Below are 57,671 nucleotides of genomic sequence, written 5' to 3'. Positions count from 1 at the left end.
GATGCCGGTGAAGACTTCACCCACGTGATCCTGCATAAAGTCACATTTCAGCCAGTCCGCCACGTTACGGGTCGCTTCGTCCGCACGGCGTTCTGCCATCGAACAATGCTCGCCTAACTGCAACATGTCTTCGTAATCACTGTGCCAGCCGCCGGTTGGCGTCCAGCGATCTTTCAACGTGCCGTGCTCTTTCGCCAGCAGGTACTTGATCGCACGGTGCAGCGCCAGATCCGGATAACGACGGATTGGTGAAGTGAAGTGTCCGTAAGATTGTAACGCCAGACCAAAGTGGCCACGGTTTTCCGGATCGTAAATCGCCTGTTTCATCGAACGCAGCAACATGGTTTGCAGCATTTCGCGGTCAGGACGATCGGCCAGTTCATCCATGATCTGAGCGTAATCTTTCGGCTCAGGTTTCATGCCACCGCCCATCACCAGACCCAGTTCGCCCAGCACGCTTTTTAGCGCAGAAATATGGTCATCACTTGGACGGTCATGCACACGGAACAGCGCCGGTTCATTATGTTTTTCAACAAAACGCGCCGCAGCAATGTTCGCCAGGATCATGCATTCTTCAATCAGTTTGTGGGCGTCGTTACGCACGGTCGGTTCGACACGTTCGATACGGCGCTCGGCATTGAAGATGAATTTCGCTTCTTCGGTTTCGAATGCGATACCGCCACGTTCTGCACGCGCCTGATCCAGCACTTTGTACATGGTGTGCAGTTCAAGCAAATGCTTAACCAGCGGCGAATACTGCTCGCGCAGCTCCGGATCGCCTTCGATGATGCGCCAGACTTTGTTGTACGTCAGACGCGCGTGGGAGCTCATCACCGCTTCGTAGAATTTAGAGCTGGTCAGTTTGCCCTGCGCGGAGATAGTCATCTCACAGACCATACACAGGCGGTCTACCTGCGGGTTCAGGGAGCACAGGCCATTGGACAGCACTTCCGGCAGCATCGGGACAACCTGCGACGGGAAGTAAACGGACGTCGCGCGGCTGCGGGCTTCGTCGTCCAGCGCGGTGCCGTGACGGACGTAATAGCTCACGTCGGCGATGGCGACCCACAGGCGCCAGCCACCGCCGCGTTTTTTCTCACAGTACACGGCGTCATCGAAGTCACGCGCGTCTTCACCGTCAATGGTAACCAGCGGCAGGCTGCGTAAATCGACACGGCCTTTTTTCGCTTCTTCCGGCACCTGTTCGCTCAGATCTTCGACCTGTTTCAGAACCTGTGGCGGCCAGACGTGCGGAATTTCATGGGTGCGCAGCGCGATATCTACCGCCATGCTGGTACCCATTTTATCGCCGAGGACTTCAACGATTTTACCCACCGCTTTGGTCCGGCGGGTCGGACGCTGAGTCAGTTCAACAACAACCATATAGCCCATGCGCGCACCGTTAATGGCGTCGGCCGGGATCAGGATGTCAAAGCTCAGACGACTGTCGTCGGGCACCACAAAACCGGCACCGGCATCAGTAAAGTAACGGCCAACAATCTGGCTGGTTTTCGGCACCAGAACACGCACAATGCGCGCTTCACGGCGGCCTTTACGGTCGGTGCCGACCGGCTGTGCCAGAACCACGTCGCCGTGGATGCACATTTTCATTTGTTCGGCAGAAAGATAGACATCGTCTTTCTTCACGCCTTCGAGGCGCAGGAATCCGTAACCATCGCGATGGCCGATAACCGTGCCTTTCAGCAAGTCCAGACGCTCCGGCAGCGCGTAGCACTGGCGGCGGGTGAAGACTAACTGGCCATCACGTTCCATCGCGCGCAGACGACGGCGCAGGGCTTCCAGCGCTTCTTCTCCGGACAGATTCAGTTCGTTACCGATTTCTTCCCGGCTGGCTGGGGTTTCACGTTTCGCGAGATGTTCCAGAATGAATTCACGGCTGGGAATAGGTGATTCGTATTTTTCTGCTTCTCGTTCCAGGAATGGATCATGTGACATAGCGGTTCCTCCGTTGTCATCAGCAGTTTGTTGAAAGTCTTTCATTCAACAAGCAATAATTTGTAGAGCGTTGAGTTGTCTTTGACCATATCGGCCAGAGTGTACTGATTCAGCTCATCAAGAAAATGTTCTACAGCAGTGTGCAGGACTTGTTTTAGCCGGCATGCAGGCGTGATATGACAAAAGTCGCTGGCGCAATTGACCAGCGAAAGAGGTTCCAGTTCGCGCACCACGTCGCCAATGCGAATGGTCTCTGCGGGCTTGCCCAGTTTGATCCCTCCGTTCTTTCCGCGAACGGCAGTCACCAGGCCAGCACGGCTCAACTGATTAATGATTTTCACCATGTGGTTGCGCGATACACCGTAAACCTCGGTGACCTGCGAAATATTGGTCATCTGATCATCCGGCAACGAAGCCATATAAATCAACGCTCTCAAACCATAATCAGTAAAACTCGTTAACTGCACACATACCTCTGGGTAGCTATTTACCCGGTCTTTCCACGTCAGCCATGCCAACAGGGTGAAGATGATTGTTTATTATGACACTTTGATGATAAACCAGCCGCGAACTTTGCAGCTAATCATTTAGATAGTGGATGGTTTATGGAAAGTACACAAGAGAAGGGATTCACAAAAAAATAAACCGGGCAGTTTTGCCCGGTTATGACGTTTTTACGCAATCAGCTCAGGCTGTTATGCGTCAAACGGGTCGCGCAGGATCATGGTTTCGCTACGATCCGGGCCAGTAGAGATAATATCGACCGGCACTTCTGTCAGCTCTTCAATACGCTTGATGTAGTTCAACGCTGCCTGTGGCAGGTTTTCTACTTCTTTCACGCCGAAGGTGGTTTCGGTCCAGCCAGGCATGATTTCGTAAATTGGCTCGATACCTTCCCAGCCTTCAGCAGCCAGCGGAGTGGTGGTCATTTCGCGGCCATCAGGCATACGGTAACCGACACACAGCTTCACTTCTTTCAGACCGTCCAGCACGTCCAGTTTGGTCAGACAGAAACCAGACAGGGAGTTGATCTGCACAGAACGACGCACGGCCACGATGTCCAGCCAGCCACAACGACGGCTACGGCCAGTGGTCGCGCCAAACTCGTTACCTTGCTTACGCAGGAACTCGCCAGTTTCGTCGAACAGTTCCGTCGGGAACGGACCTGCACCCACGCGGGTGGAGTAAGCTTTAACGATGCCCAGAACATAATCAACGTAACGCGGACCAATACCTGAACCAGTAGCGACGCCGCCAGCGGTGGTGTTGGAAGAGGTCACGTACGGATAAGTCCCGTGGTCGATGTCCAGAAGCGTACCTTGTGCGCCTTCAAACATGATCAGGTCGCCACGCTTACGCGCGCCATCCAGCAGCTCAGACACGTCAACAACCATAGCCGTCAGGATGTCGGCGATAGCCAGGACATCATCCAACGTTTTCTGGAAATCAACGGCTTCTACTTTGTAGTAGTTAACCAGCTGGAAGTTATGGTAATCGATGATTTCTTTCAGCTTGATAGCGAAAGTTTCTTTGTTGAAGAGATCGCCAACGCGCAGACCGCGACGGGCAACTTTATCTTCATAAGCCGGGCCGATACCACGACCGGTAGTGCCGATCGCTTTATCGCCACGCGCTTTTTCACGCGCCATGTCGAGCGCGACATGGTAAGGCAAGATCAGCGGGCAAGCTTCAGACAGTAACAGACGTTCGCGTACAGGGATGCCACGAGCTTCAAGTTCGCCCATTTCTTTCATCAACGCGTCAGGCGCCAGAACAACACCGTTGCCGATGATGCTGGTCACGTTTTCACGCAGAATGCCAGAAGGAATTAAATGAAGAACGGTTTTTTCACCGTTGATAACCAGAGTGTGACCGGCGTTGTGACCGCCCTGATAGCGCACAACATATTTAGCCCGTTCAGTAAGCAGGTCTACGACCTTGCCTTTCCCTTCATCACCCCATTGAGTGCCGAGTACGACGACGTTCTTACCCATCTCAAGAATCACCAGGTTGCTTAAAAAAGGATTCTAACATCTCATTCTGTGCTTTCCAGCACTTTTAGCACACGTTTGCGGGAAAAATTTTAATTGCGTGCTACGCGTCGCAGCAAGACGTGACACCTGGGTTGTAACAAAAGCTCAGCCACCCAGACGACTACGCAACATGTAGTAAATAACGAAGCCTGCCACCACAAGTCCCCCGCCAAAACGCCGTAAAACATGGTCCGGAAGATTCGCCAGTGAGAGGATCATTTTTCTCCATGTTTTTGGATAAAGCATCGGCCCCAAACCTTCAAGAACCAAAACTAACGCCAGCGCCAGCCAAATTGTCGAATTCATGTTGAGTGTCTCAGTGCTTCCTTTGCGGAAAATTATATCGGTTTCAGAAAAGACAAAAGGCCCGTCAAGGGCCTTTTGGAAATTGCATCAGCAATTATTTGTTCTTTTGATCAGGAGACTTCATGAAGCGGAAGAAATCGCTGTCAGGGCTCAACACCATGACGTCGTTACCGCTCTTGAAGCTGGCCTCGTAAGCACGCAGGCTACGGATGAATGCGTAGAAGTCAGGATCCTGGCTGAATGCATCAGCAAACAGTTTCGCCGCTTCGGCATCACCTTCACCGCGGGTGATACGGGCTGTACGTTCTGCTTCAGCCACAGTACGGGTTCTTTCGTAATCCGCCGCTGCCTGAATCTTAGTCGCCTCTTCTTTACCCTGAGAAATGTGACGCAATGCCACCGCATTACGCTCAGCGCGCATACGATCGTAAATCGCGCTGGACACTTCTTCCGGCAAGTTGATTTGTTTCAGACGTACGTCCACCACTTCAATACCCAGTGCTGCCATGCTGTTCGGGTTGACCGCAGGCTGTTTGCCTTTGGTTTCCTGTTCAACACGTTTGGCCGCAGAGGCAATCGCATCATCAGCTTCAGTGGTCGCTTCAGGTTCATCACCTACGCTACCGGTGTTCAGCGCATCACGCACGTCCAGCGTCAAACGGCCACGGGAATCGGTCACGATGTCTTTCACATCAAGACGACCAATTTCAGAACGCAGACGGTCACTGAATTTACGTTTCAGCAGAATTTCTGCCTGAGACACATCACCACCGCCCGTTGCCAGGTAGTAGCGGCTGAAATCACTGATACGCCATTTCAGGTAAGAATCGACGATTAAGTCTTTCTTCTCGCTGGTCACGAAGCGGTCAGCCTGGTTGTCCATGGTCTGAATACGCGCATCGAGCATTTTAATGGATTCCACAAAGGGAACTTTAAAATGCAGGCCCGGCGCATAGACCAGCGGTTTATTATCGCTGTCACGCAGGACTTTACCGAAACGCAGCACGATCCCGCGCTGACCTTCCTGAACGACAAACAGTGAGGCATAAAGCGCCACCAGCACCACAACGACGATAAGTAAAAATGACTTACGCATTGTTATTCTCTCCCTACGCGAAGTGTATCGTCACGCTGTGCGTTTGCACGGCGCTGGTCCATGACACTGCCAGACGAACGGGAACTGCTGGTACCGGCACTGCTTTTGCCATTACTGCTGGTTAAACCCGGAACGGAAGGCAACAAACCTGATTCATCATTTTTGCTGGTGTCATTGGCTGCTGCATTGCCGCCACGCAGCATCTGATCCAGCGGTAATACCATCAGGTTATTCCCTTTATCACTCACCAGAACTTTACGGGTGTGACTGAGGACTTTTTCCATGGTTTCGATATAAAGACGCTCACGGGTAATTTCCGGCGCGGCTTTATATTCAGGTAACAGTTTGGAGAAACGGGCAACTTCACCCTGTGCTTCCAGAACAGTACGGTCTTTATAGGCTTTTGCGTCTTCCAGTAAGCGTTGTGCTTCACCATTTGCCAGAGGCTGGATCTGGTTCGCATAAGCTTCTGCTTCACGAATAGACTGTTGCTCTCTTTCACGGGCAGCGATCGCGTTATCGAAGGAAGCTTTCACTTCTTCCGGCGGACGCGCGGTCTGGAAGTTAACGTCCTGAATAGTGATACCCATTTTGTACGGACGAATGGTTTCTTCCAGTACACGTTGGGTATCGCTACGCACCGTGGTACGGCCTTCAGTCAGGATTTTATCCATCGTGTATTTGCCGATAACGCCACGTAATGCGCTGTCCGTTGCCTGGCTCAGGCTGTCGTCAGGATTGGCGACGCTGAACAGATAAGCTTCAGGATCCGTCACGCGGTACTGTACGTTCATTTCAACGCGTACCACGTTTTCGTCAGAGGTCAGCATCACGCCAGACGCAGCAAGTTCACGTACCGATTCTACGTTCACTGCGCGTACCTGGTCGATGAAGGTCGGTTTCCAGTTCAGGCCCGGCTCAACCAGATGGCTGAACTTACCAAAACGGGTCACAACGCCACGTTCGGCTTCTTTAATGGTATAGAAACCTGTCGCAGCCCAGATAACCACCACCGCAGCGACCGCGATGCCGGCAATCCGGGTGCCACTCATTCCATGACCGGAACCGGTTGGCGCACCGTTGTTATTGCTGTTGTTGTTATTGTTGCCTGAACCTTTTCCACCGAAACCACCCAGTTTTTTGCTGAGTTTACGGAAGATATCATCCAGATCAGGTGGCCCCTGATTGCGGCCGCCTTTGTTGTCATTATTTCCACCAGAATTTCCACCAGAGTTGCCGCTATTATTATTGCTGCTGCCCCAGGGGTCGCGGTCCTGTCCGTTATTACCGGGCTGATTCCACGCCATGTTATAGCTCCATTATTCTATGATTGGTGTTCTTCAGGCCAAATCAGACAGGCTCTGGTTGCGGACATAGCTTTCCAGTTCCTGCTCTTGTTTGCAGAGGCGGCGCCAGTCAACGATGGGCATTCGCACCATCAGACCAATACTGCCATCCTCTTCAATCCATTCTTTTTCAATTGCCTGAAGCTGGTAAAAACGGCTACGAAGGCGGCCTGCTTCCGGCGGCAAGCACAATTCATGCTGCGCGATTTCGCCGGAGAGTCGCTCCGTTAATGCCTGAAATAGCAACGGAATGCCTTCACCTGTCACGGCTGAAAGCCAGACTCTGACAGGCAAATTCTCCTCGTTGCGGTCGATACGCGGGACAAAATCATCCAACATATCTATTTTGTTCATCACTAACAGCGCAGGAATTTCATCTGCTTCGATCTCTGCCAGCACCGTATTCACCGCGTCAATATTTTCCTGAACACGGATGTCCGCTGCATCAATAACATGTAATAACAGAGATGCCTGTCGGGTTTCCTGCAACGTTGCTTTAAAGGCCGCAACCAAATCATGGGGCAGGTGACGAATAAACCCTACGGTGTCCGCCAAAACTGTTTCCCCGACATCTGCGACCATAATACGGCGCAGCGTAGGATCAAGCGTAGCAAACAACTGATTGGCCACATAAACATCGGCCTGAGTAATACGGTTAAAAAGTGTGGATTTCCCGGCGTTGGTATATCCAACCAAAGACACCGTCGGAATATCCGCACGAACGCGTGAACGGCGACCTTGTTCACGCTGCTTAGCCACTTTTTCAAGACGGCTGAGGATTAAAGTGATTCTGTCTCGCAGTAAACGGCGGTCAGTTTCGAGCTGGGTTTCACCCGGACCACGTGCGCCAATACCGCCGCCCTGTCGTTCAAGGTGCGTCCAGCCACGAACCAGTCGGGTAGCAATGTGGCGTAATTGCGCCAGTTCTACTTGTAACTTACCTTCGTGTGTTCGGGCCCGCTGGGCAAAAATATCTAATATCAATCCGGTGCGGTCGACAACGCGACATTCGCATAAGGCTTCCAGGTTTCTTTCCTGGCCGGGAGACAAGGCGTGATCAAACAGGATGACAGAGGCGCCCGTTGCTTTGACGGCATCTGCGATTTCTTGGGCCTTTCCTTCACCGACAAAGTATTTTGGGTGCGGTGCCTTACGGCTCCCGGTGACGACTTGCAACGCCTCTACACCTGCAGAAGAAACCAGCGATTCAAATTCGCTCAGGTCTTCCGTGTCTTTGTCTTGCGAGAAATAGATATGAACCAGTACGGCCTGCTCACCGGCTTCATAACGGTCAAACAAGCTTGCGACCTCTCATTTGGGAAATATTCGCCAGCCGGGGGTGCATAAGCATAATCGGAATACTTATGAACCCCTTCGTGGTTGACCAACGCTGCGCTTTATTCAGCGTCATCGTTTTCCTGCTGCGGCTGTTGCGCAGACGGAGTACTACCTTGGTGATAATTGTTGGTGCTGCCCGAACCTGGATTATTGCTATGGTGTGACACCGGGCGGGAAGGCACTACGGTGGAGATAGCGTGTTTATACACCATCTGGCTTACCGTATTTTTTAACAGAATGACAAACTGGTCAAAAGACTCAATCTGGCCTTGCAGCTTAATACCATTCACCAAGTAAATAGAAACCGGAACACGTTCACGACGCAATGCGTTCAGGAACGGATCTTGCAAAGATTGCCCCTTAGCCATTCTATCTTTTCCTTATTAGTTTGTTGTTTGTAACTTTGAGCCTATCGGCTCGAAAATAAATCACATAAAAAATTTGCGCGCTGAGTACTCATCAATTGTACACAATCACCCAACCTATGCACTAACAACCTGAATTACACGGTTTAAGGCCTCTTCTGGCTTCTCAGAATCGAGCCATTCGACACCCTCCCAACCTCGCAACCAGGTCATCTGACGTTTGGCCAGCTGTCGTGTCGCGCAAACACCACGATAAACCATTTCATCGTAATCGAATTCACCAGACAAATATGACCACATCTGGCGATAGCCTACACAGCGAATAGAAGGCAAATCGGTATGCAAATCGCCCCGAGCTATCAGCGTTCTGACTTCGTCTTCAAAACCATTGGACAACATCTGACTAAAACGTTCCTCGATCCGCGTATGTAATAATTCACGACGGGTCGGGGCAATCGCAAACTGATGAACACGATAGGGCAATGTTTCACCCGAAATTTTAGTCAGTTCCGTTAAAGTTTTACCCGAAATAAAAAAAACTTCCAGTGCTCTGGACAGTCTCTGCGGATCATTCGGATGAATTCGCATAGCCGCCACCGGGTCTATCTCGCGCAATTGGTCATGAAGTGCTTCCCAACCCTGCTCCGCCGCCTGCTTTTCGATACGTTCACGAACCTCAGGGTCGGCCGGTGGTAACGGGGAAAGTCCTTCAAGCAATGCCTTGAAATAAAGCATAGTCCCACCTACCAATAACGGGATCTTATTGCGTGAGGTTATTTCAGCCATTTCGCGTAATGCGTCGCGACGAAAGTCTGCCGCGGAATAAGCCTCGGCCGGATCCAGAATGTCGATCAGACAGTGCGGCGCTTGCGCCAGCTCTTCCGCCGTCGGTTTCGCTGTGCCGATGTCCATCCCACGATAGATTAAAGCCGAGTCCACGCTGACTAACTCAACGGGAAGATGGTTCATCAGCGACATCGCCAGTGCCGTTTTACCGGATGCGGTCGGCCCCATGATAAAGATTGCCGGGGGAAGCGCGTTGTTTTCAGAGTCAGTCATGCTTAAAAGCCGCCAGCGCGGGCTGTAAATCAAGAGGTTGCAGAAGTCCGGACGGAGGCGATTTCACCAACTGCGGGCAAAGACGCTCAACATCCGTGAGTAATTGTATGGCTTGTGAAATCGTCCAGACCTCGTGCTCGCAGCCACAGTGGCGGGCAAACCACATGGCTACCGCATCAGAAGTCACCTCCTGCTGAACAGCAAGGTAACCTAACAGATCAGGTATCAACTTTTGTAAATTTTGTTGGCGTAATGGTAAAGGTACCGCGCGAACCGTCACACGATGCGACTCATTGAGCATTTCTAAACCAAAATGCTGCAATAACGTCTGATGCCGCGCCATGACAGCGGCCTCTTCTTTACTGACGTTCAGTTTAAGCGGAATCAAAAGCGGCTGCGGACGTAACCCTTCTTCCGGCGGTGTCAGCTGTGCCCATTTCAGCCAGCGATCGGCCACCGGCAACGACAGCAGCACCAGTTGTTTGCCGCGCTCAAGTAACGCATATTCCGCCGAACAGACCGTCAGCACACGTCCGAAACTCTGACTGTGTGATTCCAGTGCCGGTTCAGCCAGTGTACGGGCCACAGAAGCGGCAGACTTAGCGGGCTGTGCCACGACAGGAACCGGTTCCTGTAAGGTGAATGACTCCGGCGCAGGCTGCAATAAACGGCCGTAAGCCTTGCTTTCAGAAGGATTGTAAGCCGGTTCATTGCTGCGAAAAGCCGGTTCCCGTGGCTGACTGGCACGTGCTGTTTCAGGAAACACATTTTCACGCGGTGGTGATGATTTACGTTCTGCCGGTTGCGAGAAATGATTCCCGCCTGCGGCCTGACGGTTTTCCTGCTGCCAGCGCGGTGTATCTTGCTGTAGCTGTGGCTCATCCAGAACCGGCGCGCCCGCCTGCTGCAATACGGACATTACCGCCTGATAAATAAAATCGTGTACCAGCCGCGACTGATGGAAGCGCACTTCGTGTTTGGCCGGATGCACATTCACATCCACCTGATGCGGATCGACATCCAGATAAAGCACATACGCAGGTTGCTGATCGTCTTTCAACTGATCCTGATAGGCCTGCCGGATCGCGTGATTAATCAGACGATCCTTCATCATACGATTATTCACATAGCAATATTGCATGTCAGTCAGGTTGCGCGAACCTGCCGGATCCGCCACCCAGCCACGGATCGCCAGGTCACCGTGACTCCATTCCACTTCCAGCGCGTGCTCGACGAATGTCGGGCTGCAAATGCTTGCCAGACGTCGGGAGAACTGCGAAGGGTCTTTGACCGCGCGATACTGCCGAATAAGCTTGCCGTTGTGGCTGAGATTGACGGACACGTCAAAGCGCGCCAGCGCAATCCGGCGGACAACTTCATCAATATGGGTAAATTCGGTTTTCTCAGTGCGCATGAACTTACGGCGGGCGGGCGTGTTGTAGAACAAATCCAGCACTTCGATGGTCGAGCCCTGCGGATGCGCCGCGGGTTTGACTGTGACCGCCATGTCGCGCCCTTCGGCGTAGGCCTGCCAGGCTTCATTTTGCTCAGCCGTACGTGATGTCAGGATAAGACGCGAAACCGAGCTTATACTCGCCAGCGCTTCGCCGCGGAATCCCAGACTCATGATAGCTTCGAGATCGTCAAGACAGGTGATTTTACTGGTTGCATGACGCGCCAGCGCCAGCGCAAGTTCGTCTTTGCCAATACCACAGCCGTTATCGCGAATGCGGATTAGCTTGGCACCGCCGCGATCGATATCAATATCGATTCGCGTTGCGCCGGCATCAAGGCTGTTTTCCACCAGCTCTTTCACCACGGAAGCCGGCCTTTCGACAACTTCGCCCGCAGCTATCTGGTTAGCAAGTTGCGGCGGCAGTACCTTGATCGGCATAGCGGCTCCTGTGGCTGACGGTGATGAACCGCCTATGACTGTGGAATAGTTAAGGTTTGGCCGAGCTGTACCTCGCCAGACTTCATGTGATTTGCGGTTTTGATGTCATTCATACTGACACCATATTTACTCGCGATTGCCGACAACGTATCACCGCGTTTAACGGTATGTTTCGACGATTTCTTCGACGCTTTTGCCGTTGTACCAGAAGATGTGCGGGTGCCCGCTGGCACTTTCAATCGCTGGCCGACCCAGACACCGTCTTTTTTCAGTTTATTGAGGTCACGCAGTGCCGCAGTCGTCGTGCCGTAGCTGTTTGCGATGCCGGTCAGCGTTTCGCCGCGGGTCACTTTATGGATCTGCGTCGCACCGGCTGCACCGGCGGTCACTTCAATCGGTCCCGGCTGATTACTGGCTTTCGCGCTACTGTCGGCCGCCGCTGCTGATGAGGCCAGCAGCGGACGGTTTTCGACCTTTGGGCCGTTTTGTATCGGATGCGACTGGAAATAATTACGCAGACCGATGTGTATGGCCCTCGCAATTTTATCCTGGTACGCGCTGCTGCCCAGCAGCCGCTCCTCAGTTGAGTTACTGATAAAGCCGGTTTCCACCAGCAGGGAAGGAATATCTGGCGAGCGTAATACGCCTAAACTGGCATGCTCCGGCTTGGCTTTATGCAACGAGCCGACGGAGCGCAGTTCGCGCAGAACACGGGTCGCGACGTCATAGCCGACACGTTGAGAATGACCGAACTGCAAATCGAGCACGGCCTGACTCAGGTACGGATCGGATGCGGTATTCGCCAGCACGTCACCCGCACCACCTAACAGCTCAGATTGCTTCTCGTGCTGCTCGAGCCAGTTACCCATTTCGCTGTTCGCGCGGCGGTTCGATAATACCCAAACCGATGCGCCACGCGCGCTGCGGCTTGGCGCGGCATCGGCGTGAATGGAAACCAGTACGTTGGCGTTTTTCTTACGCGCCACATCGGAACGTCCCATGACGGAAATAAAGTAATCACCGTCACGGGTTAATACCGGCTGGAACATCGGATCAGCATTCAGAATCGCCTGCAATTTCCGGGCGATGGCAATAGTGACGTTCTTTTCTTTAAGACCGCCCGCACCGATGGCTCCGGGATCCTGTCCGCCGTGACCGGCATCAATCGCGACAATGATTCTGCTGTCGCTGGTGCTGACAGTTGATGAACGCGAGTTATCAGGGGCGACAGAAGTGGAAACCACTTTGGTCTGATCGTTGGTAAACGGATTGGATTTAGACGATGGCGTGACCGTTTTGCCTGCATTTGGCGAAGGCGTATTGGTGGCTGTGACAACCGGCGCAGCACGGCGTGGTGCGGGCGCGGCGGCATTCATGGTCAGCACTACCGTGTACTGGCTGCCGTCTTTTTGTTTCGTCGCGTTGGTTCTGACTTTCTGATTAAGCTCAAACACCAGACGCTGGCTTTGTGCATTCGGCGGGGTACTGGCACGCACACGCGTCACCAGGTTCTGGCCGTTAAAATTCAGCGGCAGGCCTTTCATCACGCCGTCCTGGCGGATATCCATCACCACACGTTCAGGATTATGCAGCGGGAAAAAGGAGTAATCCGGCGAACCGTCAAACGTAATCGTGACCGTCGACTGCGTCTGGCCATTGGAGACATTGATATTTTTCATGCCCGCCGCAAAAACCGGCGACGCCAGCACAGCAAACAACATCAGCGTCGATAACATCCGCGTCGATAATGACATCGCCGCCGACGTAAACAGAGAGGTAAAACGTGAGTTCATCGCGTGATCATCCTTGCTGTTGAACACGATGCAGCAAATTTATACCAGATTCGGACACCGCCACCAGCTTCGCGGTGCGCCCGGTCTGGGAATAATCCAGCGTCAGTTCTATATCTGGTTCGGGTAACACGCCAGCACCCTGCTGCGGCCATTCCACCAGACAAATAGCATCCTGTGCGAAATAGTCGCGGATCCCCATAAATTCCAGTTCTTCAGGATCAGCCAGGCGATACAAGTCAAAATGATAGACGGCGATCTTTTCCAGTTGATAAGGCTCAACCAGCGTGTAGGTCGGGCTTTTCACATTGCCCTGATGCCCCAATGCCTGAAGAAATCCCCGGCTAAAGGTTGTTTTACCGGCTCCCAGATCGCCATAAAGATGGATAACCGTTGAGCCTTCGCAGGCTTTCGCCAGTGAAGCACCTAGTTGCAGCGTTGCCGCTTCGTCGGGTAGAGAGATATTAAGTTGATTCATTCAGTGATATCTATTTCTTCAGGTCTGGATTAACTAACGGGGCAATCACCGCTAAAAGATCAGTTGCCAGCATACCGCGCGTTCCCTGCCGGTGGGCAATTTCGTCTGCGGCAGCGCCATGAACCACTGAGCCCGCGCAGGCCGCATCATAAATATTCAGTTTCTGAGCCAGCAATCCGCCAATGATACCAGAAAGCACGTCGCCCATGCCGCCGGATGCCATACCGGCATTGCCGACATCTGCCAGCGCCATTTCGCCATGTTCACTGGCAATCAGACTGCCCGCACCTTTAAGCACTACCACGCCGCCATAGCGTTCCGTGAGTTTCTGCGCCGAAAGTAAGCGGTCACTCTCAATTTCCTTCACGCTGCAACCGAGTAAGCGGGCTGCTTCGCCAGGATGAGGCGTCAGTACGCGATTTTGCCGTTTCCCGGGATTGATTGCCAGCAGGTTAAGCGCATCAGCGTCCCATAACGCCGGTTTATCCCACTTTGCCGCGCGTTCGACCGCCTGTTTACCCCATTCTTTCTGGCCTAAACCGGGGCCGATGACTAACACATCCGCCCATTCCAGCCCTTCATCGAGCGATTCTGCGGTCAGTTCCTGCACCATGAGCTCAGGTCTGGCGGTCAGCAACGGGCCAGCGTGCTCTTTGTGAGTGAGTACTCGCACCAGACCAGCACCGGTGCGCAGCGCGGCTTCCGACGCCATTCGGATTGCACCGGCAAACCCGATATCGCCGCCAACCACCAATAAACGCCCGTGTTCACCTTTGTGGGAACACGGACGGCGCGGGTGCAACCATGTGCCTAACTGCGACGCATCCAGCCGCTGTAACGCTGCCAGATGTCCACCCAGCCAGCTTTGCAGCCCCAGCGCATCACAATGTAATTTACCGGTGTAATCGCGCGCCTGTCCGGTCAGCAAACCGGGTTTCAAGGCGATGAAACTGACAGTGTGCGTGGCGTGAACCGCCTTCCCCGCTGTCTGGCCAGTTTGCGCATCAAGCCCCGAAGGAATATCGAGAGATATCACTGGCAATGATGCCGAATTAGTGGCGTCAATCAGCCCGTCGTAAGGTGCGCGGGGCGCAGAAGATAAACCGGTACCGAGCAAACCATCGATAATCAGATCAGCATCGTCCGGCCATGCAGAATCGGCAGAATTGATTTCTCCGCCACTTTTCAGCCAACCCGTTCGCGCCATTTCCGCTTCATCAGGCAGCGGTTTGCTCCCTTCCACGGCCAGCAGCGTCACGCGTATACTTGCGCTTTTCGCCAGACGCGCCATTTCAAAACCGTCACCGCCGTTATTGCCGTGACCACACAAAATCAGCCAGTGCCGCGTGTGTGGAAATTCACGCTGCGCCAGTAAAAAAGCGGCCTTCGCCGCACGTTGCATCAGTGTAAACAGAGAAATCCCCGTTTCCTGCGCCGCCTGACGCTCAGCTTTTCGCAGCCAGTCAGCAGAAAACACGGAATGTGGTAAACTCGCCTCGTTTCGTTTTTCACGTTGGTTCGTCATGACACTCCCTCTCGATCTCGTTCAACTGGCTCAACATATCAAGCAATGGGGCCAATCGCTAGGCTTCCAGCAGGTTGGCATCTGCGATACAGACTTATCTGTTGAAGAGCCCAAACTGCAAGACTGGCTTGATAAACAATATCATGGCGAGATGGACTGGATGGCGCGCCACGGCATGTTACGTGCCCGTCCGCATGAATTACTGCCCGGCACGTTGCGGGTGATCAGCGTGCGCATGAACTATCTGCCCGCCAAAGCCGCCTTTGCCAAAACCCTGAATAATCCGCAACTCGGTTATGTCAGCCGTTACGCCCTGGGACGCGACTATCACAAGGTGTTGCGGCAGCGCCTGAAAAAACTGGGCGACATGATCCAGGCGCATTGTACTGAGCATGCTGATCAGACCGTCACCTTCCGCCCCTTTGTGGATTCCGCGCCGGTCATGGAGCGCCCGCTGGCAGCGAAAGCCGGTCTTGGCTGGGTTGGTAAACACTCACTTATTCTCAACCGTGAATCCGGCTCGTGGTTCTTTCTCGGCGAACTGCTGATTGATTTGCCGTTGCCCGTCGATCAGCCTCAGGAAGAGAAATGCGGCAAATGCGTGGCCTGCATGACCACTTGCCCGACCGGTGCCATCGTTGCGCCTTATACCGTTGACGCGCGCCGCTGCATTTCCTATCTGACTATCGAACTGGAAGGCGCGATACCGGAAGAATTCCGCCCGCTGATGGGCAACCGCATCTACGGCTGCGATGACTGTCAGCTGATCTGCCCCTGGAATCGTTATTCGCAACTGACTGATGAAGAAGATTTTAGCCCGCGTGCCGCGCTGCATGCGCCGGAGCTGATGACTTTGTTTGGCTGGACGGAAGAGAAATTTTTACGGATTACGGAAGGTTCGCCAATACGACGTATCGGACATCTGCGCTGGCTGCGCAACATAGCAGTGGCATTAGGCAATGCGCCCTACTCGCAGGACGTGATGGATTCGCTGCATTCGCGCGAAGGGGAAAATGCGCTGCTGGATGAACATATCAGCTGGGCTATCGCACAACAGGTAGAAAGAAGAAATGAACATCGTGTCGAAGTACAAACACTGCAGCAGAAACGGCTGATCCGTGCGGTGGAAAAAGGTTTGCCAAGGGATGCATAACATTTCCCAAAAAACGCTGTTCTTCTTTATATAATTTTCTGTGCATAAAAATAAAAATGCTTTGCCAATCAAGTGCAAAAAAAAGAGCAAGTGATCGTCATAACGTTTCGTTATAAATTTATTATGATATAAATCAGCGTGTTATATTTTGGCAATATGGCGGGCGCAAAAAACAGACAGTGCAAAAAAACACCTAAAGCTGTGGATAAGTCTGTTTAAAAAAATAATACAAACCGTGTAATGATTGTTTCATTCGCGCACGAAATATGCACCAGAAAGGCATAAAGAAATGATTTTGTACTGAAGAAGAAAACTGGAGCGGGAAACGAGACTCGAACTCGCGACCCCGACCTTGGCAAGGTCGTGCTCTACCAACTGAGCTATTCCCGCATTGAGATGTCTGGCATCTGCTGTACTGTTAAAAATGTACAGACTTTGAAATTTTGGAGCGGGAAACGAGACTCGAACTCGCGACCCCGACCTTGGCAAGGTCGTGCTCTACCAACTGAGCTATTCCCGCGTCGCATGGCACTGCATTTTTTACGTTTTAATCTTTAAATCTAACTACTTAAAAATTTGGAGCGGGAAACGAGACTCGAACTCGCGACCCCGACCTTGGCAAGGTCGTGCTCTACCAACTGAGCTATTCCCGCTCTGCGCACTCAACGAAATTCTTCATCGGTACGGGGTGCGCATTATACGAGAAATCCTTTTAGCCGCAAGCCCCTGAAAGCAAAAAAATGAATTTTTCGTTCAAGTGCCGATTAAAACATCAATCCGGTGAATTAATCAGCGAAACACGGTGAATTCGTGTTCCACAGGTTTTTTTAAAGATTTTTTAAAATATTTCTCATAAATCATTCGAGTTGCAGGAAGGCGGCAAACTCGTTCATCCCGATGGCTGACATGGGTCAGTGATTCGGATGAGAGAGTGCAGCCAACGCATCTGCAACCTGAAGGATGAGGAAGATTAAAGATTAATAAAGTGTTCGCGGTAATACGCTAACTCAGCCACGGATTCACGAATATCGTCCAGCGCCTGATGGGTATTCTGCTTCTTAAAGCCGCCCAGCACTTCCGGTTTCCAGCGGCGCGCCAGTTCTTTGAGCGTACTGACGTCCAGATAGCGGTAATGGAAATAGGCTTCCAGCTCCGGCATGTACTTAAACAGGAAGCGTCTGTCCTGCCCGACGCTGTTACCACAAATCGGCGATTTACCCGCCGGAACCCACTCGCGCAGAAACTCGATGGTTTTTTGCTGCGCCGCATTGTCATCAAACGGGCTGGCTTTCACACGTTCCACCAGACCGCTGCCGGTGTGCGTGCGCACATTCCAGTCGTCCATCAGCGCCATCTGAGCGTCAGACTGATGCACTGCCATCACCGGCCCTTCGGCCAGAATGTTCAGATGCGCGTCGGTCACCAGCGTGGCAATCTCAATAATGCGGTCACGTTCAGGATCCAGACCGGTCATTTCCAGGTCGATCCAAATTAAGTTCGAGTCATTTGCAGCCATGATGTGTCCTGTTACAAAGTAGAGAGTTGACGGAGATCTCCGTCATTCGGGCATTTAATATAAAATAGCTGGTATCATAGTCGTTTTGGTCGCACCGAGCGATTAAAGCCAGTTAAGTGAGGCGCAGTGACTAAGTCAAAACTGTCTAAAGGGCAACAACGTCGCGTTCAGACTAACCATCAGCGTCGTCTGACACAGACCGACAAACGGAAAGAGCTGGACGATTCTCTGCATGGCGAACCGCAGGACGGTGTTGTCATCAGCCGTTTCGGGATGCATGCGGACGTTGAAGCGGCCGACGGCAGCCAGCACCGTTGCAATATCCGCCGTACCATCCGTTCTCTGGTCACCGGTGACCGCGTTGTATGGCGCGCCGGGGAAAACACCAGTGTGAAAGGCATCGTCGAGGCGGTACACGAACGCACCTCCGTTCTGACACGCCCTGATTTCTATGATGGCGTAAAACCCATCGCCGCGAACATTAACCAGATTGTGATTGTCTCCGCCATTCTGCCGGAGCTGTCGCTTAATATCATCGACCGTTATCTGGTTGCGTGCGAAACCGTGGAAGTTGAGCCGCTGATTGTGCTCAACAAAATCGATCTGCTTGATGACGAAGGTCGTAAATTCGTTCAGGGCATGATGGATATCTACCGCAATATCAATTATCGCGTACTTGAAGTGTCGAGCCAGACCGGCGAAGGCATGCCAGCGTTTGAAACGGCGCTGACCGACCGCATCAGTATTTTCGCGGGTCAGTCGGGTGTGGGTAAATCAAGCCTGCTGAACGCCCTTCTGCCACCGGATGAAAAACAAATTCTGGTGAACGAAGTGTCTGATAACTCAGGTCTTGGCCAGCACACCACCACGGCAGCGCGTCTGTATCACTTCCAGCATGGCGGCGACGTTATCGATTCCCCGGGCGTGCGTGAATTTGGTTTGTGGCACCTTGCGCCAGAGCAGATCACCCAGGGCTTTGTCGAATTCCGTCCTTTCCTCGGTTACTGCAAATTCCGCGACTGTAAACATGGCAGCGATCCGGGCTGTGCAATCCGTGACGCCGTAGACCGTGGCGAAATTGCCGAAGAACGTTTCGATAACTACCACCGTATTCTGGAAAGTATGGAAGACGTAAAAACGCGTAAAAACTTTGACGCGCTTTAATGCTAATTAATTGAATTAACATGTTAATGGCAAACGGGTGAAGTTAACGGAAGTTGAACCGTTGATTTCACCCCGTTACAATCCTCCGCCATACAACACTGCGTGACCCTGAACAGGATTCAGGGTTTCCTGCAAAATGGCCGGTAACGCCGGTCATTCATACCATCCAAGAGGTTTTCCCCGTGCTGGACAGTATCAAAATCAAACTTCAATACTTACTTCCTAAACAAGGACTGACCCGTCTTGCTGGCTGGGGCGCGGATAAACGTGCCGCCACGCTGACCCATTGGGTGATCAAAGCCTTTGCGCGTTTTTATAACGTCGACATGAAAGAAGCACAAAATCCGGATCTGAAATCTTACGCGACATTCAACGAATTCTTCGTCCGTCCGCTGCGCGATGGCGCGCGTCCGGTGGTCAGCGGTTTAGATATGCTTTGCCTGCCAGCCGACGGTGCAGTCAGTCAGTTAGGCGCAATTACCGATGGCAAACTGTTCCAGGCCAAAGGCCATTTTTACAGTTTAGAAGCGCTGCTGGCGGGTAACTATCTGCTCGCAGAGCAGTTCAGAGACGGCAAGTTCGCGACTATCTATCTGGCACCGCGCGATTATCACCGTGTGCATATGCCGTGCGACGGCGTGCTGCGCGAAATGATTTATGTGCCGGGCGATTTGTTCTCCGTGAATCCGCTGACTGCCGCCAACGTGCCGAATCTGTTCGCCCGTAACGAGCGCGTCATCTGCGTCTTTGATACTGAATTCGGTCCGATGGTGCAGATTCTGGTTGGCGCAACGATTGTCGGCAGTATTGAAACCGTCTGGGCTGGCTGTGTCACACCGCCGCGCGAAGGCATTATCAAGCGCTGGACCTATCCGGCTGCAGGCGAAGAAGGCGCAATCGCACTGGAAAAAGGTCAGGAAATGGGCCGCTTCAAACTGGGTTCCACCGTGATCAACCTGTTTGCAGCAAATCAGACCCGTTTCATGCCAAATTTGAAAAATGGCACCGTGACCCGCATGGGCGAACCGTTCGCCGAAGCTCTGCGTACACCAGCAACTGCAACGGCGGAACCAGTTGTAGCAGAACCGATCGTAGCGGAGCCAGTCGTTGCAGAAACTGTAGTTACGGAGCCTGTAGTTACAAAACCTGTAGTTACAAAACCTGTAGTTGCTGAGCCTGTAGTTACAAAGCCTGTAGTCGCTGAGCCTGTGGTTACCGAAGTCCCTGTCAAAACAGAAACACCAGCAGGTGTGGCAACGGCTGAACCACAAGCGCCTAAAGACTACTGAGTTCAGACTGAACTGACATAAAGAACTGAAGAAAAGGATGTGACCGAGTGCGCCTGATCCCCGCCTTGCTGATGAGTTTACTGCTATCCCTGCCATTGATGGCGGGTGCGGCGCCGACTGAAGATCAGCTCAAACAGGAACTGAAACAGGCGGAAGCCAACAAAGAAATGGCCAATCAGACACAGGTGGTTGAGGCGCTGCAAAGCGCGCTCAACTGGCTGAATGAAGCCAGTGTTTCAGCCGGTCGCACCGAGCAATACCAGAAGGTCATTGATGACTTCCCAAAACTGACGCAGGCACTGCGTCAGGAATTACAAAATCAGCCGGACAAACCGCCAGCGGTTGATGGCAGCATTCCTACTGCTCAGCTCGAGCAGCAAATTCTGCAAGTCAGCAGCCAGCAGCTGGAAGAAACCCGCCAGTTACGTCAGGAGCAGGATCGCTCACGGGACATCAGCGATTCACTGAGTCTGATCCCGCAACAGCAATCTGAGGCCCGCAATGCGCTTGGTGACATTGAGCAGCGGATGCAGGCGGCAACGGCGGCAGCCACATCGTCCCCGCTGGCGCAGGCGCAGCTGAGTGCCTTGCAGGCGGAATCTGCCGCGCGCAAAGCCAAAGTCGATGAACTGGAGCTGGCTCAGCTTTCTGCCAATAACCGGCAGGAATTGTCGAGAATGCGCACTGATCTCTACAAAAAGCGCGCCGGTTATCTGGATCAGCAATTACAGGCTTTACGCAATACGCTGAATAATCAGCGCCAGCGTGAAGCCGAACAGGCGCTGGAAAAAACCGAGTTGCTGGCCGAGCAAAGTGGCGAACTGCCGCATTCCATCAGTCAGCAATTGCAGTCCAACCGTGAGTTGTCGCTGGCACTGAATCAGCAGGCGCAGCGGATGGATCTGATATCTTCCCAGCAACGTCAGGCTGCCGCTCAGACTCAGCAGGTGCGTCAGGCGATCAATACCATCCGCGAACAGGCGCAATGGCTCGGTGCATCCAATCTTCTGGGAGAAACGCTGCGGGCGCAGGTCTCCCGTCTGCCGGAAATGCCAAAACCGCAACAGCTTGACCGCGACATGGGCCAGCTGCGCGTTCAGCGTCTGCACTATGAAGATTTACTCGATAAGCAGCCGATTTATCGTCAGGCACGGCAGGACGACGGCAAGCCGCTGACCGCCGCGCAGCAGAAAATTCTTGATGCCCAGTTGCGGACTCAGCGTGATTTGCTCAATTCCCTGCTTTCAGGCTGTGATACCCAAATTCTTGAACTGACCAAGCTGAAAGTGGCCAACAGTCAGCTGGTCGAAGCGCTGAATGACGTGCATGAGGCCGCCCACCGCTATCTGTTCTGGGTGGCGGACGTCAGCGCCATCGGGATTTCTTATCCGGTGCAGGTGGCGCATGACCTGAAACGTCTGGTGTCGCTGGATTCACTGACTCAGCTCGGCGGCGCTTTCATGATGATGGTCACCAGCAAAGAAACGCTGTTGCCGCTGTTTGGCGCACTGATCCTGGTGATTATCAGCATCAGTTCCCGCAAGCATTACTATGCATTCCTGGAACGCGCCAGCAGCCGGGTCGGCAAAGTTACGCAGGATCAGTTCTCGCTGACGATGCGCACCGTGTTCTGGTCGATCCTGGTGGCGATGCCGCTGCCGGTCTTGTGGGCCGCGCTGGGCTTCGGGCTGCAAAGTGCCTGGCCGTATCCGATTGCGGTGGCGATTGGTGATGGCGTGACCGCTACGCTGCCGATTCTGTGGGCGTTTATGGTCAGCGCAGCACTGGCGCATCCTCAGGGGCTGTTTGTCGCGCACTTTGGCTGGCCGCAGCGTGCCGTTTCACGCGCACTGCGCTATTACGCACTGTCAATCTGGGTCATGGTGCCGCTGATTATGGCGCTGATTACTTTCGATAATCTCAATGACCGCGAATTCTCCAATACACTTGGACGGTTGTGCTTTGTCCTTCTGTGTCTGGTGGTGGCGCTGGTCACTCACAGCCTGAAACGTGCCGGTATCCCGCTGTATCACGATAAAAAGGGCAACAGCGAAAACGTCATTAACAAAACGCTGTGGTGGATGCTGCTGGGCGCGCCAATTGTGGCGGCGCTGGCCTCGCTGCTGGGTTATCTGGCGACGTCGCAGGCGTTACTGGCGCGTCTGGAAACCTCGGTGGCCATCTGGTTCGTGCTGCTGGTGATTTATCACATTATCCGCCGCTGGATGCTGATCCAGCGACGTCGTATTGCTTTCGAGCGCGCCAAACAGCGCCGTGCGGAAATGCTGAATCAGCGCGCCCGTGGTGAAGAGGATGCGAATCACGTCAACACCAGTAATGAAGGTACGGTAGAAGTGGAAGAACCGGTGGTCGATCTGGATGCGATCTCCGCGCAATCATTACGCCTCGTTCGTTCGCTGCTGACGCTGATCGCGCTGATCTCAGTGATCTTCCTGTGGTCTGAGATCCATTCAGCCTTCTCGTTCCTGGAAAATATCCATCTGTGGCAGGTGGCCTCCACCGTGCAGGGCGTGGAAAGTATGCAGCCGATCACCCTGGGATCGGTACTGATCGCCATTCTGGTGCTGATTATCACCACGCAGCTGGTGCGTAATTTGCCTGCACTGCTTGAACTGGCCTTGCTGCAACATCTGGATCTGACGCCGGGCACCGGTTACGCCGTGCTGACCGTCACCAAATACGTGTTGTTGCTGATTGGTGGCCTGACCGGCTTCTCGCTGATCGGCATCGAATGGGCAAAACTGCAATGGCTGGTCGCCGCACTGGGTGTAGGGCTGGGCTTTGGTTTGCAGGAGATTTTCGCCAACTTTATTTCCGGCCTGATCATCTTGTTTGAAAAACCAATCCGTATCGGCGATACCGTGACGATCCGCAACCTGACTGGCAGCATTACCAAGATCAACACCCGCGCCACTACGATAGCCGACTGGGACCGCAAAGAGATTATCGTGCCGAACAAGGCCTTTATCACCGAGCAGTTTATCAACTGGTCGCTGTCAGATTCCGTCACCCGTGTGGTACTGACCGTTCCTGCGCCGTCAGAAGCCAATTCGGAAGAAGTGACGGAAATCCTGTTGAATGCGGCGCACCGCTGCTCGCTGGTGCTGGATATGCCTGCGCCGGAAGCCTATCTGGTTGATTTACAGCAAGGTATTCAGATTTTCGAGTTGCGTATGCACGCCGCTGAAATGGCGCACCGTATGCCGCTTCGTCATGAAATCCATCAGCTGATCCTGGCCGGATTCCGCGAGCACGGCATCACACTGCCGTTCCCGCCATTCCAGGTGCGTATGGAAACACTGCATCGTGCGCAAAATGGCAATAACGCGACCTTTACCAGCAGCAGCGGCAGTGGCCGCAGCGGAAACAGTTCGCGCTCGCCGGGCGATTTATAGCAGTCGATTTACAGCAGTAACAAGTACAGCAAAAGGGCAGATTCCTCTGCCCTTTTTAATACCCGCAGTTTAGAGATCGGCGATCAGCGCCGCCGCCGCTTTGCGATGGTGTGATATCAGCGATCTGATATCCATGCCGACAATTTCACCGTCAAGGACCCGCCATTTCCCCCCAACCATCACGCGGTCGGCTTTTTCCGCGCCACACAGTAACAGCGCGGCAACCGGATCATGGCTGCCGCTAAAACGTAGTTCATCGAGTTTAAACAGCGCCAGATCGGCCTGTTTGCCCACGGCAATCTGCCCGATATCATCGCGACCGATAAGCTTCGCCGAACCGCGCGTCGCCCAGCCCAGGACTCTTTCCGGCGTGACGTATTCCGCACCGTATTTCAAACGTTGCAGATACAATGCCTGCCGCGCTTCATACATCAGATTTGAGGCATCGTTCGACGCAGAGCCGTCAACGCCCAGACCAATCGGCACGCCAGCCGCTTCCAGATCACGTGTCGGACACATGCCGGACGCCAGTCGCATATTCGACACAGGGCAATGACAGATACCGGTGCCCGCCGCGCCCAGACGACGGATCTCATCGTCGTTAAAATGAATACCGTGCGCCAGCCACGTGCGGTCGCTCAGCCAGCCGACGCTTTCCAGATAATCAACTGTACGCAGGCCAAACATTTTCAGGCAAAACTGTTCTTCATCCAGCGTTTCCGCCAGATGTGTATGCAGCCGGACGTCTTCGCGCTGCGCCAGCCTGGCACTCTCGCGCATAATCTCGGTCGTGACCGAAAACGGCGAGCACGGCGCCAGCGCAATCTGCATCCAGGCACCCTCGCCGCGCTGGTGATAGCGGTCAATAAGACGCTGGCTGTCCTGCAAAATCACCTCGCCCGACTGCACCGTCTGTTCCGGCGGCAGACCGCCCTGTTCTTCGCCAAGACTCATTGAGCCACGGGTCAGCAACGCACGCATACCCAGTTCACGGACCACATCGACCTGCACATCAATCGCTTCTTCCATACCCTGCGGGAAAAGATAATGGTGGTCGGTGGTGGTGGTGCAGCCGGAAAGCAGCAGCTCAGCCATCGCGACGCGGCTTGCCAGTCCCAGCGCATCCGGCCCTAAACGAGCCCACACGGGATAAAGCTTTTTCAGCCACGGGAATAACGGCACGTTGACCACAGGCGCCCAGGCGCGGGTCAGTGTCTGATAGAAATGGTGGTGTGTATTGATGAGGCCCGGCAGCAGTACAGATTCTGAGGCATCAAAGATGTGATCGACCGGGTGTAAGGGATGCTGACCAGAGGCCAGCACTTCGGCAATTTTCTGCCCCTCAATGACGATGCCGCCACGGGCATCGAGTTCATTGGCGGTAAAAACTGCCAGCGGATTTTTGATCCACATGCGTTGTTCTGACATGTCTGACTTCCTTTTTTAGGGTCACAATAAATTCAAAAAGTGAGTCAGCTCAGTTATGCCCTGTCTGCTGATCCAGGGGCGCAACGCGCGGGATTTCAGTGAACCTTAACTTCCTGTGCCGCAACACTTGTGCTGCGTTCTGCCGGCATCAGTAAGTTGAGCAGGATAGCGAGAACGCCTCCACTGGTCACCGCATGGCCGAAAATATTACCGACGATTGGCGGGAACTGACCCAGGACATCCGGCACCGCTTCAATGCCCAGACCGATGCCAAAGGCGATAGCGATAATCAGCATTTCGCGACGCCCGACCGGCGACTGTGTCATGATGCGGATCCCCGCCGCGACCACACTGCCGAACATCACCAGTGTCGCACCGCCCAGCACTGGCGCAGGAATTTGCTGAAGGATTTCACCGATGAATGGGAACAACCCGAGCACTAATAACACGCCGCCGATATACATGCCGACATAACGACTGGCGACGCCGGTCATCTGGATCACGCCGTTATTCTGTGCAAACGTCGTGTTAGGAAATGACGAGAAGGCCGCCGCGATAAGACAGCTGATGCCGTCGGCCAGAATGCCGCCTTTGAGACGCTTACGGAAGCTTTCCCCTTCAATCGGCTGCTGTGACAGCATGCAGTTAGCCGTCAGATCGCCTACCGCTTCGAGAATGCTGATAAACGATACCAGCGCGATGGGTACGAAAATAATCCAGTCAAACTTGAAACCAAAACGGAACAGTTGCGGCAATGCAAACCAGTCGCCCTGCAAAGGTTTCACCGTCAGATGGCCGGTCAGCGCAGCGGCGATACAGCCGACAACAATGCCCAAGACGATTGATGACAGGCGCAGCCAGCGCACCTCGATACGGTTACAGGCGACGATCACCAGCAGCGTCAGCGCACCCAGCCCGAGATTCGCCGGTGCGCCAAAATTCACCGCGCCATGCCCTCCTGCCCAGTCGGTAATGCTGACTTTAATCAGGCTGATGCCGATCAGCGCAATGACGGTGCCGCTCACCAGCGGCGTAAACACGCGGCGCATCTGACCGATGAACCGGCTGACCAGCAGCGGGATAAATGCCGCCATAAAGTTCACCCCAAAAATCATCGCCATGATGTCTTCCGGCGAACCACCGCGGCTTTTTACCAGCATACCGCCCGACAGAATCACCCCGAGAAACGCAAAGCTGGTGCCCTGCAGACAAATCATCCCCGCGCCGACCGACATAAAGCGGCGCGCCTGAATAAATGTCCCTATGCCGGACGCCAGCAAAGACATGCTGATGAGATAGGGCAAATACGCATTCAGCCCCAGCACTGAACCGATAATCAGCGGCGGCGTGATGATCCCCACCACGCTTGCCAGCACGTGCTGGATGGCGGTAAAAAATGCCGGTGCCGGTGCAATGCGTTCTTCCAGTCCATAAAGAAGTTCTTTGTCGTTGGATTCTGACATAACGGGTTTTCCGGATGATGAATGATAATCCGGTAATGCATAAATCAGGCCAGCCAGAGGAAAATTTCCGTTAAAGCATGAGGAATGCCCTGTTTACGGGGTGTGGCGTACTGCGCCTGACACTGAAACTTTAAAATCAGTGTTGCGCCATTTGGGTACTTTTGTTTCATGAAATGCGCGATTTTGGATTAATTGCACAATATTGGCGCAAATCAAACTGGCAAAATCAAAAGCGGAGGATCAAAACAGGGGATGTGTAGAAAGGAAGCCCCGACCTGAGATCAGGGCTTAATCGCTTATCAGGCGCGAGTCACCGGGAAGGCCAGCACATCGCTCAGGCTGGAAGCGCCCAGCGCAATCATAATCAGGCGGTCAACGCCCAGCGCCACACCGGAACATTCCGGCATACCGTGTTCTAACGCATCCAGCAGATTGTTATCGACAGGATGCTGCGGCAGGCCGCGCGCCGCACGTTTGCGGTTATCCTGTTCGAAACGCTGACGCTGCTCACGGCTGTCCGTCAGTTCACGGAAACCATTCGCCAGCTCAATGCCTTTGTAATACACCTCGAAACGCTCCGCGACGCGGTGATCTTCCGTACTGATTTCCGCCAGAGAGGCCTGAGTCGCCGGGAAGTGATAAACGAAAGTTGGTTTGTCGCGCCCGATGTGCGGTTCAACACCCATCGTAAACAGCAACTGCAACAGCGTATCGCGATCTTCTTCAGTATCGGCAATGTTGGATAAATCCAGTTTTGCCGCTGCTTCACGCAGTTCCGCTTTATCGGCGGATAACGGGTCGACATTCAGATGGCGGGTAAACGCCTGCTGATAAGACAGGGTTTCAGCGGTATCGCAATCGAGAACCTGCTGGAGTAAATCATCCACTTCATTCATCAGGCGGTACATGTCATAACGCGGACGGTACCATTCGAGCATGGTGAATTCGGGATTGTGGTGACGTCCGGCTTCTTCGTTACGGAAACTGCGCCCCATCTGATAAATCGGCCCGCTTCCCGCAGCCAGCAAGCGTTTCATATGGTATTCCGGGCTGGTCATCAGATACAGCGTCATGCCATCAGCCGCACCCGGCCCGACAAAACGTGTCTCGAACGGCACCAGATGAATGTCGGTCACCGTAGCCTGGCTCATCGCCGGCGTTTCAACTTCCAGCACGCCGCGATCGGCAAAGAAACGTCGAATCTCAGCGAGGATAGCCGCACGCTTCAACAAATTGGCGACAGGAGCACTGGGTTGCCAGCTTGCTGTTTCGCTCATGGTGATTTACTCCGAATTCAGAAAAGTCATGCAGTCTACCTGCATCCCCGCAGGCAAACAAATATCTCATTTTGCGTTGCGTAAAGCACAGAAAGCCTAAATGCGCGTTCACATCAAATTACCACTTCTACCCCTTTGGTATCATAATTCCCTTACAAACAATAAGAATACCAGCCACCGGGACAGCGCCTGTGTGTCATCGGGGTTCACTAACTCTTCGATTATGAAGAGCTTTTCGCGGGTGTTTCAAACCCGATCTCATTGATGATAGTGGAGGAATGCAGTGCAAACCTTTAACGCCGACATTGCAATTATAGGTGCAGGTGGGGCGGGTTTACGCGCAGCAATAGCCGCAGCGGAAGCCAATCCCAACCTGAATATCGCGTTGATTTCGAAAGTGTACCCTATGCGCAGCCACACCGTGGCGGCCGAAGGCGGTTCTGCCGCTGTGACGCAAGATCACGACAGCTTCGATTTTCACTTCCAGGATACCGTTTCCGGAGGCGACTGGCTGTGTGAGCAGGACGTGGTGGATCACTTCGTTCATCAATGCCCGACTGAAATGGCCCAGCTCGAACTGTGGGGTTGCCCGTGGAGCCGTAAGGATGATGGTTCAGTCAATGTCCGCCGCTTCGGCGGAATGAAAATCGAACGTACGTGGTTTGCGGCGGATAAAACCGGCTTCCACATGCTGCACACCCTGTTCCAGACTTCCCTGAAATACCCGCAAATCAAACGCTTCGACGAACATTTCGTTCTCGATATACTGGTCGATGAAGGCCAGGTACGCGGCGTCGTCGCCATCAATATGATGGAAGGCACACGCGTACAAATCCGTGCCAACGCGGTGGTCATGGCCACCGGCGGCGCAGGCCGCGTTTACCGCTACAACACCAACGGCGGTATCGTCACCGGCGACGGCATGGGCATGGCGTTCCGCCACGGCATTCCGCTGCGCGACATGGAATTCGTGCAATATCACCCGACCGGCCTGCCGGGTTCCGGCATTCTGATGACGGAAGGCTGTCGTGGTGAAGGCGGTATTCTGGTCAATAAAGACGGTTACCGTTATCTGCAAGATTACGGCATGGGACCGGAAACCCCGCTCGGCGAGCCGAAAAACAAATACATGGAACTGGGGCCTCGCGACAAAGTGTCTCAGGCGTTCTGGCATGAATGGCGCGCCGGACGCACCATCGAAACGCCGCGTGGCGACGTGGTGTATCTGGATTTACGTCATCTCGGCGAGAAAAAACTGCGCGAACGTCTGCCATTTATCTGCGAGCTGGCTAAAGCCTACGTCGGCGTCGATCCGATCACCGATCCGATCCCGGTTCGCCCTACCGCGCACTACACCATGGGCGGCATCGAAACGGATGCGCAGTGTGAAACCCGTATCAAAGGCCTGTTTGCGGTCGGCGAATGTTCTTCCGTCGGTCTGCACGGCGCCAACCGACTCGGTTCCAACTCACTGGCAGAGCTGGTGGTGTTCGGGCGTATGGCCGGTGAAAAAGCGGCAGAGCGTGCCGTGGAAGCCAAAGATACCGGGAACAGCGCCGCACTCGACGCGCAGGTACGTGATATCGAAAACCGTCTTGCCGCACTGATGGCGCAGGAAGGCGATGAAAGCTGGGCAGCCATCCGGGACGAAATGGGTCTGGCGATGGAAGAAGGCTGCGGGATTTACCGCACCACTGAGCTGATGCAAAAAACCGTCGATAAGCTGGCCGAACTGAAAGAACGCTTCAAACGGGTGAAAATTCAGGATACCTCCAGCGTCTTTAATACTGATCTGCTGTACACCATCGAGCTGGGTCATGGCCTTGAAGTGGCTGAATGTATGGCGCACTCCGCCCTGCATCGTCGCGAATCACGCGGCGCGCATCAGCGTCTTGATGAAGGTTGTACCGAACGCGATGACGTGAATTTCCTCAAGCATACCCTGGCATTTTATCAGCCGGATTCCGCCCCGCGTCTGGAATACGGCGACGTGAAAATTACCACGCTGCCTCCGGCCAAACGTGTGTACGGCGGGGAATCTGAGACTCACGATAAAAAAGATAAGGAGCAATCACGTGGCTAAAATGCGCAGCCTGAAGGTTGAAATCATGCGCTATAACCCGGAAACGGACAGCGCGCCGCATCCGGTGGTGTATGACGTGCCTTTCGATGAAACAACGTCTCTGCTCGATGCTCTGGGCTACATCAAGGACCATCTGGCCGCTGACCTTTCCTACCGTTGGTCGTGTCGTATGGCGATTTGCGGCTCGTGCGGCATGATGGTGAACCGTGTGCCAAAGCTGGCGTGCAAAACGTTCCTGCGGGAATACCCGGACGGTATGCAGGTCGAGGCACTCGGTAACTTCCCAGTAGAACGTGATCTGGTGGTCGATATGACCCACTTTATCGAAAGCCTGGAAGCCATCAAACCTTATATCATCGGCAACACCCGCACGGTCGGGGAAGGCCCAGGTAAACAAACCCCGGCGCAAATGGAGAAATATCACCAGTTCTCCGGCTGCATCAACTGTGGTTTATGTTACGCCGCCTGCCCGCAATTCGGTCTGAATCCGGAGTTCATTGGCCCGGCCGCTATCACGCTGGCGCACCGCTATAACCTCGATAACCGTGACCACGGCAAAGCACAACGTATGCCGCAGTTAAACGGTCAGAACGGTGTCTGGAGCTGTACGTTTGTCGGTTATTGCTCCGAAGTCTGTCCGAAGCACGTCGACCCTGCCGCCGCCATTCAGCAAGGCAAAGTCGAAAGCTCAAAAGACTTCATGATAGCGAGGCTCAGACCGCAATGAGGGAAGAAAATATGACGACTCAAAGTACGGGCAGCAAACGCAAACCCTACGTACGTGAGATGAAAGCCAGCTGGTGGAAAAGCTTACCTTTCTACCGTTTTTATATGCTGCGCGAAGGCACGGCGGTTCCGGCTGTATGGTTTAGCCTTTTGCTGCTGGCAGGGGTTTTCTCGTTACGTAACGGGCCGGAAAGCTGGGCGGGTTTTGTGCATTTTCTGCAAAATCCGGTGGTCATGCTGATTAATCTGATCGCCCTGTTTGCCGCTTTATTGCATACCAAAACCTGGTTTGAACTGGCACCGAAAGCCTCGATCGTGGTGGTGAAAGGTAAAAAAATGGGGCCGGAGCCGGTGATTGCGGGTTTCTGGGGCGTGACCATTGTCGTGACGCTGGTTGTTCTCGTCATCGCACTGTTTCTTTAAGGAGGCGACATGAAAAATACTCTTCCTAAACGTTCAGACGAGCCGGTGTTCTGGGGATTGTTTGGGGCAGGCGGTATGTGGAGCGCAATTTTCGCGCCAGTGATGATTCTGCTGGTGTGCTTCCTGCTGCCGCTGGGTTTCTTCCCCGGCGACGCCCTGAGTTATCCGCGTGTGCTGGCGTTCGCGCAGAGCTGGATCGGACGCCTGTTCCTGCTGCTGATGATCGTGCTGCCGCTTTGGTGCGGACTGCACCGGATCCATCACGCTATGCATGACCTGAAGATCCACGTTCCGGCCGGAAAATGGGTATTCTACGGTCTGGCAACGATCTTAAGTATTGTTACTCTTATCGTACTGATCCGTCTGTGATCCCTTAAGATCTGACTTTCCAGCGGCCGGCTCTCTGGCCGCTGTTTTCGTTTCTTCCCCACTTGTTTTTCCTTTTCCTTTTTGTTACCTACACTTAGAGAACAACCTAAGGAAGGAGACTCTATGCGTATCTGGTCAAAACTCGGCGTCATCGTCACAGCACTCATGTCTGTGGCCTGTAGCGTCACACCACCAAAAGACGTCAACGTCGTTAATAACTTCGAACTCAGCCGCTATCTTGGCACCTGGTATGAAGTCGCCAGACTGGATCATAGTTTTGAAAGCGGGCTGGAACGCGTCACGGCCAATTACAGCCTGCGCGACGACGGCGGTGTGAAAGTCATTAACCGCGGGTTTAATCCGCAGAAAAACAAATGGCAGGAAAGCGAGGGCAAAGGATACTTCACGGGTTCTGCGGACCGGGCGGCGCTTAAGGTGTCATTCTTTGGCCCGTTCTATGGCGGCTATAACGTCATTGAGCTGGATAAAGATTACCGCTACGCGCTGGTCTGCGGGCCGGATAAAAGCTATTTGTGGATCCTGTCGCGCACACCGACACTGGATGAAAGCGTGAAGCAGAAGCTTCTGCAAACTGCGCAGCGATACGGATTTGATACCAGCAAACTGGTATGGGTGAAACAGCCTTAATTTACCTCATTTCCGGACGCCAGAAACAACACTGCCTGCATCAATGTGCAGGCAGACTTCAGCTTACTTCAGGTGATTCACCCGCTATTGCGCGCTTTTCTGGATTGCTTGCCCACCCGCAGACACATCTTCACCCACGCCACGCGTGGTATTGCAGGCAGTCAACGCAGAAGACAGAACAAGAACAGATAAGACAGCGAGGATACTTTTCTTCAGCATATAAATTTCCTTCCTATAAGAGAATGTAAAGTACGACACTTTTAGTGTAGCTAACTTTCTGGATAGAGAAGGAAACAGGCAGGATTTTTAGGAAAGTTGGTAAAAATGAGGCTGAAGGGATCAGCCTGCTTTGGAAATCGCGCCACCCAGATGCTGGATGTCTTCACCGAAACCATGAACCGTGTTGCAGCCGGATAACGAAGCCAGCAACATCACTGAAACTACGATAAACATCATCTTCTTCAACATGGTAAACACAATCCAATTCAACAAGTTGGGACTGGAAAGCTGCGACAGGCTTTCACCTGCGGCAGCTTTCATCCGACGTAATAAGCGTTGAGAACTTATTTAACGCGGGAAACGTATTCGCCAGAGCGGGTGTCACAACGGACGATTTCGCCGATCTGCACGAATAATGGCACTTTGACCACAGCGCCGGTGCTCAGGGTTGCTGGCTTGCCGCCGGTACCAGCGGTATCACCTTTCAGGCCCGGGTCAGTATCAACGACTTCAGCTTCGATGAAGTTCGGTGGCTGAACCGCGATAGGACGACCATCCCACAGAGTTACGATACATTCTGCGTTGTCCTGGAGCCATTTAGAGGCGTCAGAAACGGTTTTCTCTTCAACCTGATGCTGTTCGAAAGTCTCAGGGTGCATGAAGTGGTAGAACTCACCATCGTTGTACAGGTAGTTCATGTTGGTATCTACAACGTCAGCGCCTTCGCATGAGTCAGTAGATTTGAATGTTTTTTCTACACGGGAACCGGTCAGCAGACGACGCATTTTAACGCGTGCGAAAGCCTGGCCTTTGCCTGGTTTTACGAATTCACTGGATTCGATAGCGTAAGGCTCGCCCTCGAACATGATTTTAAGACCCGGACGGAAATCGTTGCTAGAATAAGTCGCCATGATGGCCCTCTAATTTTAAACTGGTATTAGCCAAAAAAATGGCAAACATTGTAACCCTAAACACGCCATTTAGAGAAGATTGGTTGTATCAACTCGGCGATGTTATCACTGACCCGGATGAACTGCTTACTCTTCTGGCACTTAACGACAATGCAGAACTGCAAAGTGGGCGTGAAGCCCGTCGTTTGTTCCCGCTTCGCGTACCCCGCGCCTTTGTGGCACGTATGCAGCCGGGCGATCCACAGGATCCTTTATTGCTTCAGGTATTGACCGCACGCGAGGAATTTATCGCCGCGCCGGGCTTTACCACCGACCCGCTTGATGAACAACGCAGCGTTGTTCCGGGTCTGTTGCACAAGTATAGCAATCGTGCCCTGTTACTGGTGAAAGGCGGATGTGCGGTGAATTGCCGCTACTGTTTCCGTCGTCATTTCCCGTATCAGGACAACCAGGGAAATAAGGCCAACTGGGTTCAGGCGCTGGATTATATCCGCACACGCCCCGAACTCGATGAAATTATTTTCTCCGGCGGTGATCCGCTGATGGCTAAAGATCACGAACTCGACTGGCTGATCGGTGAACTGGAAGGCATCGCACACATTAAACGCTTGCGTATTCATACGCGTCTGCCGGTAGTGATCCCTGCACGTATCACGGATACCTTTTGCCAGCGCCTTGAAAAATCACGCCTTCAGGTGCTGATGGTGACGCATATCAATCACGCCAATGAAATTGATGATGCGCTGCGCACCAGCATGGCGAAGCTGAAACACCACGGCGTGACGCTGCTTAACCAAAGTGTGCTGCTGCGTGGCGTGAATGATTCTGCTGATGTGCTGGCGACACTGAGCAATGCGCTGTTTGATGCCGGTATTCTGCCTTACTACATCCACGTGCTGGATAAAGTCCAGGGCGCGGCGCATTTCATGGTCAACGACGACGAAGCGCGCGTCATCATGAAAGGGCTGATGAGTAAGGTGTCTGGTTATATGGTACCGAAGCTGACCCGCGAGATTGGCGGCGAGCCGAGTAAAACCATTCTGGATCTGCGGCTGAAGCAGTCTTAACACGCATTTCTTACCCCAAAATAAATCAAGTTGCGGGAAGGCGGCAAGTGATGGAGTCCCAATGAGCTTACTCAGGTAAGTGATTCGGGTGACTGAACGTAGCCAACGCACCGGCGGCTTGAGATATGAAGGGGGAACGCAAAAAGGGATGCCACTGGCATCCCTTTATTCTATCTGGCATTCACGCAATTAAACGGCGTACAGCCCGACTATGGGCACTTATAAACCTGACCGACCATTTTGCTGTCAACCGGTGCAAAGCTGGACAGGAAGTTCTGTGACGGGCTGTTGGCACCATAGATGGTGTTGCCGCCCATGGCTGCCGCTTTGTTACGCAGGTCATTGGCTGCACCACGCATGGAGCTACCGTCACCGCCGGTACCGGAGAACCAGTTGCTTTGGGCACCGGTGACTTCGCCAAGCAGCTGACAATTTGCGCCTGGTTTGTCATCCGTGAATTTCACCTGCTGGCCCGCTGCATCCAGTTGATGAGTGGTACTGCACCCGGCAAGCAGCGCGATAGCTGACAGGCCCAGTAACATTTTAATCCGCATCACTTTCCCCATTTGTTTTTGTAATCACATAAAGCCTATCAGAAAACACCTGGCTCTCTTAGGCATCCGTTGCCACGTATGCCCAAGGTTTGCGCTATCGGAATCAATCCGAAAATCACGCAAAAATGAGTCTACACGTTAATGGCCGACGACAATGAGAGTTATCTTACTGAACCCGATAAAAAATGGTCAAATAAAAAAACCCGGCCTTTTCAGACCGGGTTTCTTCAGTACGTTGTGTCAGTGAACAAAAATGTCCGCTGATTTCGCGTACCTGCGGATGAACGCAGGGGGATGATGATTACATCATGCCGCCCATACCGCCCATGCCACCCATACCGCCAGCGCCGCCCATATCGACTTTATCGTCTTTAGGCAGGTCGGTAATCATGCACTCAGTGGTGATCATCAGGCCAGCTACAGAAGACGCGTACTGCAGAGCAGAACGGGTTACTTTAGTTGGATCCAGGATACCCATTGCGATCATGTCGCCGTATTCTTCGGTGTAAGCGTTGTAGCCGAAGCTGCCTTCGCCCGCTTTCACTTTGTTGGCGATAACAGAAGCTTCCTCACCTGCGTTCACAACGATCTGACGCAGTGGAGATTCCATTGCGCGCAGAGCAACGCGGATACCCACGTTCTGGTCGTCGTTGTCGCCGGTCAGGTTAGCCAGAGTGTGAGCAACGCGGATCAGCGCAACACCACCACCAGCAACTACGCCTTCTTCTACCGCAGCACGGGTTGCGTGCAGGGCATCTTCAACGCGAGCTTTCTTCTCTTTCATTTCAACTTCAGTCGCTGCGCCAACTTTCAGAACAGCTACGCCGCCTGCCAGTTTAGCCACACGCTCTTGCAGTTTTTCGCGGTCGTAATCAGAAGTCGCTTCTTCGATCTGCTGACGGATCTGAGAAACACGGCCCTGAATAGTTGCTTCTTCGCCAACGCCATCGATGATGATGGTGGTGTCTTTGTTGATAACAACACGTTTCGCCTGACCCATATCTTCCAGAGTCGCTTTTTCCAGTTCCAGACCGATCTCTTCAGAGATAACGGTACCGCCGGTCAGAGTGGCGATGTCCTGCAGCATAGCTTTACGACGGTCGCCGAAGCCTGGTGCTTTAACCGCAGCCACTTTCACGATGCCACGCATGGTGTTCACTACCAGGGTCGCCAGGGCTTCGCCTTCAACGTCTTCAGCAATGATCAGCAGTGGTTTACCGGCTTTCGCAACGGCTTCCAGTACTGGCAGCATTTCGCGGATGTTAGAAATTTTCTTGTCAGCCAGCAGGATGAACGGGCTTTCAAGTTCAACAGAACCGGTTTCTGGTTTGTTGATGAAGTATGGAGACAGGTAACCGCGGTCGAATTGCATACCTTCAACAACGTCCAGCTCGTCTTGCAGGCCGGTACCTTCTTCAACAGTGATGACGCCTTCTTTGCCTACTTTTTCCATCGCTTCAGCGATCAGTTTGCCGACAGTTTCGTCGGAGTTAGCAGAGATGGTACCAACCTGTGCGATAGCTTTAGAGTCAGCGCAAGGGACAGATAATTTTTTCAGTTCTTCAACCGCATGAACGACAGCTTTGTCGATACCGCGTTTCAGATCCATCGGGTTCATACCGGCGGCAACAGCTTTCAGGCCTTCAGTGATGATGGCTTGTGCCAGAACGGTTGCGGTAGTCGTACCGTCACCCGCTGCATCGTTCGCTTTGGACGCGACTTCTTTCACCATCTGTGCGCCCATGTTTTCGAACTTGTCTTCCAGTTCGATTTCACGTGCAACGGACACGCCGTCTTTAGTGATGGTTGGTGCGCCGAAAGATTTGTCCAAAACCACGTTGCGGCCTTTAGGGCCCAGGGTCACTTTTACTGCATCAGCAAGGATGTTTACGCCACGCAGCATTTTCACACGGGCGTCGTTACCGAATTTTACTTCTTTAGCTGCCATTGTTAATTTCCCTTAAATTCGTTCTGTTCAGAAAAAAGTGGATCGGGGGACGATCAGGCTTCTACGATTGCCAGAATGTCGCTCTCAGACATGATCAACACTTCTTCATTGTCGATCTTCTCAGCTTTAACGCCGTAACCGTCGTTGAAAATGACGATGTCGCCAACTTTCACGTCCAGCGCTTTAACTTCACCGTTTTCCAGAATGCGACCATGGCCGACAGCCAGGATTTCGCCACGGGTAGATTTACCAGCAGCTGAGCCAGTCAGAACGATGCCGCCAGCGGATTTAGATTCTACTTCTTTACGCTTGACGATAACGCGGTCATGCAATGGACGAATTTTCATTGATAACTCTCCTGTGAGCGGGTCCATATCTATTTTTAGGGTTGAATGCCTGGCAAAACCTGCCTGGCCTCGTGGTTTGTTTAATGGGGGCGATACCCTGCCCTTCAAGGGGAAGAACAGAAAAATTTTCGCTTTTTCTTTCGCTGCTCTGACCGCTAAAATTCGGCTTTCGTAGCGCTTCCCAACAATCTTTTAACAATCAAGGCCACAGAGATTAGCGATCGCGGTGCTCTGTGTCGTCATCTTTTTTTGGTGAAACCAGACGTTCCTGCGTTTCATCCGTGCGCTGAAACTCGCCGTCAAAGGTATTTCCTGTCGGCGCGCTGCTCCCCCAGTTGCCGCCAGAGCGGACAATGTTCAGGTGCGGCATCAGTTTTAAGGTCAGGCGTTTCTGTATTGGCGGTAACAACAGCAGTAAGCCGAGGAAATCGGTAAAGAAGCCCGGTACCAGCAACAGGAAACCGGCAATCACCAGCGAAACGCTTTTCACCATTTCAGCTGCCGGGCTTTCCCCGACCGCCAGCTTTTGCTGCAACTGCATAAAGGTTTTCATGCCCTGATTCTTCACCAGAGAAACACCCACGCAGGAAGTAAACACCACCAGCAATAATGTTGTGGCAACACCGACCACCGCAGCCACCTTGATAAATAAGGTGATTTCGATGTAGGCCAGCAGAAATAACAGTAATAACGGTAACCAGCGCACCGCATTCTCCTTGTAATTAGGCTCCGAAAACTCTGTCGTAAAATACGGTCACAGAGGCAATCGAAACCAGGAATAAGTGCCTGCTCAGGATCTTTACTTTCAAAGAAATGCAGGCTGACTACACTGAGATGGTGCTACATCACAGTGATTTCAAGCGTCAGACCTGATTTAATTGAGCCGCTGAATGAATTGTGAGAATTCTCACAGATACCAAAAACATGCACAGTAATAGGGCAGGATAGTGATCTTAGTACGTGCAATTCGCCTGAAGCAGCATATGATCGCCTTCGTTGCCAAAACAAAGGTTGATCGTTTTATATTTAACACGGCAAGTAACATAATTTTAAACATCGCATAACACATTCAGTACCGAAGAGAAGGTTCTCATGTCAAACACCATTCGTATCGAGGAAGACCTGCTGGGCACGCGCGAAGTACCGGCAGAAGCTTATTACGGCATTCACACCCTGCGGGCGATTGAAAACTTCTATATCAGCAACACCAAGATCAGCGATGTCCCTGAGTTTGTTCGTGGCATGGTGATGGTGAAAAAGGCGGCGGCTCTGGCCAATAAAGAGCTGCGCACCATCCCACGTCATATTGCGGACATCATTATTCAGGCGTGCGATGAAGTGCTTGATAAAGGCAAATGCATGGACCAGTTCCCTATCGACGTCTATCAGGGCGGTGCGGGAACCTCGGTAAATATGAACACGAATGAAGTACTGGCGAACATCGGTCTGGAACTGATGGGACACCAGAAAGGCGATTATCAGTTCCTGAATCCAAACGATCATCTGAACAAATGCCAGTCCACCAATGATGCCTACCCGACCGGTTTTCGTATCGCCGTGTACACCTCTTTGCTGAAACTGGTTGATGCGATTTCTCAGCTGGGCGACGGTTTCGAGCGTAAAGCGGTAGAGTTCGAAAACATCATCAAAATGGGACGCACGCAGTTGCAGGATGCGGTTCCGATGACCCTCGGTCAGGAATTCCACGCATTCAACGTGCTGCTCAAAGAAGAAACCCGCAACCTGATGCGCACCGGCGAATTACTGCTGGAAGTGAACCTCGGCGCGACAGCGATCGGTACACGTCTGAACACACCGGAAGGTTATCAGCAGCTGGCAGTAGAGAAACTGGCTGAAGTCAGCAATCTGGCTTGCGTACCGGCAGAAGACCTGATCGAAGCGACGTCTGACTGCGGCGCTTACGTGATGGTTCACAGTTCACTGAAACGTCTGGCGGTTAAACTTTCCAAAATCTGTAACGACCTGCGCCTGCTCTCTTCCGGCCCGCGCGCTGGCCTGAACGAAATCAATCTGCCAGAATTGCAGGCCGGTTCTTCTATCATGCCAGCCAAAGTTAACCCGGTTATCCCGGAAGTGGTGAACCAGGTGTGCTTCAAAGTCATTGGTAACGACGTATGCGTCACCATGGCCGCCGAAGCAGGTCAGTTACAGCTGAACGTGATGGAACCGGTGATTGGTCAGGCGATGTTTGAGTCAGTGCATATCCTGACGAACGCCTGCTACAATCTGCTGGAAAAATGCATCAACGGCATTACGGCCAACAAAGAAGTGTGCGAGTTCTACGTCTTCAACTCTATCGGTATCGTCACCTATCTCAACCCGTTCATCGGCCACCACAATGGCGATATAGTCGGGAAGATCTGTGCGGAAACCGGCAAGAGTGTCAGAGAAGTGGTGCTTGAGCGCGGATTGCTGACTGAAGCCGAGCTGGACGACATTTTCTCTATCGAGAACCTGAAGCATCCGGCCTACAAAGCGAAACGCTATACTGATGAAAATGAACAGTAACAGATTAAATTACTGACCTTTTAAAGGCTCGTTGTTCTGCGGAATAACGGGCCTTTTTACTTTTTGCGACACAACAATTACATAACAATTAATTATCAATTCCTTATTAATTATCAATCCCTTAAGGAGTAGCAGGATTATGGACGGACAACCATGCTAATCATCGAACTTATTATTGTACTGGCAGCGATTTTCCTCGGCGCGCGCCTGGGCGGTATCGGCATCGGATTCGCCGGAGGACTGGGCGTGCTGGTGCTGGCGCTGATTGGCGTCAAACCGGGTACCATCCCTTTTGATGTTATCTCCATCATCATGGCGGTGATCGCGGCTATCTCAACCATGCAGGTGGCGGGCGGGATGGATTATCTGGTGCAGCAAACTGAAAAGCTGCTGCGCCGTAACCCTAAGCACATTACGATCCTCGCCCCCATCGTCACTTATTTCCTGACGATTATGGCCGGTACCGGCAACATCTCGCTTTCCGCCCTGCCCGTGATTTCAGAAGTGGCGAAAGAACAGGGGATCAAACCCTGTCGTCCGCTTTCGACTGCCGTCGTTTCCGCGCAGATAGCGATTACCGCATCCCCCATTTCTGCCGCCGTTGTTTATATGGCGTCAACCATGGAAGGCCACGGCGTCAGTTATTTGCATCTGCTGATGGTGATGATCCCGGCAACGCTTGCCGCTGTTATCCTGATGTCGCTGATTGTCAGCTGGTGCTTTGACTCCAAACTTTCCAACGATCCGGTTTACCTGAAACGTTATGAAGAAGGGCTGATTGAGCTGCGTGGCGATAAGGTCTTGGAAATCAAACCTGGCGCAAAACTCTCCGTGTTGTTGTTCCTGCTCGGCGTTTTTGGTGTGGTCGGATACGCAGTGATCAACAGCCCGAGTCTGGGCTGGGTCGCACAACCGGTGATGACCACTAACAGCGCCATTCTGATTATCATGCTCAGCGTCGCGACGTTGATTACTCTGCTGTGCCGTATCGATACGGATTCGATTCTGTCCTCCAGCACCTTTAAATCCGGCATGAGCGCCTGTATTTGTATTCTCGGTGTTGCCTGGCTGGGTGACACTTTTGTGCAGGCCAATCTCGGCTGGATCAAAGAAACGGCAGGCACCCTGATTCAGGCACATCCGTGGCTGCTGGCCGTGATTTTCTTCTTCAGCTCTGCGCTGTTGTATTCACAGGCTGCCACCACCAAAGCCCTGCTGCCGATGGCGCTGGCGCTGAGCGTATCGCCACTGACCGCAGTGGGTTCTTTTGCTGCCGTTTCCGGTTTATTCATTCTGCCAACATACCCGACGCTGGTTGCAGCCGTGCAGATGGATGACACCGGCACCACACGCATCGGACGCTTCGTCTTCAACCATCCGTTCTTTATCCCGGGCACCATCGGCGTGTTCCTGTCGGTACTTTTCGGATTTGGCTTCGGCAGTATTATTCTCTGACAGTTTTTCCGGGGGCTCAGGCCCCCGTTGTTTCTGCATTCTTCCCGCATCAGACCACGTTCAGCACCTGCAGGGCTTTCTGCTCACCGATTGTGCGGGGTATACTCGTATTTCATTAACGCGCTGCGGCATGAAGCCGTCCGCTTCTTCTGTCGATTCACTCAGTGGCTGTATATCTGCCGCGACAAAGAGAACTTTACTCCGCATGGATCACCGCATTCTTCGAATTTTCTTCCTGCTTTGCAGCCTGTGTCTTTTGCCCTTTCAGGCGAATGCCTCTTTGTTTGGCAAACCCGCGGCGGCGCAGTTTGTGCCTGTCGATCAGGCTTTCAGTTTTGATTTTCAGCAGCAGGGTCATGACCTTAAACTTAGCTGGCAAATCCGCGACGGCTATTATCTGTACCGCAGTAAAATTGAGCTTGAACCGAAGAATGCGCAGCTCGCCGCCTTCCTTTTGCCGAAGGGGCGCGAACATCACGACGAATTTTTTGGTGACAGCGAAGTTTATGAAAACGCGCTAAATATTGTGGTTCCGATACGTGAGGCAAGCACCGAGGCGACCGTTCGTGTCACTTATCAGGGATGTGCTGCCGCAGGGTTCTGTTACCCGCCGGAAACCCGTGAGGTTCCGCTGAGTGCCGTTACACAACCGGAACGCGCCAGTACACCAGCAACGGATAACGCGCCGGTTATCGCGACGCCTGAAACACAATCCACCCCCCTGCCGTTTTCTCCGCTATGGGCTTTGCTGATCGGCATCGGAATTGCCTTTACGCCTTGCGTGCTGCCAATGTATCCGCTGATTTCAGGCATCATTCTCGGACGCCAGCGCCCTCACAGTATGAAGCGTATCTTCCTGCTGGCATTGGTTTACGTGCAGGGCATGGCGCTGACATACACCCTGCTCGGCATGATAGTGGCCGCAGCGGGCTTGCAGTTCCAGGCGGCGCTGCAAAGTCCGTGGGTACTGATTGTGCTTTCGGTGATGTTCATTGCACTGGCGCTGTCGATGTTTGGCACGTTCAACCTGCAACTTCCTTCTTCTGTGCAGACCCGTCTGGCTTTGTGGAGTAATGAGCAAAAAGGCGGCTCGCTGCCCGGCGTCTTTATTATGGGTGCACTGGCGGGACTGATCTGCTCGCCCTGCACTACCGCGCCGCTCAGCGCGATTTTGTTGTATATCGCCCAGAGCGGGGATCTGCTGGCGGGGGCTGGCACGCTGTATCTGTATGCGCTGGGGATGGGCACTCCGTTGATTATCGCCACGATGTTTGGCAACAAACTGCTGCCACGCAGCGGGCCGTGGATGCAGTACGTCAAGGAAGGTTTTGGCTTTGTGATACTGGCTCTGCCGGTTTTCCTGCTGGAACGCGTGATTGGCGATACCTGGGGACTGCGTTTGTGGAGTCTGCTCGGCGTGGCCTTCTTCGGCTGGGCGCTGGTACTGAGCCTGAAAAGCCAGCGAGGCGTGGTCCGCGTGCTGCAGATAGTCTTCCTTGCGGCGGCACTGATTGTCAGTCGCCCCTTACAGGACTGGGCATTTACGCCAGCCGGTGAAACAACTGCGCCGCAGCACGCTCTGAATTTCCAGAAAATCCATAATGTAGGTGAACTGGATGCCGCCCTTCAGGGGGCTCAGGGCAAACGCGTCATGCTGGATTTGTACGCCGACTGGTGTGTGGCATGTAAAGAGTTCGAAAAATATACCTTCTCAGCGCCAGAAGTGCAGAATGAACTGACGAATACCTTGTTGCTGCAGGCTGATGTCACCCAAAACTCCGCGGAGCAGAAAGCGTTATTAGAGCGTTTGAAGGTTCTGGGCCTGCCGACGATTTTATTCTTCGGACCTGATGGACATGAGTTGCCACAGTCGAGGGTGACAGGATTTATGAATGCCGCAGAGTTCAGCGCGCATTTGCAGAAAACCCGCCCTTAAACGACACTACCTTTTGAAGTACGCGAATTGTGAGGAGGCAAACGTGCTACGTGAACAAGTTCTCGATAAAACCCTTAATCTTTTGGAACAACGTGGCCTTGCAACATTGTCACTGGAAACTGTCGCCGAACTGGTGGATGTTCCGCTCAATGAATTACGCCGTTTCTGGCCGGATGCCGAAGCTCTGCTGTATGACAGCCTGCGTTATCATGGTGAACAGATTGATATCTGGCGACGTCAGCTGATGCTCGATGAATCCCTTTCTGCGCCGCAGAAATTACTGGCCCGGTACAAAGTGCTGGATGAGCAGGTGCGCCAGCAACGCTACCCCGGTTGCCTGTTTATCGCCGCCTGTACGTTTTTCCCTGACAGCGATATGCCGATCCATCAGTTAGCTCAGCAACAGAAACTGGCATCCTATGACTACACTCTGGCGCTTTTGCAGGAAATGGGGTCGGATGATGCAGAAATGGTCGCTCAGCAGATGGAACTGATCCTTGAAGGGTGTCTGAGTAAATTACTGGTTAAGCGCCAGCTGAACGACGTGGAAGTCGCCCGCCGTCTGGCAGAGGATGTGCTGAACGTCGCCCGTTGCCGCGAACATGGCGCGCTTTCCTGACTTCTCTGGTCTTCAGACACGCGAATTCGCTTTTTTTGAATGAAAAGGCAGCAAACGAACGCGTTTTATGTGTTTTAGATGACAAAGCCGTTGACGACACAGGCCCAATACGGTTTAATGCGCCCCGTTGCCCGGATAGCTCAGTCGGTAGAGCAAGGGATTGAAAATCCCTGTGTCCTTGGTTCGATTCCGAGTCCGGGCACCATATTTAAAGAAACCAGCCTAACGGCTGGTTTTTTGCTTTCAGCGGTACGGACTCTCCATCGAACTTCGTTCGATGACTCGCCTTAGCAGGCTCGCCCTGCGGGCCAACGGCAAAGCCGTTGTTCAAACGCCTGCGGCGTTAGTCCGAGTCCGGGCACCATATTTAAAGAAACCAGCCTAACGGCTGGTTTTTTGCTTTCTGCGGTACGGACTCTCCATCGAACTTCGTTCGATGACTCGCCTTAGCAGGCTCGCCCTGCGGGCCAACGGCAAAGCCGTTGTTCAAACGCCTGCGGCGTTAGTCCGAGTCCGGGCACCATATTTAGAAGAACCCGCCTATGGCGGTTTTTTTGCTTTTTGCGCTACGGACTCTCCATCGAACCTCATCCCCAATTGTCTGACGCTTGCTCAGCCCACATCATTTCCTGTCCAATCCCCCACTGCTATCCCCTATAAACTCATATTAAACCTGCACTTGAGCTGATACATTGCAGATTGAACATTGAGCAAATTTATAGGATATAAAATGCCTTCGTCCACAAATCCGCTACTCGCATCTCCGTTGAAAACCGGCGATACCGTTGGTTTTTTCTCTGCGTCGTCACCTGTTACTGCTACGGCACCTGAGCGTTTTTCTCGTGGAAAGAAATTTCTTGAAGAAAAAGGATTTGTACTGAAAGCGGGCTCACTGACGGGGCATTCTGACCATTACCGTTCAGGTTCAGTTGCCGCGAGAGCGGAAGAATTCAATCAGCTGATCCGCGACCCGCAGGTGCGTTGTGTGATGTCGACGATTGGAGGCAATAACAGCAATTCCCTGCTGCCTTATCTGGACTACGATGCGCTGCGCGCTGACCCGAAAATCATTATCGGGTATTCCGATTCCACGGCGCTTCTGGCCGGAATTTATGCTCAGACCGGTCTCATCACGTTCTACGGTCCGGCGCTGGTGGCTTCTTTCGGCGAGTTTCCCCCGCTGGTTGATGAAACCTGGGCCTCTTTTGCCGATATCCTGATGACCCGCCATAAAGCGCCTTACCGTTATCCTCTTCCTGCATACTGGACGGACGAAAAGCTCAACTGGAATGACGTCACGCCCGTCAGAGCCAAAAAATTGTATGCAAATACCTGCCGTTTTCTCGGGGCAGGACGCATTGAAGGACGGGTTATCGGCGGGAACCTGAATACTTTATCAGGCATCTGGGGTAGCCCTTATATGCCGGAAATTCATCAGGGCGATATATTGTTTATTGAAGACAGCCTTAAAGATATTGCCACCGTTGAACGCTCTTTCTCGATGCTGAAGCTCAACGGAGTTTTCGATCGTGTGAGCGCCATTCTGCTCGGAAAACACGAACTGTTCGATAATGCCGGTACGGGAAGACACCCGGCGGACGTGCTGCTGGAGATTCTGAACGGGCAGGAAATTCCCCTGGTCGATGGCTTCGACTGTTGCCACACTCATCCGATGTTAACACTTCCTCTGGGCACTGATATTGTTGTCGACTTTGATCGACAGCGTATCGACATCTCTGGTCATTACCTGCGCTGATACCTCCTAAATCACGTACTACTAAAATTCCGTACGTGATTTATTATCATCTTCCTGTTTCATATCCCGGCCATTTACATTTCAAGCGACTGCTCTGTAAACATTTACTACAGAAATCTGTTTTTAAAATAGAAGGGTTTATACTAACTGCCCTCTGTGAAGCAGTATATAAAGATAAAGCACCCGTAAAGCAGCACTGTACTAATTAACTGATGCAGCGGAAATGACCGAATATTCTAAACAGGGAGGAGTGGAATGCCCATGGTTTATCTGATTGAAAATCAAATAGTCTTCAATCCGGAGGAAAATTCGCTTTCATTACTGAGTGATGATGAAAGTAAGATCACCGTCTCAAATCCTGCACGGAGAATATTATTATTGTTAATCGAACAACAGGGCGTGGTCGTTCAGCGTGAAACATTCTTTAAAAAAGTATGGGATGACTACGGCCTGAACGCTAGCAATAATAACCTTAATCACTGTATCAGCAAATTACGTAAAGTCATCTCAACGCTGGGATACCAAAATGAATTTATCGTTACTGTGCCTAAAGTCGGATTTATCATCCGGAAGGAAATCATTATTGAGACCTGTGCCAATAAGATTGAGACTCAGGTATTAGTAGAAAATAGTGATGAAGTTGCTAAAGAACCCGATATTGTTCTGAGCGGAGCGATGCCGGATGACGAAATAATAAATCATTCTGTGGCGCCACAGCAAAATGCAACTGAACCTGAACCTGAACCGCAGAAGGGAAAATATCATCATTATTTTATAATGAGCATTCTGGTCACTGCCGCACTGACAGTCTGGGCAATTTTCATTTTTTACAATGATATGAGCGATCCGAAAGCTGACTTAGAGATTGCCAAAATCGGATCCTGCAGCTTGTACGCTACGGCCCCGGTTTCCCGGTCAAATAAGAGTAATTTTATTCAACTGGCAGAAGATTTTCTGCATAAGAACAATATCTCATGCAAACCAGGACACATTCTTATATTTCAAAGCGAGCTTTTCTCTTCGCCAATAAATACCGGTTCAGTGCGGGAGTTTCTCGCGCAATGCAGCACCGATGACAATCATAAAGCAAGTGTTTGCATAAGCTATTATACAAATGACAGGACCACGCATGATCAGTGATAGAAAATTTATTCCTCCGGGTAAGAAAACCATTATTTTTACGTTACTTCCTGTCGCCGCATTGCTGTTAGTGTTATATGGAATGTCTCTGAGAAAGGACAAGCATACGTTCCCGGTTAATATCCCTTGCAGGGGAAGTATGATCGTAGAAGCACAATATGATCATCAGAGAGCGAAAATGGTGACCTCTCTGTACTTTAGTTTTCTTGATAATCGTAAAATTTTAGTTTCACTCAGTGGAACTGCATATTTATACAATGAGGAAGGAAAACTGGTAAACAGGAAAACTTTGCTGAGGAATATCTATTATGACTACGTACAGGAGAGCAAAGTGACCGATACCTATTCAATGACCAGCAGACAGATTAACATTGATAGCATAGACAGTATGGACTGGGGGATTTCTTCGCTTCTGATGATAAACAGTTTTTTTCTGACCGGGCATACCGATACGATGGTGTTGAAGAAATATGATGACAACACCATGCTGATAGAAAGTAATCAGTCTTCGTTTGCATTATGTGTTTTCAAAAAATCTTTTTAAAAACAGCAAAATGGATGAAGCCTGATTATTTATAGTAAAGATATAAATCATAACCGCAAGCCTGGGCATAACGAGACAAAGTACTGAAGCTTGCCTGAGCTGGCCGCTTCTCAAGACGGGTGATTGCCGGTGGCGTGATCCCAAGCCGTCTGGCCAGTTCAGTTTTACTCAATCCGGCATCCTCGCGCAGGGTTTGCAGCAGGGCGTGAATGTGCTTTTCTGCGATGAGTTCAGGTGCCTGGGCTGAGTATATGGGCTCTTCCAGCGCCTGAGCCCGCAGTTTTGCCGTTCTTAGCATATCGTTCTCCCTTATCTTTGCGGTCAGTAATAGTTAATTTTGACGATCACCGACGCATCAAACTGCCCGAGAGAAAGTGTTTTCCCCGGAATGGCACTCAGTTTTGCAGTGAAGTTTTTGGTGACCTCATTCACATTGTTAAGCTCTGCAAAGTTATCGTACCGGTTGAAAGTAATTGCCTTCTGCTGGTCGTTGTAGAGCATGAGCTTGGCACCGTTTGAAAGGTCTATCGCGGTGTCATCCAGCAGCGGACTGGCCGTAGAAAATTCTGCCTGCAGTGAGAAGTTATCCAGACATCCTTGTTTTACAGCCTTAATGGCAAATGGCAGTGAAATACCTGAAGATCGTGAAAGGGTCGTGCTTTGAATGGCGCCAAAATCAACAATCTGAGATTCCGGATACACTTTCAGGTCTGAACCGCAGGCCAGAAAACGGATCCCCTGCAAGCCAGAAAGGTTGTATTTGAGGTTTTTAGCACCGGGGGATTTGTTAATACCTCTGCTGCCATCAAGCTGAAAGACGGTGAACTGATCCGCGCCCTGGTAATGCCCGCTGGAAGGGGCATTACCACTGACTTTGATATACAGGCGAAACGTCACGTTGACGGTGACGTTCTGGCCCTTTTTGATAGGCGTACTGTTAGTACTGAGTCTCTGCTCGTTCTGTTCCAGATCCTGCCCGTTGTAGCTCACACCCAGCAATAAGCCTTCCCCGATCGACTGGGATTTAGGGTTAAAGTAGAAATGCACAACGTCAATAATCGACCCCAGCACATTGTCGCAATACGCCGTGACGTTGATGTCATTCGATTCCCAGACCTTGGTGCCGACAGGAACATTCGCCGGGATAGCCAGTTGCCCTACTGGTATCGCCGGTTTATCCACAATACCGGTGCCTTTCTCCACACAATCGAGCGCCAGGGCGCTGCGGGAAAATAAGAAGAGCAGGATGATGATTGCCATCCGGCCAATGGATAATCTGCAAATATCAGGCATAACAATCCCTTTTCTTTATGGTAAATCCGTTCAGTCACGGCTTCTCACGTGGTTGTTATCGCTTATCATCCTTGCTGATAAGCTGACATTGCACGGACGGGCAATGATATTGATTGACCTGAAGACCGCCATAATCATCCATGTACCCGAGACTGTAACGGTCGCTGACGTACTGACTGCCGGTCAGAGATTCCGTCGCAAACGGCGCCAGCATGACGCTGTCAAAACCCGATGCATTGCCTTTATTGTCTTTACCCAGATATCCGACAGTGATGTAAAAGGGTGTAGGATTCGTCAGTTTCAGCCCGTTACTAAGCCGTGAAACCTGGAGCTGTTCCTGCCAGTCGGCTTTCAACAGTTTTCTCAGTTCCGCCGGGCGGAAGAACAATTTCACGCGGCTTTGGATTGCCACCTGCATCACGTTCGCCATATCACTTTTTGGCGGCACTTCGCGCACGTTGAAGTAGAACAGCGACTCACGGTCTTTCGGTAAACCGGCCGTTTCCGGCAGTTGCAGAATACGGATCTGGCTTTTCTGCCCGGCATCAATTCGCTGCATCGGCGGCAGCGCCACCAGCGGCGAGGTAATTTTTTCGCCCTGAGCGTTCTCCAGCCAGACCTGCGCCAGATAAGGCAGTTCCTTGCTCTGGTTCTCGAGCATGACGCTGACGGATTTATCGCTGGCGTTATAGATGATGCGCGTCCGGTCAAGATTCACCGCGGCGACTGCCGGATAACATGCTCCAGCCAACATCAGTACGGCTACGCAGCGTAAAATCATTTTTTTCATCTGGTTATTCCCTTACTTATGCGATCCCTTCAGACCGCTTTTCATCATTAATTGCAAGGCAGCAATACCTGCCCTGAAGAGGTTTCAGGCTGCGGCGGCACCTGAACCTGGCATTGCTGGTCGTCTCCCCAGCGGACAGTCAGGGATTTCTCACCTGACACCCCGGCCAGATAGGCCAGACCTCCGTCACCGATTAGTCCGGCTTCAAAACCGGAGCTGTTGTCGGTGACTGATGCCCCGAGCGGCGGATGACTGCCATCTTTCAGGCGGATCACCGCCATCAGACGCTCACCTTTAATCGCGCGGATTTTGCGAAAACCTATTGCCCCTTCCGTCAGGGTTTTACTGACCACTGAGCTATAGACTTCCACGTCATCCGGTAAATGGTTCACATCAACGCGGATATCAGAGGTCTGATAACTGGATACGCCATTCACCACCGCAATGCCGTAATCATTGGTCACGGACGCCCCGTCGCTTATCGGAATGCCTTTCACGCCGGTCGACACCATCATGCGAGGCTCGCTGCCCGCGCTGCTCTGATGCAAGGCCGCACCCGCCGCAGTGGCGGTAAACGAGCCGTACCAGTTCGCATTCACCGAACGGTAATCGTTATTTTTCACGCTGCCGTTAGCGCCGAACTGGCCGTACGGCGACATATGCTGATAGTTCGCGCGGAACACACCGTTACCTTTTTGTATATCCGGACTACTCCCGCCCGCGCCAACGCGCCAGGTATTGTTCGGGTCCTGACTGTTGTAATACGACGCGGTTTGCGAGAAGCCGCTTTGCGAATCCTGCTGCGCGTCGTAGCTGATTTGTTGTCCTGAAGACAGCGGGAGGCTGAGTGACAGAAACATCTGGTTTTCATCGGTATCACGGTAATTCAGCTTGCTGGCCGAAAAGGTGGCAGAGACACCGGTAAAGCGCCCGATATCGAAAATCTTGCTGACGGAGACGCTGTAGTTGTTGCTCGGGTCTTCGTTCCAGTAGACCTTATGCGTCGCCGACAGATACAAGGTGATCGCCGGCCACGGCAGATACTGGTTAGCGGTCACTGTGTACGTTTGTTTGTCATCACGGGAATAACCGTCACCGTTCACCTTGTCGAGATACTGGTTAAAAGACATAAATGTCTTTTGTGAAAAGCGATAACCGGCGAACGTGATCTGACTGCCAGTCGAATCAAAGCGTTTGGAATAGTTGGCGCGGTAGCTGAAACCGGTTTGTTTACCCGCATCTGGTACGGTCGCAGAAGAGCGAGTCACGTCAAAAGATACCGCGCCGAGTTTTTGCAGGTTTTGCCCGATACCCAGCGCCTGCGCCTGATAATTCCCGGTCGTCGCAATCAGCCCGCCATAAAGCGAGAAATCATTTAGCGCCCCCCAGGACATTTCCCCGCTGTAAAAACCCGGCTGTAAAACGCGGTTGCTGCTGCCTGTGGTCGGTTTCCCCATGGCCGTTTTAAACCGCACCTGGCCTTTGCGGGTCAGAAAGGGAATGGTGGCCGTCGTCACCTGATAGGTAGTGACGCTGCCATTTTCTTCTTCGATTTTGACGTCCAGCGAACCCTGTACTGCTTCGGTCAGGTCCTGAACCACGAATGGCCCCGGCGAGACGTTGGTCTGGTAGATGACCCGTCCATTCTGGCTGATACTGACTTTGGCATTGGTTTTGGCGATCCCGGTCACCTGCGGCGCATAGCCACGTAACGACGGTGGCAACATGCGCTGGTCACTGTTTAGCGACGCACCGAGAAAGCGGAATGAATCAAAAATGTCAGAACTCAGATACGTTTGTCCCCCGGTCAGGCGTGCGCCGATAGAGGGTAAAGCGCGATACACGTATTTCTGCGTCCAGGTGAAATTATCACTGGCTGGCGAACCTGAGGTGCGGGAAGAGGAATACTGATAATCCGCACGGGCGCGCCACGCCCCGAGGTTAAACCCGGTGGTACCGTAGCTGCTGAAACTGGTCGAAGTATCGCCCTGTTGAGGCATGTAACGGCTACCCAGCAGGTTATAGTCGAGCAAAACGCCGTTTACACCCTCATCCCATTGAGAAGGTGGCACCCAGTTCTGGTCGTGGAACGTCAGCCAGGCTTGCGGAATGCTGATATTAAGCGTCTGCCTTTCCTGATCGTAACGAGTGGTCACTTCCGGCATTTTATCCAGTGACGTACATTTGCCGTGATGCCAGAGGGTTATTTTTTCCCGGGCTGCTTTGGTCAGATCGAATTTATCCACCAGTGAAGGCGGTAAACATAACCGGCTATTTTTATTATCATCGACCGGAATATATTGAATGACACTCTGGTCACCGAAGGTGCGACCATTAAGCATCACATCCAGCAGGTACTCTCCAGGCGCGATGTAATTGGCAACCTGAAAACGCGACAGATCGACGTTATTGCGATCGGCAGAATCAATAAAGTTAACGTTAAATTCCACCGCCAGGCTTCTGATTGAAATTAAGCATCCCGACAAAAGGAAAATAAGCCAAAAGCCTGTCCCCTTCCTTGTCGATGTTCCATCCATCGCAAACAACATAATAAAATCACTTTTTGCTTTTATAGATCAAACATAAACCCCTGGCGCAGGTGCACCTGGAAAATAAAGGGGAGATAACTCCCCTAAATAATAACAATGCTTATTTATAATTCAGGGCGTACGTTGCCTGAGAAACGATAGTACCGGTCGAAACTGGCTGTGAGTTGGCTTCAACGCGCGCAGCAAATACCAGCTCATTATTACCGGTGACAAGGTTGATATCTTTAGAGGTATCACCGACTTTCAGCAGGTCGCCGTTCGCATCAATCAGACGAATGCCTGCGCCTTTTGCACTGCCGGTGTTAGCCAGCAGTTCACTCGCGCTGCTGTCAGGCGTGCCTGCGAAAGAAACGGCCACTTTAGACATCGCCGGATATTCGACGGTGCCCGCAGTTTGTGCAGTCAGGTCGCAGCCTTGCAGGTGAATGGTGTAGTTAACGTTCTGGGAATATTTATTACCGCTTTCCAGCACCTTATTCGCTACCTGACCCATGTTCACATTAATGTCCTCATCTCCTGGAGCAATTGAGCAAGGCGCATTAATAACGGTTCCGGTGAAATGAATGCGGCCAGAGCCCTGATCGGTTCCTGTCGGCGGTGTTGTAACATCATCTGCGAAAGCTGAAGCAGAAATAAGGGCAGATAAAGCGATAACCAGTGTCTTGTTCTTAGCGTTAAACATAGTAAGTCCTTGAGATTGTAACGGTAGCTATTAAGCGTTAAGCAGCTGTTAAGCGATATTATTCGCTGTACCGAAGAGAGCACCCCTCTCTTGCCAGATCAATATACTGATATTTTTAATTTAACGTTATAATAATTCGCTTAATGCAAATATTAAGAGTTTTACGCTCGGATTAATCTTTAAACATTGCCATTATGAAAGGAAATTAACTTATAAGTTAAAATAAATGATATTAAATGTTCTCTAATGAATAATAATTTTCGCATTAGATAAGGTGAGTTAAGCTTTATTTAACCAATTTATTACATTTTTAATCATAAATTTTTACCAATCACTCCTTTTTTCTCCTCCTACCTCTCCATTTTATTTATGTGGAGTGCTCCGCAATGAACATGCGCATATCCTGCTGTTTTTACTCTGCTTGCGTGATCTGACCCCCAAAAACCAAACAAAGCCAAACAGCAAACTACACTTAACCTTTGATTGACATATCATTAACAAGTCAAAGGAGAAAAACCATGAGCCATGTTTACAAGCACCCTATTCCTGCCTCTGTCGCAGAACGTACCCTGATTACACCTGAGAAATATCAGCAGTTTTATCAACAGTCTGTCGAAGATCCGGATGCATTCTGGGCCGAACAGGCGAAAGTATTAGACTGGATCAAACCTTTCACAAAAGTGAAGAACACGTCATTCGCACCGGGAAATATCGATATCCGCTGGTTTGAGGACGGCACCCTCAATCTGGCCGCGAACTGCCTGGATCGTCATTTAGCGGAAAAAGGCGACCAGACGGCACTGATATGGGAAGGCGATGACCCTAACGCTGAAAACAAACACGTCACCTACAAACAGCTTCACCATGATGTCTGCCAGTTTGCGAATGTGCTGAAAGGATTGGGTGTTAAAAAAGGCGACGTCGTCGCGATTTATATGCCGATGGTGCCGGAAGCTGCCGTTGCCATGCTGGCATGTGCGCGTATTGGTGCCGTGCATTCCGTTATCTTTGCCGGTTTCTCACCTGAAGCCGTCTCTGGTCGTATTATCGACTCCAGCGCGAAAGTGGTTATCACCGCCGATGAAGGGCTGCGTGCGGGTCGCACGATTCCGCTGAAGCAGAATGTGGACGATGCGCTAAAAAATCCTTCAGTCACCAGCGTGACACATTCCATTATTTTCAAACGCACCGGCAAACAGGGCGAGTGGAAAGAAGGTCGTGATATCTGGTGGCATGATGCCATTGACGGCGTTTCAGCTGATTGTCCGGCCGAAGAAATGAATGCGGAAGATCCGCTCTTCATCCTCTATACCTCCGGTTCTACCGGTAAGCCAAAAGGCGTGCTGCACACCACCGGCGGTTATCTGGTCTATGCCGCTCTTACATTTAAATACACCTTTAATTATCACGACGGAGACATCTACTGGTGTACCGCCGATGTTGGCTGGGTAACGGGTCACAGCTATTTGCTCTACGGCCCGCTGGCATGCGGCGCAATCAGCCTGATGTTTGAAGGTGTGCCAAATTATCCGACACCGGCCCGCATGGCTCAGGTCATTGATAAGCATAAAGTAAACATCCTTTATACAGCTCCTACCGCTATCCGTGCACTGATGGCTGAAGGCGATAAAGCGATTGAAGGGACCAGCCGTGAATCGCTGCGGATCATGGGCTCGGTGGGGGAACCCATTAATCCGGAAGCCTGGGAGTGGTACTACAAAACAATAGGCAACAGCCATTGCCCGATTGTCGATACCTGGTGGCAAACCGAAACTGGCGGTTTCATGATAACGCCATTGCCGGGCGCCACTGAGCTGAAAGCCGGTTCGGCAACGCGACCGTTCTTTGGCGTTCAGCCTGCGCTGGTGGATAACGAAGGTGTTCCACAGGAAGGTGCATGCGAAGGCAATCTGGTGATCACCGATTCATGGCCCGGACAGGCGCGTACGCTGTTTGGTGATCATGAACGCTTCGAGCAGACCTATTTCTCAACGTTCAAGAATATGTATTTCAGTGGCGACGGTGCCCGTCGTGACGAAGACGGTTATTACTGGATCACTGGCCGCGTTGATGACGTGCTGAATATTTCCGGCCATCGGCTGGGAACTGCTGAAATTGAATCCGCGCTGGTTTCACACCCTAAAATTGCAGAAGCGGCTGTTGTCGGCATTCCGCATAACATCAAAGGGCAGGCTATTTACGCCTACATCACTCTCAATCACGGCGAAGAACCGTCACCGGAACTCTATACCGAAGTGCGCAACTGGGTGCGCAAAGAGATAGGGTCCATCGCCACACCAGACGTTCTTCACTGGACGGATTCATTACCTAAAACCCGCTCCGGCAAAATCATGCGCCGTATCCTGCGCAAGATTGCTGCCGGCGACACCAGTAATCTGGGAGACACCTCTACGCTGGCGGATCCGGGCGTAGTCGACAAATTGTTGGAAGAAAAACAATCAATGAAAGTGCCGTCGTAATTTTCACCGCCCTGGCGCGGTGAACTCTATCAATGCCTCACAGGAGTCACTGAGATGAATGATCTCATTTATCAGAGAGTTGTAAATAATCCGCGCTTTAGGGAACTGGTGCAAAAACGCAGTCGTTTTGCCTGGTTACTTTCAGGGATTACCTTGGTCCTGTACGTTGCCTTTATCCTGCTGATTGCTTTTGATCCGCAGTGGCTGGGAACCCCACTTTATGAAGGTGCCACGATTACCCGGGGTATTCCTGTTGGCGTGGGGCTGATCGTTATCTCTTTCGTTTTGACCGGGATTTATGTCATCCGTGCGAATAGCGAATTTGACCGGCTGACGGCAGATATTATCCGCGAGGTGCAGCCATGAAGGCTCATCGTGGCTCTCTTCTTTTACTGGCGTTGGTTTCAGCCTTCCCCTTCAACCTGTTTGCCGCCGAAGGAATTGCAGGTGAAGTGAAACGCCAGCCTCTTAATATAGAAGCGATTGTGATGTTCGTACTGTTTGTCGGTGCGACGTTATATATCACCTATTGGGCAGCAAAACGTACGCGATCCCGTCAGGATTACTACACTGCGGGCGGGCGCATTACCGGCCTGCAAAACGGTATGGCGATTGCCGGTGACTTTATGTCAGCCGCGTCTTTCCTTGGCATCTCTGCGCTGGTTTACACCTCCGGATACGATGGGCTGATTTACTCCATCGGTTTCCTGATTGGCTGGCCGATTATCCTGTTCCTCATCGCCGAACGTCTGCGAAACCTGGGTAAATATACCTTTGCCGACGTTGCGTCTTACCGTCTTAAGCAGAAACCCATCCGGCTGCTTTCAGCCTGTGGTTCACTGGTCGTAGTCGCGTTGTATCTGATTGCACAGATGGTCGGTGCCGGTAAGTTAATCCAGCTGCTGTTTGGTCTTAACTATCATGTTGCCGTGATCCTGGTCGGGATCCTGATGGTGCTCTATGTGTTGTTTGGCGGGATGCTGGCGACAACCTGGGTGCAAATCATCAAAGCAATTCTGCTGCTGGCGGGTGCGACATTCATGGCCGTGATGGTCATGAGATCTGTCGGCTTTAACTTCAATACGCTCTTTACTCAGGCCGTTGCGGTGCATTCTAAAGGGATTGCGATCATGAGCCCGGGAGGACTGGTTTCAGACCCGATATCGGCTCTGTCTCTTGGCCTCGCGCTGATGTTCGGTACCGCCGGTCTGCCGCATATCCTGATGCGTTTCTTCACGGTGAACGATGCTAAAGAAGCGCGTAAAAGCGTATTTTATGCCACCGGTTTTATTGGTTACTTCTATATTTTGACCTTCATTATCGGTTTCGGCGCCATCGTTCTGGTCAGTGGGAATCCTGCCTTTAAAGATGCCAGTGGTGTATTGCTCGGCGGCAATAATATGGCAGCAGTCCATCTGGCTGATGCCGTAGGAGGAAGCTTCTTCCTTGGCTTCATCTCTGCCGTCGCCTTCGCCACTATTCTCGCCGTTGTTGCAGGTCTGACATTAGCGGGCGCTTCAGCGGTATCGCATGACCTTTATGCCAGTGTTATCAAGGATGGCAAAGCCACTGAACGGGATGAGTTACGCGTTTCGAAGATAACAGTCATCTTGTTAGGGATCGTGGCGATTGCTCTGGGTATTTTGTTTGAAAAACAGAATATTGCGTTCATGGTCGGTCTGGCTTTCTCCATCGCTGCGAGCTGTAACTTCCCGATTATCCTGCTTTCAATGTACTGGTCCAAACTGACTACGCGCGGAGCAATGATTGGTGGCTGGCTGGGATTACTCACTGCAGTCATACTCATGATCCTCGGGCCAACTATCTGGGTACAAATTTTAGGGCATGCCAAACCTATTTATCCGTATGAATACCCGGCTTTATTCTCGATGATTGTCGCCTTCGTGGGGACCTGGTTCTTCTCGATTACTGATAACTCTCTGGAAGGCCAGAAAGAAAGGGAACGTTTCTATCCTCAGTTTGTACGCTCACAAACCGGGATCGGGATCTCTCAAAGTTCTAATCACTGATTGTTCTGATTTCAGAAACGCAAAAGGCCATCCCTGAAGATGGCCTTTTGTTTGAATCTTCAGTCTTAAATCGCCGAGCCTTTGAATGTAGAAAAGACAAAAGCCCCGTACTTTCGTACGGGGCTTTTGTCTTTTTTTGATGCCTGGCAGTTCCCTACTCTCGCATGGGGAGACCCCACACTACCATCGGCGCTACGGCGTTTCACTTCTGAGTTCGGCATGGGGTCAGGTGGGACCACCGCGCTAGTGCCGCCAGGCAAATTCTGTAATTTACCGAACTCTACGCTTATTACTGGTGCTGATACCCAGAGTCGAACTGGGGACCTCACCCTTACCAAGGGTGCGCTCTACCAACTGAGCCATATCAGCACGCTTATTCTTCTAACAGCTCGCTTATAAGCAAACTTTACTAATTTGATGCCTGGCAGTTCCCTACTCTCGCATGGGGAGACCCCACACTACCATCGGCGCTACGGCGTTTCACTTCTGAGTTCGGCATGGGGTCAGGTGGGACCACCGCGCTACTGCCGCCAGGCAAATTCTGTTTCATCCATACCGCATCATGCCATGATTTCTCAACACACTACGCCATACGAACCAATCTCGGAACAATCAGCTGAAAATCTACTTCAAGTCTCTAAAAACACCTTTGGTGTTGTAAGGTTAAGCCTCTCGGGTCAT

General features: G+C 52.1%; 49 protein-coding genes, 5 tRNA genes and 2 rRNA genes (1 of these 56 running past the window's edge). 21 read left to right on the top strand and 35 right to left on the bottom strand.

The window, feature by feature from the left end; all coding sequences use genetic code 11:
* The 13 genes from rnr to nnr form a co-directional block, all read right to left on the bottom strand.
* On the bottom strand, positions 1-1,956 hold the 5' portion of the coding sequence (gene rnr / locus EC840_RS13350) for a ribonuclease R (protein ID WP_129639340.1). It extends 543 nt beyond the left edge of the window; only the first 1,956 of its 2,499 coding nucleotides appear in the window; its start codon is at positions 1,954-1,956; its stop codon lies off the left edge, out of view.
* A 41-nt stretch (positions 1,957-1,997) separates the two neighbouring features.
* Entirely contained in the window at positions 1,998-2,423 is a 426-nt protein-coding gene (gene nsrR, locus EC840_RS13345) for a nitric oxide-sensing transcriptional repressor NsrR (RefSeq protein ID WP_013573769.1), read from the bottom strand.
* A gap of 228 nt (positions 2,424-2,651) precedes the next feature.
* Positions 2,652-3,950, bottom strand: coding sequence for an adenylosuccinate synthase (locus tag EC840_RS13340; protein WP_113877088.1), 1,299 nt, complete (start codon positions 3,948-3,950; stop codon positions 2,652-2,654).
* Positions 3,951-4,094: 144 nt separating this feature from the next.
* On the bottom strand, positions 4,095-4,295 hold the full coding sequence (locus EC840_RS13335) for a DUF2065 domain-containing protein (RefSeq protein ID WP_112286827.1): 201 nt from the start codon (positions 4,293-4,295) through the stop codon (positions 4,095-4,097).
* 94 nt (positions 4,296-4,389) lie between these two features.
* On the bottom strand, positions 4,390-5,391 hold the full coding sequence (gene hflC, locus EC840_RS13330) for a protease modulator HflC (RefSeq protein ID WP_112286828.1): 1,002 nt from the start codon (positions 5,389-5,391) through the stop codon (positions 4,390-4,392).
* A gap of 2 nt (positions 5,392-5,393) precedes the next feature.
* A complete protein-coding gene (gene hflK, locus EC840_RS13325; protein WP_113877087.1) occupies positions 5,394-6,698 on the bottom strand; it encodes an FtsH protease activity modulator HflK in 1,305 nt (434 codons plus the stop codon).
* 33 nt (positions 6,699-6,731) lie between these two features.
* On the bottom strand, positions 6,732-8,036 hold the full coding sequence (gene hflX, locus EC840_RS13320; RefSeq protein WP_014333660.1) for a ribosome rescue GTPase HflX: 1,305 nt from the start codon (positions 8,034-8,036) through the stop codon (positions 6,732-6,734).
* Between the two features lie 98 nt (positions 8,037-8,134).
* Positions 8,135-8,443: an RNA chaperone Hfq gene (gene hfq / locus EC840_RS13315; RefSeq protein WP_013573763.1), complete on the bottom strand. Its 309-nt coding sequence runs from the start codon at positions 8,441-8,443 to the stop codon at positions 8,135-8,137.
* Between the two features lie 114 nt (positions 8,444-8,557).
* Positions 8,558-9,499: a tRNA (adenosine(37)-N6)-dimethylallyltransferase MiaA gene (miaA, locus tag EC840_RS13310; RefSeq protein ID WP_113877086.1), complete on the bottom strand. Its 942-nt coding sequence runs from the start codon at positions 9,497-9,499 to the stop codon at positions 8,558-8,560.
* Positions 9,492-11,393, bottom strand: coding sequence for a DNA mismatch repair endonuclease MutL (mutL, locus tag EC840_RS13305; protein WP_132965700.1), 1,902 nt, complete (start codon positions 11,391-11,393; stop codon positions 9,492-9,494). The genes miaA and mutL overlap by 8 nt, the downstream gene beginning before the upstream one ends.
* A 32-nt stretch (positions 11,394-11,425) precedes the next feature.
* Positions 11,426-13,186, bottom strand: a complete 1,761-nt coding sequence (gene amiB / locus EC840_RS13300; RefSeq protein ID WP_132965699.1) for an N-acetylmuramoyl-L-alanine amidase AmiB — start codon at positions 13,184-13,186, stop codon at positions 11,426-11,428.
* Positions 13,187-13,193: 7 nt separating this feature from the next.
* A complete protein-coding gene (tsaE, locus tag EC840_RS13295; protein WP_112286833.1) occupies positions 13,194-13,661 on the bottom strand; it encodes a tRNA (adenosine(37)-N6)-threonylcarbamoyltransferase complex ATPase subunit type 1 TsaE in 468 nt (155 codons plus the stop codon).
* A 10-nt stretch (positions 13,662-13,671) separates the two neighbouring features.
* On the bottom strand, positions 13,672-15,186 hold the full coding sequence (nnr, locus tag EC840_RS13290; RefSeq protein ID WP_132965697.1) for a bifunctional ADP-dependent NAD(P)H-hydrate dehydratase/NAD(P)H-hydrate epimerase: 1,515 nt from the start codon (positions 15,184-15,186) through the stop codon (positions 13,672-13,674).
* Between nnr and queG the strand changes: the two genes are divergently transcribed.
* Positions 15,185-16,339 carry a tRNA epoxyqueuosine(34) reductase QueG gene (queG, locus tag EC840_RS13285; protein ID WP_113877082.1) on the top strand — a complete coding sequence of 385 codons (1,155 nt, stop codon included), beginning with the start codon at positions 15,185-15,187 and terminating at the stop codon, positions 16,337-16,339. The genes nnr and queG overlap by 2 nt on opposite strands.
* A gap of 314 nt (positions 16,340-16,653) precedes the next feature.
* Here queG and EC840_RS13280 read toward each other — a convergent pair.
* From EC840_RS13280 to orn, 4 genes are all read right to left on the bottom strand, one after another.
* Positions 16,654-16,729: transfer RNA gene (locus EC840_RS13280), tRNA-Gly, on the bottom strand.
* A gap of 54 nt (positions 16,730-16,783) precedes the next feature.
* A tRNA-Gly gene (locus tag EC840_RS13275) sits at positions 16,784-16,859 on the bottom strand.
* A 57-nt stretch (positions 16,860-16,916) separates the two neighbouring features.
* Positions 16,917-16,992: transfer RNA gene (locus EC840_RS13270), tRNA-Gly, on the bottom strand.
* Between the two features lie 317 nt (positions 16,993-17,309).
* On the bottom strand, positions 17,310-17,855 hold the full coding sequence (orn, locus tag EC840_RS13265) for an oligoribonuclease (protein ID WP_132965695.1): 546 nt from the start codon (positions 17,853-17,855) through the stop codon (positions 17,310-17,312).
* A 126-nt stretch (positions 17,856-17,981) separates the two neighbouring features.
* On the opposite strand from orn, the gene rsgA reads away from it, so the two are divergent.
* The 3 genes from rsgA to mscM all read left to right on the top strand — a co-directional run bounded on the left by rsgA (position 17,982) and on the right by mscM (position 23,724).
* The gene (gene rsgA / locus EC840_RS13260; RefSeq protein ID WP_112289774.1) at positions 17,982-19,019 is read left to right on the top strand and encodes a small ribosomal subunit biogenesis GTPase RsgA; all 1,038 of its coding nucleotides are present in this window, start codon (positions 17,982-17,984) and stop codon (positions 19,017-19,019) included.
* Positions 19,020-19,201: 182 nt separating this feature from the next.
* Entirely contained in the window at positions 19,202-20,308 is a 1,107-nt protein-coding gene (gene asd, locus EC840_RS13255) for an archaetidylserine decarboxylase (RefSeq protein ID WP_243701068.1), read from the top strand.
* 47 nt (positions 20,309-20,355) lie between these two features.
* Entirely contained in the window at positions 20,356-23,724 is a 3,369-nt protein-coding gene (gene mscM / locus EC840_RS13250) for a miniconductance mechanosensitive channel MscM (protein ID WP_129639344.1), read from the top strand.
* A gap of 69 nt (positions 23,725-23,793) precedes the next feature.
* On the opposite strand, the gene EC840_RS13245 is transcribed toward mscM, so the two are convergent.
* The 3 genes from EC840_RS13245 to epmA all read right to left on the bottom strand — a co-directional run bounded on the left by EC840_RS13245 (position 23,794) and on the right by epmA (position 27,892).
* Complete coding sequence (locus tag EC840_RS13245) at positions 23,794-25,152, bottom strand: 8-oxoguanine deaminase (protein WP_132965693.1); 1,359 nt, start codon at positions 25,150-25,152, stop codon at positions 23,794-23,796.
* A 95-nt stretch (positions 25,153-25,247) separates the two neighbouring features.
* A complete protein-coding gene (locus tag EC840_RS13240) occupies positions 25,248-26,615 on the bottom strand; it encodes a nucleobase:cation symporter-2 family protein (RefSeq protein WP_132965691.1) in 1,368 nt (455 codons plus the stop codon).
* Positions 26,616-26,914: 299 nt separating this feature from the next.
* Entirely contained in the window at positions 26,915-27,892 is a 978-nt protein-coding gene (epmA, locus tag EC840_RS13235; protein WP_113877077.1) for an elongation factor P--(R)-beta-lysine ligase, read from the bottom strand.
* A gap of 283 nt (positions 27,893-28,175) precedes the next feature.
* Between epmA and frdA the strand changes: the two genes are divergently transcribed.
* From frdA to blc, 5 genes are all read left to right on the top strand, one after another.
* Positions 28,176-29,975, top strand: a complete 1,800-nt coding sequence (frdA, locus tag EC840_RS13230) for a fumarate reductase (quinol) flavoprotein subunit (RefSeq protein WP_113877076.1) — start codon at positions 28,176-28,178, stop codon at positions 29,973-29,975.
* The gene (locus tag EC840_RS13225; RefSeq protein ID WP_112289764.1) at positions 29,968-30,702 is read left to right on the top strand and encodes a succinate dehydrogenase/fumarate reductase iron-sulfur subunit; all 735 of its coding nucleotides are present in this window, start codon (positions 29,968-29,970) and stop codon (positions 30,700-30,702) included. The genes frdA and EC840_RS13225 overlap by 8 nt, the downstream gene beginning before the upstream one ends.
* A gap of 11 nt (positions 30,703-30,713) precedes the next feature.
* On the top strand, positions 30,714-31,124 hold the full coding sequence (frdC, locus tag EC840_RS13220; RefSeq protein ID WP_129639347.1) for a fumarate reductase subunit FrdC: 411 nt from the start codon (positions 30,714-30,716) through the stop codon (positions 31,122-31,124).
* A 9-nt stretch (positions 31,125-31,133) separates the two neighbouring features.
* Positions 31,134-31,493 carry a fumarate reductase subunit FrdD gene (frdD, locus tag EC840_RS13215; protein WP_095923716.1) on the top strand — a complete coding sequence of 120 codons (360 nt, stop codon included), beginning with the start codon at positions 31,134-31,136 and terminating at the stop codon, positions 31,491-31,493.
* A gap of 123 nt (positions 31,494-31,616) precedes the next feature.
* On the top strand, positions 31,617-32,141 hold the full coding sequence (gene blc, locus EC840_RS13210; protein WP_132965689.1) for an outer membrane lipoprotein Blc: 525 nt from the start codon (positions 31,617-31,619) through the stop codon (positions 32,139-32,141).
* 84 nt (positions 32,142-32,225) lie between these two features.
* On the opposite strand, the gene EC840_RS13205 is transcribed toward blc, so the two are convergent.
* The 3 genes from EC840_RS13205 to efp form a co-directional block, all read right to left on the bottom strand.
* Positions 32,226-32,360: an entericidin A/B family lipoprotein gene (locus tag EC840_RS13205; protein ID WP_112289760.1), complete on the bottom strand. Its 135-nt coding sequence runs from the start codon at positions 32,358-32,360 to the stop codon at positions 32,226-32,228.
* Between the two features lie 120 nt (positions 32,361-32,480).
* Positions 32,481-32,609 carry an entericidin A/B family lipoprotein gene (locus tag EC840_RS13200; RefSeq protein WP_013573743.1) on the bottom strand — a complete coding sequence of 43 codons (129 nt, stop codon included), beginning with the start codon at positions 32,607-32,609 and terminating at the stop codon, positions 32,481-32,483.
* 95 nt (positions 32,610-32,704) lie between these two features.
* Positions 32,705-33,271 carry an elongation factor P gene (gene efp / locus EC840_RS13195; protein WP_013573742.1) on the bottom strand — a complete coding sequence of 189 codons (567 nt, stop codon included), beginning with the start codon at positions 33,269-33,271 and terminating at the stop codon, positions 32,705-32,707.
* Positions 33,272-33,309: 38 nt separating this feature from the next.
* Between efp and epmB the strand changes: the two genes are divergently transcribed.
* Positions 33,310-34,338: an EF-P beta-lysylation protein EpmB gene (gene epmB, locus EC840_RS13190; protein ID WP_132965687.1), complete on the top strand. Its 1,029-nt coding sequence runs from the start codon at positions 33,310-33,312 to the stop codon at positions 34,336-34,338.
* 209 nt (positions 34,339-34,547) lie between these two features.
* On the opposite strand, the gene EC840_RS13185 is transcribed toward epmB, so the two are convergent.
* From EC840_RS13185 to EC840_RS13170, 4 genes are all read right to left on the bottom strand, one after another.
* Positions 34,548-34,892, bottom strand: a complete 345-nt coding sequence (locus EC840_RS13185) for a DUF4156 domain-containing protein (RefSeq protein ID WP_014333641.1) — start codon at positions 34,890-34,892, stop codon at positions 34,548-34,550.
* A 301-nt stretch (positions 34,893-35,193) separates the two neighbouring features.
* Positions 35,194-36,840, bottom strand: a complete 1,647-nt coding sequence (groL, locus tag EC840_RS13180) for a chaperonin GroEL (protein ID WP_112289754.1) — start codon at positions 36,838-36,840, stop codon at positions 35,194-35,196.
* A gap of 53 nt (positions 36,841-36,893) precedes the next feature.
* Complete coding sequence (locus EC840_RS13175; protein WP_009636718.1) at positions 36,894-37,187, bottom strand: co-chaperone GroES; 294 nt, start codon at positions 37,185-37,187, stop codon at positions 36,894-36,896.
* Positions 37,188-37,401: 214 nt separating this feature from the next.
* Entirely contained in the window at positions 37,402-37,893 is a 492-nt protein-coding gene (locus EC840_RS13170; protein WP_014333639.1) for an FxsA family protein, read from the bottom strand.
* Positions 37,894-38,279: 386 nt separating this feature from the next.
* On the opposite strand from EC840_RS13170, the gene aspA reads away from it, so the two are divergent.
* From aspA to EC840_RS13130, 8 genes are all read left to right on the top strand, one after another.
* On the top strand, positions 38,280-39,716 hold the full coding sequence (gene aspA / locus EC840_RS13165; protein ID WP_112289751.1) for an aspartate ammonia-lyase: 1,437 nt from the start codon (positions 38,280-38,282) through the stop codon (positions 39,714-39,716).
* Positions 39,717-39,869: 153 nt separating this feature from the next.
* Positions 39,870-41,171 carry an anaerobic C4-dicarboxylate transporter gene (locus EC840_RS13160; RefSeq protein WP_113877072.1) on the top strand — a complete coding sequence of 434 codons (1,302 nt, stop codon included), beginning with the start codon at positions 39,870-39,872 and terminating at the stop codon, positions 41,169-41,171.
* Positions 41,172-41,376: 205 nt separating this feature from the next.
* Positions 41,377-43,107 (top strand): protein-disulfide reductase DsbD, encoded by a 1,731-nt coding sequence (locus EC840_RS13155; protein WP_132965686.1) that lies wholly within the window; start codon positions 41,377-41,379, stop codon positions 43,105-43,107.
* Positions 43,108-43,150: 43 nt separating this feature from the next.
* Entirely contained in the window at positions 43,151-43,726 is a 576-nt protein-coding gene (locus tag EC840_RS13150) for a transcriptional regulator (RefSeq protein ID WP_112289746.1), read from the top strand.
* Positions 43,727-43,855: 129 nt separating this feature from the next.
* Positions 43,856-43,931 (top strand) — tRNA-Phe (locus EC840_RS13145).
* Positions 43,932-44,456: 525 nt separating this feature from the next.
* Positions 44,457-45,482 (top strand): S66 peptidase family protein, encoded by a 1,026-nt coding sequence (locus EC840_RS13140; protein ID WP_132965684.1) that lies wholly within the window; start codon positions 44,457-44,459, stop codon positions 45,480-45,482.
* Positions 45,483-45,737: 255 nt separating this feature from the next.
* Positions 45,738-46,622, top strand: a complete 885-nt coding sequence (locus tag EC840_RS13135; RefSeq protein ID WP_132965682.1) for a winged helix-turn-helix domain-containing protein — start codon at positions 45,738-45,740, stop codon at positions 46,620-46,622.
* Positions 46,612-47,166 (top strand): FidL-like protein, encoded by a 555-nt coding sequence (locus tag EC840_RS13130; RefSeq protein WP_129639352.1) that lies wholly within the window; start codon positions 46,612-46,614, stop codon positions 47,164-47,166. Before EC840_RS13135 ends, EC840_RS13130 begins: the two co-directional genes overlap by 11 nt.
* 25 nt (positions 47,167-47,191) lie before the next feature.
* Here the strand turns inward: EC840_RS13130 and EC840_RS13125 are convergent, their stop codons facing one another.
* From EC840_RS13125 to EC840_RS13105, 5 genes are all read right to left on the bottom strand, one after another.
* Positions 47,192-47,464 carry a helix-turn-helix transcriptional regulator gene (locus EC840_RS13125; protein WP_112289160.1) on the bottom strand — a complete coding sequence of 91 codons (273 nt, stop codon included), beginning with the start codon at positions 47,462-47,464 and terminating at the stop codon, positions 47,192-47,194.
* A gap of 23 nt (positions 47,465-47,487) precedes the next feature.
* The gene (locus EC840_RS13120; RefSeq protein ID WP_113878358.1) at positions 47,488-48,459 is read right to left on the bottom strand and encodes a fimbrial protein; all 972 of its coding nucleotides are present in this window, start codon (positions 48,457-48,459) and stop codon (positions 47,488-47,490) included.
* Positions 48,460-48,514: 55 nt separating this feature from the next.
* A complete protein-coding gene (locus EC840_RS13115; protein WP_113878357.1) occupies positions 48,515-49,249 on the bottom strand; it encodes a molecular chaperone in 735 nt (244 codons plus the stop codon).
* A gap of 47 nt (positions 49,250-49,296) precedes the next feature.
* Positions 49,297-51,699, bottom strand: coding sequence for a fimbria/pilus outer membrane usher protein (locus EC840_RS13110; protein ID WP_243701067.1), 2,403 nt, complete (start codon positions 51,697-51,699; stop codon positions 49,297-49,299).
* 199 nt (positions 51,700-51,898) lie between these two features.
* Entirely contained in the window at positions 51,899-52,480 is a 582-nt protein-coding gene (locus EC840_RS13105) for a fimbrial protein (protein WP_112289156.1), read from the bottom strand.
* A 518-nt stretch (positions 52,481-52,998) separates the two neighbouring features.
* On the opposite strand from EC840_RS13105, the gene acs reads away from it, so the two are divergent.
* The 3 genes from acs to actP are packed head-to-tail and all read left to right on the top strand — an operon-like array spanning position 52,999 to position 56,990.
* Complete coding sequence (gene acs, locus EC840_RS13100; protein ID WP_132965678.1) at positions 52,999-54,960, top strand: acetate--CoA ligase; 1,962 nt, start codon at positions 52,999-53,001, stop codon at positions 54,958-54,960.
* 54 nt (positions 54,961-55,014) lie between these two features.
* On the top strand, positions 55,015-55,326 hold the full coding sequence (locus EC840_RS13095) for a DUF485 domain-containing protein (protein ID WP_112289154.1): 312 nt from the start codon (positions 55,015-55,017) through the stop codon (positions 55,324-55,326).
* Positions 55,323-56,990 (top strand): cation/acetate symporter ActP, encoded by a 1,668-nt coding sequence (gene actP / locus EC840_RS13090; protein ID WP_165353160.1) that lies wholly within the window; start codon positions 55,323-55,325, stop codon positions 56,988-56,990. The genes EC840_RS13095 and actP overlap by 4 nt, the downstream gene beginning before the upstream one ends.
* A gap of 141 nt (positions 56,991-57,131) precedes the next feature.
* Here the strand turns inward: actP and rrf (EC840_RS13085) are convergent.
* From rrf (EC840_RS13085) to rrf (EC840_RS13075), 3 genes are all read right to left on the bottom strand, one after another.
* Positions 57,132-57,247 (bottom strand): 5S ribosomal RNA (gene rrf, locus EC840_RS13085).
* Positions 57,248-57,283: 36 nt separating this feature from the next.
* Positions 57,284-57,359 (bottom strand) — tRNA-Thr (locus EC840_RS13080).
* Between the two features lie 50 nt (positions 57,360-57,409).
* Positions 57,410-57,525: ribosomal RNA gene (gene rrf / locus EC840_RS13075) — 5S ribosomal RNA — on the bottom strand.
* Positions 57,526-57,671: the final 146 nt, after the last annotated feature.

The sequence above is a fragment of the Rahnella sp. JUb53 genome (assembly GCF_004346065.1).
Taxonomy (GTDB): Bacteria; Pseudomonadota; Gammaproteobacteria; order Enterobacterales; family Enterobacteriaceae; genus Rahnella; species Rahnella variigena.
Note: the sequence above shows the minus strand (reverse complement) of the source record. Positions and strands in the feature narration are given on the sequence as shown.

What these genes read in the sequence shown, in the direction of transcription:
- actP (WP_165353160.1), top strand. Translation starts at nt 55,323, where the DNA reads ATGAAGGCTCATCGTGGCTCTCTTCTTTTACTGGCGTTGGTTTCAGCC.
- amiB (WP_132965699.1), bottom strand. Translation starts at nt 13,186, where the DNA reads ATGAACTCACGTTTTACCTCTCTGTTTACGTCGGCGGCGATGTCATTA.
- orn (WP_132965695.1), bottom strand. Translation starts at nt 17,855, where the DNA reads ATGGCTGCAAATGACTCGAACTTAATTTGGATCGACCTGGAAATGACC.
- EC840_RS13340 (WP_113877088.1), bottom strand. Translation starts at nt 3,950, where the DNA reads ATGGGTAAGAACGTCGTCGTACTCGGCACTCAATGGGGTGATGAAGGG.
- groL (WP_112289754.1), bottom strand. Translation starts at nt 36,840, where the DNA reads ATGGCAGCTAAAGAAGTAAAATTCGGTAACGACGCCCGTGTGAAAATG.
- EC840_RS13335 (WP_112286827.1), bottom strand. Translation starts at nt 4,295, where the DNA reads ATGAATTCGACAATTTGGCTGGCGCTGGCGTTAGTTTTGGTTCTTGAA.
- mutL (WP_132965700.1), bottom strand. Translation starts at nt 11,393, where the DNA reads ATGCCGATCAAGGTACTGCCGCCGCAACTTGCTAACCAGATAGCTGCG.
- miaA (WP_113877086.1), bottom strand. Translation starts at nt 9,499, where the DNA reads ATGACTGACTCTGAAAACAACGCGCTTCCCCCGGCAATCTTTATCATG.
- epmA (WP_113877077.1), bottom strand. Translation starts at nt 27,892, where the DNA reads ATGAGCGAAACAGCAAGCTGGCAACCCAGTGCTCCTGTCGCCAATTTG.
- EC840_RS13200 (WP_013573743.1), bottom strand. Translation starts at nt 32,609, where the DNA reads ATGTTGAAGAAGATGATGTTTATCGTAGTTTCAGTGATGTTGCTGGCT.
- EC840_RS13115 (WP_113878357.1), bottom strand. Translation starts at nt 49,249, where the DNA reads ATGAAAAAAATGATTTTACGCTGCGTAGCCGTACTGATGTTGGCTGGA.
- hflK (WP_113877087.1), bottom strand. Translation starts at nt 6,698, where the DNA reads ATGGCGTGGAATCAGCCCGGTAATAACGGACAGGACCGCGACCCCTGG.
- EC840_RS13175 (WP_009636718.1), bottom strand. Translation starts at nt 37,187, where the DNA reads ATGAAAATTCGTCCATTGCATGACCGCGTTATCGTCAAGCGTAAAGAA.
- EC840_RS13245 (WP_132965693.1), bottom strand. Translation starts at nt 25,152, where the DNA reads ATGTCAGAACAACGCATGTGGATCAAAAATCCGCTGGCAGTTTTTACC.
- EC840_RS13120 (WP_113878358.1), bottom strand. Translation starts at nt 48,459, where the DNA reads ATGCCTGATATTTGCAGATTATCCATTGGCCGGATGGCAATCATCATC.
- EC840_RS13130 (WP_129639352.1), top strand. Translation starts at nt 46,612, where the DNA reads ATGATCAGTGATAGAAAATTTATTCCTCCGGGTAAGAAAACCATTATT.
- EC840_RS13105 (WP_112289156.1), bottom strand. Translation starts at nt 52,480, where the DNA reads ATGTTTAACGCTAAGAACAAGACACTGGTTATCGCTTTATCTGCCCTT.
- nnr (WP_132965697.1), bottom strand. Translation starts at nt 15,186, where the DNA reads ATGACGAACCAACGTGAAAAACGAAACGAGGCGAGTTTACCACATTCC.
- hflC (WP_112286828.1), bottom strand. Translation starts at nt 5,391, where the DNA reads ATGCGTAAGTCATTTTTACTTATCGTCGTTGTGGTGCTGGTGGCGCTT.
- EC840_RS13095 (WP_112289154.1), top strand. Translation starts at nt 55,015, where the DNA reads ATGAATGATCTCATTTATCAGAGAGTTGTAAATAATCCGCGCTTTAGG.
- acs (WP_132965678.1), top strand. Translation starts at nt 52,999, where the DNA reads ATGAGCCATGTTTACAAGCACCCTATTCCTGCCTCTGTCGCAGAACGT.
- frdD (WP_095923716.1), top strand. Translation starts at nt 31,134, where the DNA reads ATGAAAAATACTCTTCCTAAACGTTCAGACGAGCCGGTGTTCTGGGGA.
- blc (WP_132965689.1), top strand. Translation starts at nt 31,617, where the DNA reads ATGCGTATCTGGTCAAAACTCGGCGTCATCGTCACAGCACTCATGTCT.
- EC840_RS13155 (WP_132965686.1), top strand. Translation starts at nt 41,377, where the DNA reads ATGGATCACCGCATTCTTCGAATTTTCTTCCTGCTTTGCAGCCTGTGT.
- EC840_RS13140 (WP_132965684.1), top strand. Translation starts at nt 44,457, where the DNA reads ATGCCTTCGTCCACAAATCCGCTACTCGCATCTCCGTTGAAAACCGGC.
- hfq (WP_013573763.1), bottom strand. Translation starts at nt 8,443, where the DNA reads ATGGCTAAGGGGCAATCTTTGCAAGATCCGTTCCTGAACGCATTGCGT.
- queG (WP_113877082.1), top strand. Translation starts at nt 15,185, where the DNA reads ATGACACTCCCTCTCGATCTCGTTCAACTGGCTCAACATATCAAGCAA.
- aspA (WP_112289751.1), top strand. Translation starts at nt 38,280, where the DNA reads ATGTCAAACACCATTCGTATCGAGGAAGACCTGCTGGGCACGCGCGAA.
- EC840_RS13205 (WP_112289760.1), bottom strand. Translation starts at nt 32,360, where the DNA reads ATGCTGAAGAAAAGTATCCTCGCTGTCTTATCTGTTCTTGTTCTGTCT.
- frdC (WP_129639347.1), top strand. Translation starts at nt 30,714, where the DNA reads ATGACGACTCAAAGTACGGGCAGCAAACGCAAACCCTACGTACGTGAG.
- EC840_RS13135 (WP_132965682.1), top strand. Translation starts at nt 45,738, where the DNA reads ATGCCCATGGTTTATCTGATTGAAAATCAAATAGTCTTCAATCCGGAG.
- epmB (WP_132965687.1), top strand. Translation starts at nt 33,310, where the DNA reads ATGGCAAACATTGTAACCCTAAACACGCCATTTAGAGAAGATTGGTTG.
- EC840_RS13240 (WP_132965691.1), bottom strand. Translation starts at nt 26,615, where the DNA reads ATGTCAGAATCCAACGACAAAGAACTTCTTTATGGACTGGAAGAACGC.
- tsaE (WP_112286833.1), bottom strand. Translation starts at nt 13,661, where the DNA reads ATGAATCAACTTAATATCTCTCTACCCGACGAAGCGGCAACGCTGCAA.
- efp (WP_013573742.1), bottom strand. Translation starts at nt 33,271, where the DNA reads ATGGCGACTTATTCTAGCAACGATTTCCGTCCGGGTCTTAAAATCATG.
- EC840_RS13160 (WP_113877072.1), top strand. Translation starts at nt 39,870, where the DNA reads ATGCTAATCATCGAACTTATTATTGTACTGGCAGCGATTTTCCTCGGC.
- EC840_RS13185 (WP_014333641.1), bottom strand. Translation starts at nt 34,892, where the DNA reads ATGCGGATTAAAATGTTACTGGGCCTGTCAGCTATCGCGCTGCTTGCC.
- EC840_RS13125 (WP_112289160.1), bottom strand. Translation starts at nt 47,464, where the DNA reads ATGCTAAGAACGGCAAAACTGCGGGCTCAGGCGCTGGAAGAGCCCATA.